The following is a 55,276-nucleotide window of genomic DNA, read 5'->3' on the forward strand; positions in this document are numbered from 1 at the left end:
CCTGCGGGCGCTGGGCACCCGGTTCAGCGTGCTGCAGGACGGCGACAGCACGCTGCTCAATGTGTTTGAGGGCCGGGTCGAAGTGCGCACCGCCGCGAGCCATCAGGTACAAATCACCGAGGCCGGGCAACAAGTGTCCTTCACCCGTGACGGGTTCACCGCCCGCTTACCGGCGTCCGCCACCCGCGAAGCCTGGAGCCGCGGCGTGTTGCTGGCGGACAACCTCCCGCTTGGCCAACTGATCGCCGAACTCAACCGCTATCGCCCGGGCCACCTGGGGTGCGATCCGGCCGTGGCCCACTTGCCCGTGATGGGCGCGTTCCCGCTCAAGGACAGCGACCACGCCCTGCGCCTGCTACAGGCCGCCCTGCCGATTCGGGTCGACACGCTCATGCCGTGGTGGGCCACGGTCAGGCCCAAAAACCCGACCGCATAAAAAACTTTCAGCCGTCAGTTCCCTTTTCCACAACTCGTTCGGTTAACCCAGCAGATGCTTTCAATCAGCCGATCGATTTGATCCAAAGGGAATGTTCATGTCGCAACCCGTTCGCTTTGCCTTGCGCCCCCTGGCGCTGGCCGTTACCACCACCTTTGTGTGCCTGGGCGCGCTCAACGTGCAGGCCGCCGAAGCTCCATCCACCCAGGAAGCCGCCCGCAACTACAGCATTGCGGCGGGCTCTTTGGTCAACGTGCTGAACAGCTTCGCCGAGCAGTCCGGGATATTCATCGTCGGTCACAACAGCCTGGCAGCCGGCAAGACCAGCCCGGGCCTGAATGGCAGCTACACCCCGGCCAGCGGTTTGCAGCGTCTGTTGCAGGGCAGCGGCCTGCAAGCCCTGTCCCAGGGCAACAACGGATACGTGCTGGAATCGATTCCGGCCAACACCGGCGCCCTGGAGCTGGGCGCCACCACCATCTCCGGCGAAGGCCTGGGCGCCACCACCGAAGACACCCACTCCTACACCACCGGCGCCATGGCCTCGGCCACCGGCCTGGCCCTGTCGATGCGCGAGACGCCGCAATCGGTGACGGTCATCACCCGCCAGCAAATGGACGACCAGGGTTCCAACAGCATCGCCGACACCCTGCGCCGCGCGCCCGGTGTGAGCGTGCAGAACTACGACAGCGAACGCTGGGAGTTTTCCAGCCGTGGCCTGCCGATCACCAACTTCCAGTACGACGGCGTCAACTCCACCTACGACGGCGTATATGACTACGGCACCACCAGCACCGACATGGCGGTGTATGACCGCCTGGAAATCATCAAGGGGTCGGCGGGCCTGATGTCCGGCTCCGGCGACCCTTCGGCCACGGTCAACCTGATTCGCAAAAAGCCCACCCGGGAATTCAAGGCTTCGGTCACCCAAACGTTTGGCTCGTGGGATAACTACCGCACCGAAGGCGATCTTTCCGGGCCGCTGACCGATTCCGGCAACGTGCGCGGGCGCTTTGTCGGGGTGTACCAGGATCGCCAGTCGTACCAGGATCACTACCAGAACACCAAGGACATCGCCTACGGCATCCTCGAAGCCGACTTGACGCCCGACACCCTGCTGACCTTCGGCATCGACCAGCAAGACACCCGCTCCCGTGGCGCCAGCTGGACCGGCTTCCCGATGTACTTCAGCAACGGTTCGCGCACCGATTTCTCGCGCTCCTTCAACCCGGCCGCCGACTGGAGCCGCCGCGACTTCCAGAACCAGACCCTGTTTGCCTCGGTGGAACACAAGCTGGCGAACGACTGGTCGCTGAAAGTCAGCCTGGACCGCAAGCGCAGCCAGCACGACACCCTGCTCGCCTCCGCCAGCGGCGGCAACCCGGACCAGGCCACCGGCGACGGTATGTTCATGTTCATGGGCAAGTACAAGGGTGACCAGGTGCAAAACACCCTGGACATCAACCTCAACGGCCCCTTCAGCCTGTTCGGTCGGGAGCACGAGTTGATCATGGGCTTCATGGCCAGCCGGGCCAAACAGGACGTGCCGGTATACGGCTCAGTCTACCCGCCGGTGGGCGGCAGCATTTATGACTGGCGCGGTGAATACCCGAAACCCGACATCCCCCGCAGCGGCCAGAACGACATCGTGCAGCGCCAGACCGGCGCGTACCTGGCCACACGCTTGAAACCCACCGACGACCTGTCTGTGATTCTCGGCACCCGTGTGAGCAATTTCAGCGGCACCGACAACACCGACTTCTATGACCCGACCAAGGCTGACAACCGCCTCACCTACCGCCAGACCGGCATCGTCACGCCCTATGCCGGCATCGTCTTCGACCTCAATGACATCTGGTCGGTCTACACCAGCTACACCAAGATCTACAAGCCGCAAAACAGCAAGGACGCCGACCGCAAGTTGCTTGATCCGATTGAAGGCGACACCTATGAAGCCGGGCTCAAGGCGGCGTTTTTCGACGGCCGCCTGAACGCCAGCTTTGCCGCGTTCCGCATCGAACAGGACAACGTCGCGCAGTACGTCTCCGGGTTTGAAACCGACTCGGTGTATCGCCCGATTGCCGGCGCCACCACCAAGGGCTTTGAAGTCGAACTGGCCGGTGAAGTGCTGGACGGCTGGAACGTCTCGGCGGGCTATACCTATCAGCACACCCGTGACGCCAACGGTGACTATGTCTACGGTTCTGTGCTGCAAACCACCACGCCCCAGCAAGTGGTGCGGCTGTTCAACACCTATCGCCTGCCCGGCGCCCTGGAGAACCTCACCGTGGGCGGCGGCGTGAACTGGCAGAGCGAGTTCTTCGGCAACGTGTTCCAGCCGGATCCCAATGACGCGGTGAATTTCGGCCACAACTCACGCATTACCCAGGACAGCTACTTCCTGGTCGACCTCATGGCGCGCTACCGCTTCAACGAGCACCTGAGCACCACGTTGAACGTGAAAAACCTGTTCGACAAAAAGTACTACACCGGCCTTGGCAACTTCGGCACCGGTTTTTACGGCGAGCCGCGCAGCCTGCAATTGGCGACCCGCTGGGATTTCTGACCTGACGGCCATGGCGGCTGCGCCCATGGCTGTGTAATGATCTGCGCTCGATCTTGCTCGGGATGGAGCTGCAGACATGTCGCTGAACGCCATTGACCCACTGTCACGGGCACCACGCTTCTGGCGCGATGAGGCCCTGCCTTTTATCGAGGCCCGGACCATCTCCGATGGGCGCAAGGTCTGCTATACCCGGCATTCCCATGAACACTTTTCCATCGGCGCAATCACCGCTGGCAAAAGCCTGTACATCAATGGCCAGTCCACCTTCCAGATCAGCGCCGGCACGGTGGTGCTGATGAACCCTGGCGATGTCCACGCCTGCAATCCCCTCTACGATCAGCCCTGGTCGTATCACATGCTGTACATCGACACGGCCTGGCTGACGGACCTGCAGCACCAGCTCGGTTTCAGCAGCGACGAAGGCTTTCGCGCCTTTACCGCCACTCATACCCGTGACGTCGTGCTATATGACGGCTTGATCGAACTGTATGAAGTCCTGGTCGACGAGCAGGCCGAACACCTGCACAAGCAGAGCGCCGTGGTGAGTTTTTTCACCGAAGTGCAGCAACGCCTTAACCCCTCGACAACGCCGATACGCGAGGTGAATCACAAGCTGGAGCGGGCCGCCGAGTACATTCGCGAACACTGCACCGAGGCCCTGAAGCTGGAGGACATTTGCCAGGCCGCCGAACTGTCGCCGTCGTACCTGATCCGCGCGTTCAAGCAGTATTACGGCATGACGCCCCACGCGTTCCTGGTCAACCGGCGCATTCAGTTTGCCCGCACCCGGTTGCGCAATGGAGAGCTGATCGCCGACGTGGCACTGGCCGCCGGGTTTGCCGACCAGGCGCATTTCCAGCGCACGTTCAAACAGCACCTGGCGGCGACGCCGGGGCAATACCGCGGCTGACTCAGGCCAGTAGCAGATACCCCACGCTGGCCACCAGCAAGGCGGCCATCGAGCGATTGAACAGGCGCATGCCCTGGGGGTTGCTCAGGTAGCGTCGCAGGAAGGTCCCGGCGTAAGCCCAGCACGCCACCGACAGGTAGCAAATCACCAGGTAGATCGTCGCAAACAGCCAGACCTGTTGCGCATCGCCATCGGCCACGAACAAGCCCATCCCCGCCACACACGCCAGCCAGGCCTTGGGATTGAGCCACTGCATGATCGCCCCATAAAGCATCGACGGTGCCGTGGCTGTGCCGTCGGCCTCCAGGCGCCCATCGTCGACCGCCAGTTTCCAGGCCATGTACAACAGGAACGCCACCCCGCCCCATTGAATCACTTGGGTCAGCAGCGGCCAGCGCACCAGCACCTCATGCAACCCCAGGCCGATCAGCACCAGCAGCAAGGTGAACCCCAGCGCCGCCCCGGACACATGCTTTTGGCTGGCGGCAAACCCGAAGCGTGCGCCTGAACTGATGGCCACCACATTCACCGGTCCCGGCGTGATGGACGTGGCCAGGGCGAAGGCGGCCATGGAAATGATCAAGCTCATTGCGGTTCCTTTTTCTTGTGATGGGTGACGACGGGACTACGGTAAAGCGCGATCCGGTTGGGGTATTGAAGAAAATAACCCTGCCCGCACTATTTTGTATACATCTGTAGACTTATTCCCTTTTCAGTCCTAGAGTGGGTCCGGCACCCCTTCCCACACGCTGGAGAAACACATGGCAGAAACCGTCCTGGTCACCGGTGGCACCGGCTACATCGCCGGCTGGTGCATCGCGGGCCTGTTGCAACAGGGTTATCACGTACGCGCCAGCGTGCGCAGCCTGTCCAGGGAACCGGCGTTGCGCGCCGCCTTGAGCCGCCTTGCCGTGGACCCCACTCACCTGAGCTGCTTCGCCGCCGACCTGACCCGTGACGACGGCTGGGACGACGCCCTGCGCGGTTGCGACTACGTGCTGCACGTGGCCTCCCCCCTGGGCCTGGACGCGCCGCAAACCATTGACGAGATGATCACCCCGGCCCGCGACGGCACCCTGCGTATCCTGCGGGCCGCCACACGGGCTGGCGTGCGTCGGGTGGTGATGACCAGCGCCGCCACGGTTGCCACCCCGCCGCTGCAAGGCCCCGACAGCCTGAGCGACGAGTCCGTATGGTTTGACCCCGCCGAAACCAACGTCACCCCTTACCGGCAAGCCAAGCGCCAAGCCGAACGGGCTGCCTGGGACTTCATCGCCGAGCAGTCGGGCAGCACCACACTGACCACGATTTTGCCGGGCGCGGTGTTCGGGCCGATCATGGGCGCCGACAACCTCGGCTCAGTCCAGGTCATTGCCCGCCTGCTGCAGGGTCGGGCCAAGGGCAACCCGCGCCTGGGGTTCGAGGTGGTGGACGTTCGCGACCTGGCCGAACTGCACATCCGCGCCATGACCCTGCCGGAGGCGGCTTCACAGCGGTTTCTGGCAGTGGGTGAATTCCTGTGGATGGCGCAGCTATCCGGCTTGCTGCGCACCGAATTGGGCGCGGCGGCGAGCAAGGTACCCACCCGCGATATTCCGGATTGGCTGTTGCGCGTGCTGGCACGCTTCGACCCGCTGCTGCGCGGCCTCACCCCGAACCTGGGCCGGGCCCATCGCCATAGCGCCGAAAAAGCCCGGCACCTGTTCGGCTGGCAAACCCGCCCCGCCCGTACAACCGTGATCGACTGCGCCCGCAGCCTGATCCACTACAAGGCGCTATAGACGTTTTTATTCCATTGATATAACTGCATTTTTTTCTTTGAGCGGGGCATTTTCGATAGACAAAAATGCGTTTGGGCCGGGCCTGGCCGGTGCTAGAGTCCAGCGCTTACCCACCCGATGGATCACTGCAAAAAGGAATCGCCATGTCACGTCGCTTATTGGCAGCTGCCTGCCTGTTGCTGTCTTTCTCTGCGGTCCAGGCCGCCGAACGTTGGGAAACCCTGCCACCCACCCCGGCACCGATTGCCGGCGCCAAGACCGGCTATGCAGCGGTCAACGGCATCAAGGTCTACTACACCAAAACCGGCCACGGCTCGCCGGTGATCCTGCTGCATGGCGGCTTGTCCAATTCCGACTACTGGGGCAACCAGGTGAGAGCGCTGGCGGCCAAGCACACGGTGATCAGCCTCGACAGCCGTGGCCACGGGCGCAGTTCGCGGGACGAGAAGCCCTACGGTTACGACCTGATGGCCGACGATGTGGTCGCCGTGCTCGATACCCTGAAAATCCCCCGCGCCGATATCGTCGGCTGGAGCGATGGTGCGATCATCGGCATCGACCTCGCGCTGCGTCATCCCGACCGTATCAACAAGGTATTTGCCTTTGCCGCCAACACCCAGACCGCCGGGGTCAAGGATGGCGTGGAGAAGAACCCGACCTTCGCCGCCTTCATCGAACGGGCCGGCAAGGAGTACGGCAAGCTGTCGCCGACGCCGAAAGAGTACGACGCGTTTGTCGAGCAGATCAGCCACATGTGGGCCAGCCAACCGAACTGGACCGACGCGCAACTGGCGTCCATCAAGACGCCGATCCTGATTGTCGACGGTGACCATGATGAGGCGATCAAGCGTGAGCACACCGAATACATGGCCACGACGATTCCGGGCGCAGGCCTGCTGATTCTGCCGAACACCAGCCACTTTGCGTTCCTGCAAGACCCGACGTTGTTCAATGCGGCACTGCTGGACTTCCTCGACAGCAAATAGACGCTGTACCCTGTGGGGGTTCGCCCCCACACCTCCCAGGATCCCGATGCCGACGCCCACCCCCGAGACGCCCCGACGCCGCAACGCAGCCGCTACCCGCGAAGCCATTTTATTGTCGGCGCGCAAGGCGTTTGCCGAGTCCGGATACGACGGTGCCGGCGTGCGGGAAATCGCGGCCGGCGCGGGCGTGACGGCGATGCTGGTCAACCGTTATTTCGGCTCCAAGGAACAGCTGTTTGCCGAAGTGATCGCCGACACCATGGCCAGCCCGATCATCCTCACCGAGCATAACCTGGCCTCGGAAAACCTCGGCCGCACCCTCGCCAGCGCCCTGGTGAGCATCACTGAAAGCGGCAGTACGCCGCTGGAAGGCTTCCTGATCATGCTGCACTCGGCGTCGAGCAAGCGGGCAGCGGTGATCGGTCGGGAACAAGTAGAAAAAGGCCATCAAGCAACCATGGCCGCCGCACTCAAGGGCCAGCACCACGAAGAGCGCGCCGCCCTGGTGATGGCGCTGGTCTCGGGCTTTCAGGTGATGCGCCAGATGCTCGGGCTGTCGGCACTGGCCAAGGCCGATCCGGAGGTTCTGATCAATCTGCTGACGCCGTTGTTCCAACAATTGGTGGATGGCGAACCGGGCGAACAAGCCTGACCTTCACTCCCCAGTCATGCGCTCCAGGCTGTTGCTCAGGTGCAGCAGCATGGCGGCTCTCGCGGCGTCCGGGTCCTGGCGGCGGATGGCTTTCAGGATCGCTTCGTGCTCAAGGTTCGCCATACGCCCCAACGCCATCAAGTCCACATCCCCGCGCTCTTCGGCATTGATCCGGGTGCGCGGGATCACCGAGTGGCCCAGGTGATAAATCACGTCGGTGAAATAGGTATTGCCGGTGGCCTGGGCGATCAGTCGATGGAACCGCACATCCGGCTCAACGGCACTGTCGTTGTTCGCCAGTGAATCCTGGTAATCATCCAGCGCCTGGCGCATCTGCTGCAGTTGTTCGTCGGTACGGCGCAAGGCTGCCAGGGCGGCTGCCTGGGTTTCCAGGCCCATGCGCAACTCAAGAATGCCGCGCACGCTGGCGGCGGTGTCGTGGGTCAGGTGCAGGCCCTGGCGTTCGTCGCGCTCCAGCACAAAGGTGCCGACACCGTGACGGGTTTCCACCAGCCCGGCCGCCTGCAATTTGGAGAGCGCTTCACGTACCACCGTGCGACTGACGCCGTACTCGCCGACGATGGCGGACTCGGACGGCAGCTTCTCACCCGGCGCCATCTGCCCCAACAGAATCTGCTGGGTCAGCGCGGTGACGATGTCGTGGGCAAGGCCCGGGGAGCGCTTGCGATGAGGTGCCGAGGTTGGGGTTTGCATCAGGAATTCCGTTCAGGGGCGCCTGGCGATACTAGCATTTTTATGCGCACCTACTTGTATGACAACAAACAAATACCTGTAGCAGCGAGCTGGCTCGCGAAAAAACCCGCCACACCGTGATCCTTCAATATAACCGCGTAATCGTTAACGTTTACGGCGTGCAAGCTTGCACCTACAAAGTGTTGCTATCTCTGAAATTGCAGTTGTATGATGTCTATCAAGTTGTCAGACAACTCCGGCAACCCGAGCCTATCCCCCGCACAACAATAATCAGTGGGAGTTTTACCTCGTGACCCCTTCAAGCCCTGCGACAGCTGCGCCTGCCACCGACCCGGTCCTGGCCCGCGCGATCAAGAAAGTGAAGAGCCATGTGCTCCCGCTCTTCGTGATCATGTTCATCGTCAACTACATCGACCGCGTCAACATCGGCTTTGTGCGTACCCATATGGAGCACGACCTGGGCATTGGTGCAGCCGCGTACGGCTTCGGCGCCGGGTTGTTTTTCATCGGCTACGCGCTGTTCGAAGTCCCCTCCAACATGCTCCTGCAAAAAGTCGGCGCGCGTATCTGGCTGACCCGCATCATGTTCACCTGGGGCATCACCGCCACGCTGATGGCGTTTATCCAGAACGAAACCCACTTCTACATCCTGCGCTTCCTGCTGGGCGTGGCCGAAGCCGGCTTCTTCCCCGGGGTGATCTACTACTTCACCCGCTGGTTGCCCGGCGTCGAACGCGGCAAGGCGATTGCGATTTTCCTCAGTGGCTCGGCCCTCGCCTCGCTGATCTCCGGCCCCTTGTCTGGCGTGCTGCTGCAAATCACCGGCCTCGGGCTGCACGGCTGGCAATGGATGTACATCATCGAAGGCATGGCCTCGGTGCTGCTGTGCTTTTTCGTGTGGTTCTGGCTCGACTCCAAGCCCCACGACGCCAAGTGGCTGAGCCTTGAAGAGAAGGATGCGCTGGTGGGCGAAATCGACCGCGAACAACGTGAGCGTGACGCCGCCACCACGGTCAAGCCAACCCTGGGCAAACTGCTCAAGGACCGCCAGATCATGCTGTTCTGCGCCCTGTACTTCTGCATCCAGCTGACGATCTACGCCGCCACGTTCTGGCTGCCGAGCATCATCAAAAAGATGGGCGACCTGAGCGACATCCAGGTGGGTTTCTACAACTCGATCCCGTGGCTGATTTCGATCATCGCGATGTACGCCTTTGCCGCGCTGGCGGGCAAGTTCAAGTTCCAGCAGGCGTGGGTCGCTGCTGCACTGTTGATCGCTGCGGTCGGTATGTTCCTCTCCACCACCGGCGGGCCGATCTTTGCGTTTATCGCGATCTGCTTCGCGGCGATCGGCTTCAAGTCGGCGTCTTCACTGTTCTGGCCGATTCCCCAGGGTTACCTCGATGCGCGGATCGCTGCAGCGGTGATCGCGCTGATCAACTCCATCGGCAACCTCGGCGGGTTTGTCGCGCCTACCACCTTTGGTTTCCTGGAACAGACCACCGGTTCGATCCAGGGCGGTTTGTATGGCCTGGCGGGCACGTCGATCCTCGCGGCGATCCTGGTGTTTTTCGCCAAAACCCTGCCCGGCCCGACCACCAGCAGCGTGCTGCAACCCGCCCCCGTCTTGAGCAAATAAGGAATACCCCATGAACACAGAACACCAGCACCACGCCAACGGCGCCCCGGTCGTCACCGGCCTGCAAGTTATCCCCGTGGCCGGCCACGACAGCATGCTGCTCAACCTCAGCGGCGCCCACGGGCCGTTTTTCACGCGCAATATCGTGATCCTCACCGACAGCGCCGGGCGTACCGGCGTCGGTGAAGTGCCCGGCGGCGAACGCATCCGCGAGACCCTGGAAGACGCCCGCAGCCTGGTGATCGGCAAGCCCATCGGCCAGTACCAGAGCATTCTCAATGCCATGCGCCAGACCTTCGCCGCGCGGGATTCGGCGGGCCGGGGTTTGCAGACGTTTGACCTGCGCATCACCATCCATGCCGTCACCGCGATGGAGGCTGCACTGCTGGATTTGCTCGGCCAATTCCTCGAAGTCCCGGTCGCCGCGCTCTTGGGTGAAGGCCAGCAGCGCGACGCGGTGAAGATGCTTGGCTATCTGTTCTACATCGGTGATCGCCAGCAGACCGACCTGGCCTATCGCAGTGAAGCGCACGCCGAGGATTGGTTCCGCCTGCGGCATGAACAGGCCATGACGCCCGAAGCCATCGTGCGCCTCGCAGAGGCGGCCAAGGCGCAATACGGTTTCAACGACTTCAAGCTCAAGGGCGGCGTGTTGCGCGGCGCCGAGGAAATCGAGGCGGTCACTGCGCTGGCCGAACGCTTCCCCGACGCACGCATCACCCTGGACCCCAACGGCGCCTGGTCTCTGAAAGAAGCCATCGCCCTGTGCCGCGACCAGCATCACGTACTGGCCTACGCCGAAGACCCGTGCGGCGCGGAAAACGGCTACTCCGGGCGCGAAGTCATGGCCGAATTCCGCCGTGCCACCGGGCTGCCCACCGCCACCAACATGATCGCCACCGACTGGCGGGAAATGGGTCACGCCATCCAGTTGCAGTCGGTGGATATTCCCCTCGCCGACCCGCACTTCTGGACCATGCAAGGCTCGGTGCGGGTGGCGCAGATGTGCCACGAATGGGGCCTGACCTGGGGCTCACACTCCAACAATCACTTCGACATTTCCCTGGCGATGTTCACCCAGGTGGCCGCCGCCGCGCCGGGAGAGATCACCGCCATCGACACCCACTGGATCTGGCAGGACGGCCAGCGCCTGACCAAGGCGCCGCTGAAGATTGTCGACGGTCATATCAAGGTCCCGGCCAAACCGGGCCTTGGCGTCGACATCGACATGGACGCCGTGGCCCACGCCCATGAACTGTACAAAGGCATGGGCCTGGGTGCGCGCAATGACAGCGTGGCGATGCAGTTCATGATTCCGGGCTGGACGTTCGATAACAAGCGGCCCTGCCTGGTGCGCTGACCTCAGCTGAAGATCATCGAGAAGTGCGCGCCCACCCCGGCGCGCACGCCCTCGCCCACCGCCAGCGCGACCGAACCGCCGGCCAGGTTGGCATCACCACAGGCAAACACGCCGGGCACGGAGGTCTGGCGGGTTTCGTGGGTGAGCAGATAGGGCCCGGTCGGTCCTTCGATAAACTCACACCCCAACTGCTCGGCCAACGGGCTGGCCATGCGCGTGCGGGACATCGTGAAAATGCCGTCCAGCGCGATCACCCGACCGTCTGCCAATACCACGTCCGCCCGCTCACCGACAATCCGCCGCACCGCCTGGCTTTCGACGCGAACCCCGCGCCGATCCAGTTGCGCCTGCTGCTCGGCATCCGGCACAAATACGTCATTGGTGAACAGCGTGGTGGTGCCCCAGTCCGGCAGCAGCATGGCGTGATGCATCGCCAGCGGTGAGGTCGCCAGCACGCCAATGCGGCCTTGGTCCAGCTCGTAGCCGTGGCAATACGGGCAGTGGAATACGGACTTGCCCCAGCGCTCTTGCAGGCCTTCAACCTCGGGCAATTCATCCACCACTCCTGAGGCGAGAATCAGCCGCAGAGCGTTAAAGCTGCCATTGCACCGGGTTTGCACCACAAAACCCTGCGGGCCCTGAGTCGCCTCGACCGCCGTGTCCTGCACCCAAGTGACGGTTGGGTACTCCATCAACTGCCCTCGCCCTTCAGCCGCGATCATCTCCGGCGGCTGGCCATCCTGGCTGAGGAAGCCATGGGAGGTGGCTGCAAAGCGGTTGCGCCGCTGCCCGGCATCGATCACCAGCACCTTGCGCCGAGCCCGCGCCAGTTGCAGGCCGGCCGACATTCCGGCGTAGCTGCCGCCCACGATAATCACGTCGTAAACCATGAAGATGACCTCTCTGGTGGCCCGAGCATCGGTTGCCGGGCAGTCACGACACACCATAAGTTACATAAAAATACTTCGTCAAGAGTCTCGCAACTCCAATCGTTACGAACGATACTTTCGCGCAGGAATTCCTGAGGTTTGCAGATGAGAAACGACACCCGGCTTTCGCGCATGCTCCACGTGCTGATCCACATGGGCCGCCACGAGGAACGCGCCACCTCGGACACCATCGCGCAGATGCTCGGCACCAACGCGGTGGTGGTGCGCCGTACCCTCGGCCTGCTCAAGGAAAAGGGCTATGTGCGCTCGGAAAAAGGCCATCAGGGTGGCTGGATGCTCGGCAAGCCCTTGAGTGAAATCACCCTGCTGGACATCCACAACGCCCTCGGCACGTCGTCGATCTTTGCCGTCGGCCTGTCCACCGATCACCCGCAGTGCCTGGTGGAACAGGCCGTCAACGCAGCACTGAACCAGGCCTTTGATGACGCCCAGGCGTTGCTGCTGCAGCGTCTGGGCGAGGTGACGCTGGCGCAGCTGGCGGAGGATTTTGATGAGCGCTATCAGGTGGCGATGACGCCGGTGCCGTGTGCGTGAGTCTGGCTAAACCCCGCCCACCGAACGCCACGCGGCCTCGGCCAGCACCTCGCGGTAAACCCGCGGGCTGCTGGTCGCCCGCCCGGCCAGCCAGGCACGGCAGTAGCTGTCGGCCTGCCCAATGATCAGCGACGGCCAAAGCTCTGCGGGCAATTGTTTGAGCTGATCACCCCGCCCGGGCAGCGCCATCCACTCCTTGAGCACTGCGTTGCGCGACTGGTTGCGGCTTTCCAGTTCGGCGGCGAACGGCCCCTTGGTCACGGCGAAACGCGCGTGGTACTGGAAACGCGCCCACTGCGGTTCGCTGTCCACCCAATCCACATAGCTGTGGACCAGCGCGTACACGCCCTCCTTCGCCGTCCTGGCCGACTCCAGGTAGCGCGCACGCAATTCGGCCTGGTCATCCAGTGCAGTGAAGAACAGCGCGGCAACCAACCCTTCCTTGTTGCCGAAGTGATGGTAGATCGCGCCAACGCTGGTGTCGCACCCGGCGCGAATCATCTCGATGGTGGTGGCTTCAAGGCCCTGCTCGTTGAACAGGTCGAGGGCAGTCTTGAAGATATCGCGCTTCAATTCGGCCCTTCGACCTGGGAAGCAGCGCTGGAGCAGATCCGGGGTTTGCATGCTGAACACGAACTCATTCATTGAGAGGGACACGTCGGCGCAGCTTGACAGATTTCCCATGGGCAGAATACTGTTCCGTCACAGAACATTATTCTGTAACGGAACAACATTCCGCAAATTCAGACCTTCAGTGAGGCACCTCATGAGTCAGTACCTGAGTATGTTCAACAGCGTCGGCCCCGAAGCATTCAGCAAACTGGCGTGCCAGATGGCGCCCTACTTCAGCACCATCAATCCGTTGATCACCCAGCTGCGCCCGGGGTTGGCGGCGGTGGAGGTGCCGTTCAGCAAGGCCGTCACCAACCATCTGGGGACAGTGCATGCGATCGCCATGTGCAACGCCGCGGAACTGGCGGCCGGGACAATGACGGATGTGTCCGTGCCAACCGGCGCACGCTGGATTCCCAAGGGGATGACGGTGGAATACCTGGCCAAGGCCAAAAGCAGCGTCACCGCGACCGCCAATGGCGAGGGGATTGATTGGCTGACGGCGGGTGACAAAGTGGTGCCGGTGGACATGCTCGATGCGGAAGGAAAGTTGGTGTTTACCGCACGGATCACCATGGACGTGAAGCTGGCCTGAAGGCCGTCGCAGGAGCCGAGCGGCTCCTGCTACAACCCGCAGTTGCCGGGGATCACTTCACCGGCAAACGCCCGGCGCACAAACGGCGTCGAATCCGCCAGCGAGCCATTCACCGTGGCCGAGTGATCAAGCTCGGGATAGAAATGCCATTCGATCCGGTCGCCTGCCTTGCAGGCGTCCCTGACCAAGGCCTTTTGCCCCGGCACAAACACATCCCGGTCCTTGCCACCCGTGCCGACAAACACCGGAATGTCCGTCTTCAGGGTTGGATACGCCGACTCGCGATAGACCCTGTCGAGGGCTGCTTTGGGCGAGCGCTTGAAGCTGTCGTTGAAGGTAAGTTTATCCGCCACCACCCGCTGCTCGATGGCATGCAAGCAATCGCGCTGACTGATCTCAAACGCTGGCATTGCGCGCTCGTTCAAGTAGTCGGCAGGGACAAACGACGGATCAAACAAGGTGGCCGTACTCAGCCGCAACAGGTTGTAGGCAAAGGTCGGCACCACCGTGCTGCGGGCTTTTTCCAGCTCGGCACTGTCGCCGGTCTTATGGGTGGCCGCGTAAGGCGTACCGGTGGCTACCACGCCGACGATGTTCAACTCAGGCGCGTAGTCTTTGGCGTAGACCGCCGTGGCAAACGCGGCACGCCCGCCCTGGGACTGGCCGAACACCACGACGTTTCTGGAGAGCCCAAAACCACCGGCCATCACCGCACGGATGCTGTCGAGCACACCATAGGCCAGCGGGCTGGTCAGCCCATACGGATGCAACCCAGGCGTCCCCAACCCTTGGTAATCCGTGGCGACGATGGCGTAGCCCTGCCCCAGCCAATAATTGAGATAGCGCGTGTCCCGCGGGCTGCGACCGGCGAACGACGGCGCGCAAACATCAGCGCTGCCCACCGTGCCGTGGGCCCACGCCATCAGCGGCCAGCCACCCGGCGGCGCCGTGCCCTTGGGCAGGAACAGCGCACCGGAGACGACCAGGTGTTTGCCGGTGTCGAGACCATCGGTGGAGGTGTACAGGATCCGCAGGTTCCGCCCGGCATCGGCCAGGCTTTGCCGAGCCGTCAACGGCTCACTGCGCAGCATCTGCCCGGGGGATGCAGGCACCTTGTCGGTCCAGGTATAGAACGCAGGAACACCGCCGTCGCCGGCGGGCACCGGAGCCGCACTCACGCCGCTGCAGCCCGCCAGCAACACCGCCAGCGCCAGGGAAAACCGACGCGCCATCACCAGCCCTCTTTCAACATCCGCAACTCAAGATACTGCAGCAGCATGATGGTCTTGCCGTCGACGATCTCGCCGCTTTGCACCATGGACAGAGCGGCCTCGAACCCCAGCTCCAGCACCTCGATGTCCTCACCCTCATCTTCCAGCCCGCCGCCATCGCTGACCCGGTCGGAAGGCGAATATTCGCCGATGAAAAAGTGGATGCGCTCGGTCACCGAGCCCGGGCTCATGAAGGCCGAGTAGATTTTTTCCACGTGGCCCACACGGTAGCCCGTCTCTTCTTCCGCTTCGAGACGAATGCGTTCCTCGGGGCTGGCATTGTCCAGCAGGCCGGCGGCGGATTCGATCAGGTAGCCGTGGTAGCCATTGACGAAAGTCGGCATGCGGAACTGGCGAATCAGCAACACCGTGCGCCGCTCGCGGTTGTACAGCAGGATGGTCGCACCATTGCCCCGGTCATAGATCTCACGGGTCTGGGACTGCCAACTGCCGTCGCGGCGGCGCAGGTCGAAAGTGTACTTTTTCAGCACGTACCAGTTATCCGAGAGCAACTCTTCGGTGTGGATGCGAACGGGGCTGTTGTCCATGAGCGGTCCTTTTATCGTGGGACAGGGAGCATGTGGTTCAAGCGTCGTTATCGTCAAGTCGAGCCTGTGAGGGCCATGCGTATCCAGGCGACTACCTAGCCGAATGGCCAGTCGTCGCTTTTTTCCGCCAGGGTCAGAATGCTCCACCCTGGGAATGCGCGCAGTACTACGCAGGGCCAACCTGGCATTCAAGGTGAAAGCGTTTTTCGGGCGTGAACTCCACTCGCACAGGAAGTTGCCGTTATGCCGAAACACCGCACATCCTCGACGTTTTTCAGTCTTGTCTTTTCAATTGCCAGCCTCGCGACGATAGGGCTTGCCGTGCACTGGCTATCCCCGGACATGTCGGACGCCGCGCCGCCTCCCGGCCCTGCCGCCGTCCCGGTCCGCGCGGCAAGCGTGGGGCAGCGCGACGTACCGGTGATCGTCCAGGCCATCGGGAATGTGCGTTCACTGCGCAGTGTCGATATCCGGCCTCAAGTCGACGGCCTGCTGCTGGACGTACCCGTCAGCGAAGGCCAGTTCGTCCGCCAGGGCGAGCTGCTGGCACAGATCGACGATCGAGGGATTCTCGCCGTCCTGCAACAAGCCCGGGCGGAACGGGATATGGCCCAGGCACAATTGACCTCTGCCAATGGCGACCTCGCGCGCTATCGCGCCCTGGCCAGCGGCCAGGCCATTTCGAAGCAAATCCTTGACCAGCAGACCGCACTGGTGGCCCAGTTACGCGCCGGCCTGCACAGCCGCGACGCGATCGTCACCGCCAACGAGGTGCAGCTGTCGTATACGCGGATTCAGTCGCCGACCGACGGACACGTCGGCATTCGCAATATTCACCCCGGCAGCTATGTACGGGCAGGAGATGCCCAGCCCTTGTTCTCCGTCGTGCAACTGGACCCCATCGGTATAGAAAGCGCCTTGCCCCAGGCCATGCTGGGGCAATTGCAGGCACTGCTGGGTGATGCCAGCCAAACCGCAGCGAGCTTGCGTGCCTATGCAAGCGACAGCGGCACCCTGTTGAGCGAGGGGCAGTTATCACTGATCGACAACCGGGTATCCAATGCCACCGGGACGGTGCGTATCAAGGGCACTTTTACCAACCCACAAGGGGCGCTCTGGCCGGATCAGTCAGTCGTCATCAACTTGCAAACCGACACGTTGAGCAACGCCCTGGTGGTGCCACAACGCGCACTGCGCCAGGGCCAGGAAACCACCTTTGTCTGGAGAATCACCGAGGACAAGGCGGCGCCCCAGCCCGTGCAGGTGACGTACGCCGACGCTTCTATCGCCGTGGTCACAGGCCTGCAACCCGGCGACCTGATCGTTGAGGATGGTTATTCGCGACTGCGTCCCGGCGCCACGGTGCAGATACTCAACGCGGCCGAAACTGCCGGTTTGTCTGATGGCGGAGCCGCTTTCTGATGGCGGCGCGCAAGGTCTACACCTGGTGCATCGACCACCCCACCGGCACCCTTTTGTTAAGTGTTGCCCTGTTGCTACTGGGGTTGATCGCCTATCCGCGCCTCTCCATCGCGCCCCTTCCGGAAGCCGAATTCCCGACCATCCAGGTGACCGCACGCCTGCCCGGCGCCAGTGCCAAGACCATCGCCTCGTCAGTCGCAACGCCTCTGGAAGTGGCGTTCAGTTCAGTGCCCGGCATTACCGAGATGACGTCCACCAGTGCCCTCGGCCAGATGACGCTGACCCTGCAATTCACCCTGGAAAAGGATATCGACACCGCTGCCCAGGAAGTCCAGGCGGCGATCAACGCCGCTTCGGCACGCCTGCCCAGTGACATGCCCAGCTTGCCTGTGTGGCGCAAGGTCAACCCGGCGGATGGACCGGTGCTGATCATCAGCGTGGTGTCCGAAAGCCGTTCGTTGATCGATGTCAGCGACCTTGCCGAAAGCGTGCTGTCGCGCCAACTCAGCCAGATCGGCGGAGTCGGCCAAGTCATCGTGGTCGGCCAGCGCCGCCCGGCGATCCGTATCCAGGCGCGCCCCGAGACGCTGGCGGCAGCCAACGTCAGCCTGCAGGACATCCGCGAAGCCGTGCGGCAATCCAGCGTCAACCTGCCCAAGGGCGCGTTGTTCGGTGACACACGTGTGTCGACGCTGGAAGTCAATGACCAGTTGTTTTCGGCCCCCGAGTATGGCGACGTTATCGTCAGCTATCGCAACGGCTCGGCCGTACGCGTGCGTGACGTCGCCGATGTCACACTGGGCGCTGAAAATGACTATGCCCGTGCCTGGCCCAACGGACAGTCCGGGGTGGTGCTGGTGGTTCTTCGCCAACCCGGCGCCAACATCGTCGCGACGGCTGACAGCATCCGGCAAGCACTGCCCCGGCTACGCGCATCACTGCCGGCCGATGTGACGGTCGACGTGCTGAACGACCGTACGCGCACCATCCGTTCATCCTTGCAGGAAGTGCAACTGACCCTGGGTATCGCAATTGTCCTGGTGATTGGGGTGATGGCGTTGTTCCTGCGCCAATGGTCGGCAACCCTGATCGTCACCGCCGTACTCGGTATCTCGCTGGTGGCCACGTGTGCGGTCATGTATGTGGCCGGTTTCAGCCTGAACAACCTGACCCTGGTGGCCATCGTCATCGCGGTCGGATTCGTCGTCGACGACGCCATCGTGGTCATCGAAAACGTCCACCGACACCTGGAGCGCGGTGAAGACAGACGCACCGCCGCGCTCAAGGGCATCAGCGAAATCGGCTTCACGGTGTGCTCCATCAGCCTGTCGCTGATTGCCGCATTTATCCCGTTGCTGTTCATGGGTGGGGTGATCGGCCGACTGTTTCGCGAGTTCGCGCTCACCGCCACCGCCGCCATTCTGATTTCCGTGGTGCTCTGCCTGACGCTGGCCCCCACGTTGGCATCACTGTTTATGAATGCGCCCGCACACCGGCCGCCAGACAAGGGGTTTCTCGCGTGGTTGAGTAACGGTTACGCACGCGCACTGACCTGGGCGCTGGGGCATCAGCGCAGCATGCTCGGGGTGTTTTTTGCGAGTGTGGTGCTCAGCGTTGCCAGCTTCGTGATGATTCCCAAGGGTTTCTTCCCCCTGCAAGACACGGCGTTCATACAGGGCGTGACCCAGGCCTCGGCGGATATTTCCTATGAGGACATGCTGGACAAACATCAGCAACTGGCCGCTATCGTCAGCCAGGACCCGGACGTCACCGACTTCAACCATGCCGTCGGCGGCAGCATCACCGACTCCATCAGTAATGGCCGGATGTGGCTGGTCCTCAACGACCCCGGGCAACGCGATGCAACCATCAGCCAGGTCATCGACCGTTTGCGTCCGCAACTGGCACAGGTGCCCGGTATCCAGGTATTTCTTCGCGCCGTGCAAGACATCAACCTGAGCGCCGGCCAGCCACGAGCGCAATACCAGTATGTGTTGCGCGCCGAAGACAGCGGCGAACTCGCGACCTGGACCACGCGGTTGACTGATCGACTGAGAACGCTCCCGTTGTTCAGCGACGTGTCCCATGACCTGCAACTGGACGCAAACGTCACCCGTATTACCCTGGACCGCGACGAGGCCGCACGTTATGGCTTCACTCCCCGCGACCTGGACAACGCGCTGTATGACGCGTTTGGCCAGCGGCAGATCAGCGAGTACCAGACCGAGGTCAACCAGTACCAGGTCATCCTGGAACTCGCCCCTTCGGCGCGAGGCACTGCCGACAGCCTGAACTACCTGCAATTGCGCTCGCCTCTCACCGGAGAGGCCGTGCCCCTGCTGGCATTTTCCCGGATCGAGCCGCCGGTCAGCGGGCCGCTGCTGATCAATCACAATGGTATGCAGCCTGCTGCCAACCTGTCGTTCAACCTGGCACCCGGTGTCGCACTGGGCCAGGCCGTCGAGGCGCTGCAACAAGTGGAACGGGAGATCGAAATGCCCGCCTCAATCAGTGCAACGTTTCAAGGTTCGGCGCAGGCATTCCAGGCGTCCCTGGCCAGCCAGCCCTACCTGATTCTGGCGGCACTGGTGGCGGTCTACATTATTTTGGGAGTGCTGTATGAAAGCCTGGTGCATCCACTGACGATCCTCTCCACGCTGCCAGCAGCAGGCGTCGGCGCCATCCTGCTGCTATGGGCCTGGCAACTGGACTTCTCGATCATGGCGCTGATCGGGCTGATCCTGCTGATCGGTATCGTCAAGAAAAACGGCATCCTGATGGTGGATTTCGCCTTGCAAGCCCAGCGGAAACAAGGCCTGAGTGCACATGACGCGATCTATCAGGCCTGTATTGCGCGCTTTCGACCCATCATGATGACCACGCTGGCGGCCTTGCTCGGCGCCGTCCCCCTGATGCTCGCATTCGGTACCGGCGCCGAGTTGCGTGAGCCGCTCGGTGTGGCGATTGTGGGCGGCTTGCTGCTGAGCCAGGCCCTGACATTGTTGACCACGCCGGTGGTGTTCCTGGCGCTTGAACGACTGCGCGTCAGCCCTGCTTGATGGCATGCCAGCGGGCAGCGACCTGCTCGGCACTGGCGGCGTTGATCCGCGCCAGGTCGAGCGGATACTCGACACCCGGGTTTTCAACGAAACGCGTGGCGGTGAACTGACCGTTACTGGCCCTCAGGATATAGCCGCTGTCCTGGCACTGCGCCGAGGCCAGGAAGAGTACGCCGGGAGTTACCCATTCCGGCTTGAGGTTGTCCGGCTCGCCGGTCACGCCCCACATGCGGGTCTTGGCCACGGGTGAGATGGCATTCACCCGAATCCCCGCCTCGGCCCCTTCCCCGCTCAACGCATTCATGATGCCCAGTTGCGCCATCTTGCCGGCGCTGTAGGCCACCAGGCCCGGCTGGGCATAGTGCGTGTACATCGCACGGTCGGAGGTGGTCAGCACGATGCGCGGTGCAGCGGATCGCTTCAGGTAGGGCCAGGCATGCTTGCCCAGCCAGATCGGCGCATAAACGTTGATGTCCATCGCTCGCCGGATAAACGCTGCGTCGGCGGCCTCAATGGATTGATAGCCCACCCAGCCAGCATTGTGGATCAGGATATCGAGCTGCCCGAAATGGGTGATGGCGCATTCGATCAGCGCTCGGCAACCCGCTTCACCCGACAGATCGGTTGCGTGACCGACCACCTGCAACCCCTCGCTCTGAAGCGCCAGCGCGGCCGCCTGAACCACTTGGGGGTCAGCCCCCTCGCCGAGCGCGTCGGTGCCGATGTCGCTGATCACCACCCGCGCACCGAGGCGCGCCAACTCGCGCGCATAACTGAAGCCCAAGCCCCGGGCGGCACCGGTCACGATTGCGGTTTTACCTGTAAAGTCCATCGTTGCGTTCTCCTGATAGGCACTCCACCCTAACAACCCGCGACCGCCCTGTTTAATACTGAAAAACAGCGATGTTGATACCCACGACGTATCAGCCCCTCTCTCTGAAGGAACAGACCCGATGATCGAAACCCGCCTGCTGCGCCAGTTCATTGCTGTCGCCGAGGAGCTGCACTTTCACAAGGCTGCGCTGCGCCTGCACATGGCACAGCCCGCGTTGAGCCAGGCGATCAATCGGCTGGAAGAGAAGTTGGGGTTTGCCCTGCTGGAGCGTGACCGGCGCGGGGTGCAGTTGCTGCCGGCGGGCACGGCGTTTCTTGAAACGGCGTACGCGGTCCTCGGGCAACTGCAGCACGGTGTCGAAAATGCCCGGCAAGTCTCCCAAGGCACCGCCGGCACACTTACCATCACGTCGGTGTCGATTGCCGGCTACCCGTGGCTGCTCGAAACCCTGCGGCAATTTAGGCTCGCGTTCCCCAAGGTACAGTTGGTGATCAAGGAAATGCCCTCCGCCAGCCAGGCCAAGGCACTCTCGGCAGGCGAGGCCGATCTGGCCGTTTTGCGCTATCTCCCGGGCCAGGCGGATCACATCGAGTCCCGGCTGCTGCTCGATGAACCGATCCTGATGGCACTTCCCGTAGACCATCCCAATGCCGACGACGACGCTATCGAGCTGAACCATTTCGCCGGCGCCGACTTTGTGTTCACGCCACAGGTATTGGGCAGTGGCTACCACCATCAATTGATCGGGTTGTGCGAGGCCGCGGGGTTCTCTCCACGGGTGGTCCAGGAAGCCGATCAATTGCACACGCTGATCGGCCTGGTCGCGTGCGGGTTTGGCGTAGCGCTGGTGCCGGAGTCGATTGCGCGCTCGATGACCAGCGACAAGGTGGTGTTTCGCCCCCTCACCGCGGCGTCTTCCAGCATCGGCCTCTACCTCAATAGGAACACCGAAAATCCGTCGCCGTTGCCTGGGCACTTCGTCTCATTGCTGGAAGGCACGCTGTAATACTTTGCAAGCAATGCCCGGTGACGACTGTCTAAATATTTCCTGCACGGCCAGGGCATCTGTTAAAACCCGTGCTTTGCCCCTGCTCTGGAACCTTCATGCTTTCACGTTTTATGTCCCGTCTCGGCCTGCGCTGGTTTCCCCTGCTGTGCATGGCTGCCGTGATCATCGGCCTGCCAGTGGGTTGCGCCGTGCTGCAGCACAAAGAGCGCGAGCTGCTGTTTCGTGTGGAACCGGGTACTGCCAGCTGGTACAGCGGGTTGCCCCGGGATGTGCAGGAATTTGACCTGAAACCCGCAAGGTTCAAGTCCGGCCAAAACATTCATGGGTGGTGGTGGCCGGCTGCGCAGAAGGACGCGCCAGCGATCCTCTATTTGCACGGCGTACGCTGGAACCTCACGGGTCAGCTGTTTCGCATTGAGCAACTGCGGGCCCTGGGTTTCTCGGTACTGGCCATCGACTATCGCGGCTTCGGCCAGAGCCAGGGCGACCTGCCTTCCGAAACCAGTGTCTACGAAGACGCGCGCATTGCCTGGGAGCGTTTCCAGGTGCTGCAACCCGACCCTGCCAAGCGCCTGATCTACGGTCATTCCCTGGGCGGCGCGGTGGCCATCGACCTGGCGGCAGAACTGGGCAAGCAGGCCGCGCAGAATAATAGGCCGCCGCCGGTGCGCGGGATGGTGATCGAATCCACGTTTACCTCATTGGCGGATGTGGCCACGGCCGTCGCCAACACCTCACTGCCGGTACGTTGGCTGCTGTCGCAGAAGTTCGACTCCATCGACAAGATCGCTGACATCCACATGCCGCTGCTGGTGGTCCATGGGCTAGCCGATGCCTTTGTGCCACCGCGCTTCAGCCAGGAATTGTTTGATGCCGCACAAGAACCCAAACACTTGTTGCTGGTGCCCGGCGCGACTCACAATGACAGCATGCGCATGGGCGGCAGCAGCTATCGCCAGGCCCTCAACAACCTGATGCAAACGAAGCGGCCGACACAGGTCGCCGGCCCCTCCACCGTGCGCCCCAACGACTCGTAAATGTGCATTTCGGCACCGGTTTCGCCGGTGCCTGTCAAGACGAAAAGCCTGCCCATACTGGCCATAAACAGCGGCTGATCAAATATTAACCGCGGGTTAAATCGCCATACCCGCCGGGCTCAAGGGAAGTTATCCACAGAGATACCCACGGTTTTCGTGGACAACTCTTTTTACTTTTTTACGATTTTTTTGCTCAGTAACGTCCTGTTGGAACGGCGCTCGGGAGCAAAATCTCCTGCGTCACCTCGGGTTCACCAACTGCTCCGGTGCCGCCCACATGCGGCCCCCATTGCGTTTAGTTCTTCGCCTGATTAATCTTGCATAAACACGCAATAACGAGCACAAACATGCACAACACCCATGCCGCCATCGACCTGCCCTCCTTGCGCAAACAGAAAATCCTGTTGCTGCTGGAGCGCGATGGCAAAGTCACCGCCTCGGACCTGGTGGAGCATTTCGCCGTTTCCCAGGACACCATCCGCCGCGACCTCGGCGAACTCGCCTCCGCCGGCTTGCTGCAACGCGTGCATGGCGGCGCGCTGCCAAGGCCCAAGGACACCGGCAAGGATTTCTTCACCCGTTTTGGCGAAACCACCGCGACGAAACGCCACCTGGCGCAGCTCGCCGCCGATCGCGTGGAAGACGGCCAGATCGTGCTGTTCGACTCCGGCACCACCACCCTGCAAATCGCCCAGTCCTTGCCGCACGCCATCAAGCTGACTGCCGTCACCCACTCACCGATGATTGCCATCGCGTTGTCCGAGCATCCCAATGTGACGGTGATCCTTGCCGGCGGGCAGCTCAACCCGGTGACCATGGCCGCCAGCGGGCACGAGGCGTTGCGGCTGATCCAGGGCATCAAGGCAGACTTGTTGTTTACGGGCGTGTGCGCACTGCATCCACAGGTCGGCATCAGCTCGTTGCACTTCGAAGAAGTCGCGGTGAAACAGGCTATGCTCGACAGCGCTTCCCACGTGGTGGCTGTCACCCTGGCCGACAAGCTGGGGGCCGTAGAGCCATTCGTGGTGGCGCCGTGCAGCCGCATTCACACGCTGATTACCGAGTGGCACGTGCCGCCGGGCAGTGTCGAGGCTTATGAATGCCTGGGGCTGGAAGTGATGCAAGTGGACGCCTGACACAGGCTTGGCCCGATAGCTTTGCAAAGGAATAGACCCATGGCGTTTCCCGTCCTGATTCTGGATGCACCCAGCCCACCCTTGCTGCATGACGAAATCGAGCGATGCCTGGCATACGGGCTGGAAATCACCCTAAACCTGCACTACTTCGCCGACCAGGACAGTATCCAAACGCACTACGCCGGGCGCGTTCAGTTCGTGGATATCAATTGCCACGACACGCCTTCACTGATCGGTGCGGTGGTAGAGGCCGGCGGCTACAGCGTACTCAAGACCCGTTTGAACATTCCCCTGGGGGCTGCGCTGATCAACGCCGCCGCGTCGCCGGATCTGGGCAGCCCGTTACAGGCGATCGCCCAGGCGGGTGTCGGGCTTAACCATATCGACTTGAAGGCCGCCGCCGAGCGTGGCGTGACCGTACTCAATACCCCAGGCTCCAACGCGACGGCCGTGGCTGAATATGCGCTGGCACAAACGCTGTTCCTGTCTCGTGACCTGAATCTCTACAACGCCAAGACCCATCAAGGCCAGTGGTCAAAAGGCCTGCTCGCACCCGCGCCACAAATTGCCGAGTTGACCCTGGGGCTGGTGGGCACCGGCAGAATCGCCCAGTCGCTCGCCCATAAGGCACGAGCCCTGGGCATGAACGTGATCGCCACCGGCTCCGAGCGATTCACCCAACAGGCCGCTGCGAACCTGGACGTGCAATGGCGCGCCTCGCTTGACGAATTGCTGGAGGAGGCAGACGTGGTGTCCATTCACACGCCACTCACGGCGCAGACCAAAGGCTTGTTCGGCACTGCCGCATTCACACGGATGAAACCCGGGTCGATCCTGATCAACACCGCACGTGGCGGCATCGTCGACGAGGGCCAGTTGGCGACGTTCATGCAGCGCTTTCCCGGCCATATCAAGGGGGTCGCCATCGATACCTTCGCCCGGGAAAAAGACCAGTTCGAATCGCCTTTGACTGGCGTTGCCAACGCGATCCTGACGCCGCATATCGCCGGCAACACACGCACCGCAATCAGCGAGGCATCAAGGCAAATCGTTGACCACATTCATGCCTTTCGCCAGGCAATGCTTGCAGGTTAAGTGCATCGGCCCATGACTGCCTCCGTCCCTCACTGACCCAGCTTGCGCTCGGCTTCAGCAGCCTTCTCATTGATCCGGTCGGTTTGCCGTTGTGTGTCCTTGATCGATGTCGGCGTGATCACCTTGTCGACGGTTTCCGTCTTGGGGTTGGGGCGCTGCAGGGAGCTGTCCTGCTCATCAATCTGGCGACCTTTCTGCGCCTGTTCTGAGCTGATGGCATCGGGAGTTTTGTCGGCGTTTTTTGCGGTGCCCATGGGGTGTTCCTCCTGTTGAAAACATAACGCTCCAGCACGGAGCCGTTATGCAGCAGAGCCCTTGGGTTTTCGATAGTTCAAGGAAATTGTCCCGGGTGGGGCCCCGGGAAATAAGCGCAAATTAATTTAAACCTTTTGCTCAGGCATCCGCTCAACAGTCCGGTAGCAGCATTCGCACACCCTACTCAGGAGGACACTCGACCATGAGTTTGCAACTGCACGGCAAGAAGATTCTGATCATCACCTCCAACACCGGCATCGAGCGCGACGAGCTGCTCAAGCCGCTGGAAGCCCTGCGTGGTTTCGGCGCTACGGTAACCCACGGTTCGAGCAAGGGTGGCAGCACGCAGACCTTCCTTCAGGACACCGAGAAAGACCGGACCGTGGAGTCCGATGCCAAGCTCTCAGAGCTGAGCGGCAGCGACTTCGATGCACTGGTCATCCCCGGCGGCACCGTCAACGCCGACACCCTGCGCCAGGACGCCGACGCCTTGCGGCTGATCAACGACTTCGTCAAGGCCGGGAAAACCGTCGCCGCCATCTGCCACGGCCCGTGGGCGCTGATCGATGCCGGGGTGATCGGCGGCAAAACCCTCACCTCCTATAAAAGCGTGCGCACCGACCTGGTCAACGCCGGGGCAGAAAACTGGGTGGATACTGAGGTGAAGGAATGCCCGGCCAACGGCTGGACACTCATCACTTCACGTACACCGGATGACTTGCCAGCGTTCAACCAGGCAATTGCCAAAGCACTGGCGGCTTAACGCCAGCCCATGCAAACAGGCGCCCTCGGGCGCCTGTTTTTTTTCCAATTCTGTATCAGCCTTTGCCATGCCCGGTGGCATGGGTTGCACGGTTGACGCCCTTCGGTCCAAACAGCGCCCAGAGGATCAGCCCCAACAGCGGCATGAAGATCAGCACCACCAGCCATAACCCCTTGGTTTCCCAGCCACTGCCACTGCGCAGCACGCTGTTGATCGCCCACAGCTCCAGCAGTACCAGAATCACTGCCAAGCCAATCCAGACATATTCGATTTGCATGATTCATCCTCCTGAGGTCGTATGGGTTAGGTCAATCAACACGCCTGAGGGTTCATTAAAATTGCAGCGGATGGCTCTCGCCCAATGGTTGCGACAGGTCCATCCGATGAAATGGCGCGCCACGTGAAAACCCACGAACTGGAAGCCGCCACGGCAGAGACGCACCTGGATATTTTCAAGTGCTTGTCGGCCGAGAAAAAAGTGATTGCCGCCCACGAGTCGCTGGCCTACGGAATTACCGATGAGGTTGAGCAGATTGTGTTCGCAGAAGACATCCAGCAATGGAAAGTCAGCGGAGGATAGACATTGTTTAATGCATGCAAGCCGCCCTCCGTCCGTGCAAGCTGCACGATCCAAGCTCGCTTTGACTATCAATAACTCATTGTTTTATAAACAAATAAATATTAAGTTCAACTTGGTACAACTCATGCTGTAGAGCTCTGGACAGGTGGGCATTTCGACCCGCCCTTCCGCTACCCGTGAGGTGTCACCCATGAACGCCATTGATCTTCTCAAGGCCGACCACGAACGCGTCAAAGCCATCCTGAGCCAACTGAGTGAGTCGACCGAGCGCGGCGTCAAGAAGCGTACGGAGCTGCTGGCCAAACTGGAGATGGAAATCAGCCTTCATACCCGGCTTGAGGAAGAAATCCTCTACCCGGCTTTCCGCAAGGCTGGGGGCAAGGACCAGGAAATCATGTACCACGAAGCCAAGGAGGAACATCGCACTGTCGACTCCCTGGTATTGCCGGACTTGAAACAGACCTCCCCGTCCACCACCGAGTTTTCCGGGCGTGTCAAAGTGGTCAAGGAACTGTTGGAGCACCACATCGAGGAAGAAGAAAGCGAGATGTTCCCACAAGCGAAAAAGCTGCTGGGCAAGGCGCTGCTGGAGGAGCTTGGTGCAGAGATGGAAGCGATGAAAGCCGCGCACAAGAAGGCCCTCGGCGCCAAGCCACTGGCTGCGTGATGCCCATTCGTCACTTGCAGGCAAACTTTTTCAAACTTTGACGTGGCTGGCGGATTCCCAATCAGGCAACACCATTGATTCGCTCGTCACTCAGGGATTTGAAAATGGCGGGCCCCAAAGCCACGCCCCTGCTTCCAGGAAGTCTTGATTGAGGCGTTGCCGAAGCCTGGAGATGCTCCGGGCTTCGGTCCTTACCGTCAACAAGAGGGATTGAGTCATGAAGACCTGTATTTCCCAAAGGATTGTACTTGCCGCCAGCCTGACGCTCGTACTGTATGCCCCCGCCTATGCAGCCTTCGGCGACAACACCGCCCCCGAGGCACCCGCCTTGAGCGGCAACAGCGCCCCTGGCTCGGCGCTCCCGCCGGGCACCTACCCCAGCAGCCCGTCCGGAGCCGACACCAGCGGCAGCAAGGACGCTGAAACCAAAGCGCCTGCGCCGTCAAAAAGCGTGAAGAGCACGCGCCACAAGAGCCCCTCGACCCAGCATCCCGCCAGCAAGACCGGCAAGAAAGCCGCTGCTGAATCGGGCAGTTGAGCCCTTAGAGCTCGCTTGGGCCGCCGATAAAGTCCAGTCGCAGATTCAACCACTGCCGAACGATTTCCCGAGCTGCTTGCCGGGCATCATGAGCAGAAAAGCCGCGCTCGTGCTGCAACCAGTCGCTCGTCGCTTGCCGCGCTGGCTCAACGGCCGCCAGCGTCTGCTGGCGTTGCTGGGCAGGCCATTGCTTATCAACACCCCAGTCGCGCAGGGTGAGTTCAGGGTCCTGGGTCCGCCCGGCAGTGCCCGGTTGGAGAAACAGCCGAGGCGACGCGGTAGCCTTGAGCGAAAGCGCGCTCCAGTCGGCATAGCTGGCAAAGCGGATGGTGCCTTCGTTCTGCGATGCCGTGGACAACGGCTCGGTCAAACTATCGTCCAGCCGCTTCCACGCCGGCTGCGCAAACAGGTCGCCCTGCGGCGCGCAAATCGGTGCAAAGCTGTCCCGGGTGGAGCCGTACAGCGATCCGAACGACTCATACGCGACCTCGCCCTGACGGCTGAAAACAAAGCAGTGCACATAGGGACGCTGGTCAGCGAACAGCTCATACCGTTCGCGCTCGATCATCATGCGCAGCAACGTCAACATCACCCGGTCACGGCTGACGGCGGGATCGTTTTGCAGGTCCTGCCAGATCGACCAGGGAAAGTTGTCTTCCTTGAGCGCTACGAGGACCTGCTTGCGATTCTCCTCGGCCTCGCTTGCCGTGACACCACTGTCAGGTTCAAAACGCTGCAGGTAGACCAGCCAGGCGGCCGCCAGGTCATTCATCGGAAAGCGCCTGAGCCCCTCTGCCGCCTGAGCCGGATGGTAAGGAATGCTGGCAATGATTGCGTCAACAGCGGCCGTATCCTTGTGGGTGATCGAACCCACCTCGACCACTCGCTGGCTCAGTTGCGATTGCAGGCAACCGACCAGTGTTTCCGGATCACGGGCACACTCGTTGCGAGTTTGCAGCCAGGTGCGCTGGCCACGGCGCAATTCGTCGCGCTGATCGGGGGCCAGTTTGGCCATTGCCTGGCCGTAGTAAATGCCAAGGAAACTGTCGAGTTCGCTCAACTCGGGGCTGGCGCAAATGGCCTTCTCCACCGGTGTGGAAGCTTTTTTACACTCGAAAGAAGCGCCACTGGCGGGCATGCCTGCGCCCATCAGCACGCCAGCGAGCAACAACGTTGGGTAGACGGTATTCATACGGCGGGCCATGACTTTCCTTGGATGAGTTCCTTTCAAGGCGCCCATTGTGCCGAGGCGATTGCCAATGTCCAGCCTGGCGGCGCCGCGTTACGAATCGCCTGCCAGCTCACGCTCAATCTGTTCGATGCTGGGCAAGCTGGTTTGCAACTCTGCCGGCAGCGATTCCACCAGTTGATACTCGGCAACCCCAATCGGACGGGAGCTGTCACGCAGGGCGTATTCGGCCACCACTTCATTCTTGCTCTTGCACAGCAGCAGGCCGATGGTAGGACTGTCCTGCGGGTGCTTGAGCTGGGCGTCCACCGCCGCGAGGTAAAAACCCAACTGCCCCAGGTGGTCGGGCTTGAACTTGCCGGCCTTGAGTTCGATCACCACATAGCACCTCAGCTTGAGGTGGTAAAACAGCAGGTCGACGAAAAACTCCTCGCCGCCCACATCCAGCAAGACTTGCCGCCCTACGAAGGCAAAACCTGCGCCCAGCTCCAGCAAAAAATCGGTGACATGTTTGACCAGCGCGTTTTCGATTTCGCGCTCCTGCGCATCGAGCGTCAGCCCGAGAAAGTCGAAACGGTACGGATCCTTGAGCGATTCGCGCGCCAGGTCGGACTGGGCTTTGGGCAGCAGCCCCTCGAAGTTGCTGACGGCATTTCCACTGCGCTCCAGCAGGCGACCTTCGATTTGCATGACGAGAACGTTGCGCGACCAGTTGTGTTCGATGGCCTGGGCGGCATACCAACGTCGAGTTTCGGGTCCCGGCAGCTTATCCAGCAACGCCAGTTGGTGATACCACGGCAATTGTGCAAGCACCCCTTGCACAAATTCGGGATCCGGCCACGCTTGCGCAAATGCACGCATATATTTCAGATTGCGCGGCGAAAAACCCTTCATCTCCGGAAAGGCTGAACGCAGGTCCTGCGCCAGTCGCCCAATCACCTTGGTCCCCCAGCCCTGCCGCGCTTGCCGGGTCAAAATATCCTGGCCGATCTGCCAGTAGAGCAGCACCAGCTCGCGGTTTACCGCCAACGTGGCGCGTTGCTGGGCCGAGTGGATTCGACCCTTGAGGTCAGTCAGCCAGTCGCTGTACCCCTCGGGCGGTGTGGTCAGGCTTTCGCAGGTCTCACTCATTCCTTTTCCCTCGTGGGTTTGGCAGGCGGCCGATGGTAGCGAGGGAAAAATGCAGAGTGGGCCAGCAGAATGCTTTCGATACAAATCAGCTGGAACCCTCCATGAGCGTGCCTTAATGCAGATCAAGAGGTGCCCCGGCGTGCCTCCTGTGGTCAAATGGACCGGTCACTTCCATGGTTATTCCCGATCTATGAACGCCACACCCACCGACGACAGCCAGGCATCCACCGGGGACCGCATCCTGTTCCTGCTCAAGACCCGTGGCCCACTGAAAACCACGGACCTGGCTGCGCTGTTGGACATCACCTCCGAAGCCGCCCGCCAGCAAATCCAGAAGCTACAGGTCGCGGAGTTGATCGTCGGCGTATCGGCCCCCATCTCGGGTGCCGGTCGGCCATCGCTGAAGTGGACACTGACCGAAACCGCCCAGAGCAAATTCCCGGATTCCCACAGCGTGCTGACGTTGCACCTGATCGACTCCATCGAAGGGATTTTTGGCAGCGAAGGCGTGGAAAAAGTCATCGCCAGCATGGAGGCGGCGGCCAAACACGAATACATCCAGGCCTGCTCCGCCGCGTCGAACCTGCAGGAGAAAGTCGAGATCCTGGTGCAGATTCGCGAGCGCGCCGGGTACATGGCACAGATGGAGCCGCTGGACGATGGCTGGCTATTGGTGGAAAACCACTGCCCCATCTGCGTGGCTGCGCGCAAGTGCCAGGGCTTCTGCCGCTCGGAGCTGCAAATTTTCCAGGCGGCGCTGGGGGACGAGAATGTGGTGGAGCGGTGCGAGCATTTGATTTCCGGGGACCGGCGCTGCGCCTACAGCATCCAGCCCCGCAAGTAAAAAAGAGGCTGCGGTGGGCTGCGCAGCAACCGTAATTCCATCACCGCAGTGTCCCGGATACACCAACGGTTCAGGCTTCACGAAAGCTGCGCAGTCCATCGCAGCCTCGGCCTCAAGCCAAGGTCAGGCCCCTTGCAGATTGAACAATGCAAATGCCAACAGCGCCCAGACCAGCAGCACCAAATGCGTCAGCTGCAAGCCCTCCTGGCGAATCCAGTAGCCGAACCACAAGCCGCCCAGCAGCATCGCGAAAACGAACGCCGAGAAGCCGCTGAGGGCGAGGTTGAGCCATGGCCGGGCCGCCGCCAGGCCGTCGCCGAGGACCAATTGGTAGCTGCCGGCCCACGCCGCCACTGCCGCGACAACTTGCAGGACCAGCACGATCAGCAGTGCCCACTGATGGAGGCGTGGCGAGCGCACCGCACGCCTCAACAAGGGCGTGTCGATAGCCGGAGCTTGGTGCAGCGGCGCCATGGCCATGGTCGCGCCCACGGCACCCACCGAGCTGCGAAAAGCCTGCCCGTTGTTTAGCACCGCGAGGGTCAGCCAGACACTCAAGCCCAGGGCCTGCGTCCCCAGGAACAGACCGGTGGAACCACCCGGCAGCAATGCGTCCACGCTCATCCAAACCTCCATATTCGCTGAAAGGGCAAATCGGGTTTCAGCCATATACACAAGAACTTGCTTGGATAATACGGTGAGCGCTTTAACTTACACAAGACATTACTTTTTGCATGTACCGCCAACGGCCTAAACCCGTACGCCGAGCATGCCGCTGGTAATGACGATTGTGACCACGCCGCCCACCCCAATAACCCACCAGGTCGCCAGCAAACTGCGCGACTCGCTGACATTGTGGTTACGCAACACACCACGCAAACCGCAACCCAAGTGCGCAATCAGCAAGAACACCGCCAGGGAGTAATGCGGCAGCAGCCGAATGCTCCACGGATCCGCCAGCAACCCTACCGGCTCAGCCACGGCCCAAGCGTAATCGGTGTCGGTGCCGAAGTAACGCGCCAGGGTAAACACCGAGTTGATATGGGACGCGATAAACAGCGACAAATACGCACCTGATGCAGTCTGCAAGGCATCCAGCAGATCGGCGCGGGTGACGGTTTTCGGGCGAATCAACACCAGCCCGCTGAGAATCTGGAAGAAAAACGTGACGATGATCACCGGCTCCAACACGCCATTGCGATACACCACCCGCAGCGCCTCCATCACCGACTTATGCACATCGGTACCCAGTACACCCAGCAGGTGGTTGAACAGGTGCGGCGCGAGAAACACCAACAGAATCGCCACCGAGGCGATGCCGTGGGCGACACGCAGCTTGATATAGGTCTTGTCGGAGGTCACCAGGCTGATGCTCGGGCCCGTTGACGACACCATCGCAAAAAAGCCCGTCAGTGCCAGCCACAGGCTGCTCCATACCGCGATGTCGTGGCCGTAGATTTTCATCAGGTACAGCACGACGCCCATCAGCGTGTACGCGGGAGGCGCCGCCACCGCAAGGCACGACAAGCGCCGCGCCAGCACCAGACGCGTGCTCATCACCGGCTGGACACCGGTCACATACACACAGGCAAACGCCAGCAGCGGCACGGCATAGGCACTCAGGATCAACGCCAGGGCGACCGGGGTGCCGGCGCCTGCCACATGCGCCTGGTTACTCCACGCCAGCGCCCACGGATAGTACAGCGCCGCAGCGAACGGCAGCACCCATAGCCACTCCAGCCAGGGTTTGATAGCTTTGCTTAACATATTGATTTCCCAGTGATAAATATCACCGGATAGTGCCCAGCCATCGCCACCCGCGACAATTAGGCACCCAGGCAAAAGCCTTTTACCCAATGGTCATGCCTGGAAGGCTTGCACCATGTAGTCGACGAACAGCTTGACCCGCAGCGGTATCTTGTCGCGCTGCCGATAGCAGATGTAATGCCCCCTGCCCCGCGCCTGCGCCGCATAACCCGGCAGCAAAACGATCAAACGCTGTTGCGCGATCCAGTGCTGCGCCTGATAGCCGGCCAGCTGTGCCACACCACCACCGGCTACGGCCGCGAGCGCCACTAGCTCCGGGTCATTGAACAACTGGCTGTAAGGCAACGGGAGGCGCATGAACTGCCCATCGACTTCAAACTCCCACACATGCGGCTTGCCCGATTGCGCCAGGCGAAAGGCGATGGTTTTGTGCGCCGCCAGGTCTTCAAGGGTCTGCGGGTAACCGGCTCGCTGCAGATACTCGGGCGCGGCACAGGTGACGAAACTCATCGGCGCCAGCTGTTTGGCAATGACATCGGCGTCCTCAAGCCGACCGTTGCGGATCGCGACATCCACCCGGCCCTCGGAGAAATCCACGTGGCGATCGTTCAGGTCAAATTCGAGGGTGATGTCCGGGTGTGCCTTACAGAACCCGGGCAGCAACGGCGCAATGCACTTGCGCCCAAAGCCCACGGTAGAGCTCACGCGCACTACGCCGGACGGCGACTGGGTAGCGTGTTTCAGCGCTTCGGTCGTGCGCAACAGATGCTCGACACTGGGCAGGCACTCTTCAAAAAACCGTCGCCCTTCCTGCGTGACCGCCACGCTGTGGGTCGTGCGTTCCAGCAGCTTGATTGCCAGTTGGGTTTCCAGGCGCGTAATGCTGCGACTCACCGAAGGCACTGAAATGCCCAGGTCGCGTGCTGCCTCGCTGAAGCTTTCGCTGGCCGCGACTTTCATGAAGGCGATGACGCCGGCGAAGTTTTTTCCGATGGACATCGGTGGGGTTTCCTTGAAGGGCGCACGCCAAAAGCCTCGACAGTACCCAACCGGAAACCCAAGCGCCCTAGCCAATCCGACGGTTTTTCAGTAGGCCAACCTGCGGCTTTACAGCCCTTTTGATCTGGCACAAAATTCCGCCTTATCTAGAAAATATCGGGATCGCGCCATGCTTGAACACCCATCGATTAAGTTTGGCGCGGCCCCCGTGCAAGGTTTGGTCCGGGAGTATTTGCCCGGCTTGCGTGAACCTCACGTTCACCCGGAACACGCGCAAATCATGTACGCCATCAAAGGTTCGATGACGGTACTGACGGCCGAAGGCATCTGGGTTCTGCCACCGCAGCGGGCACTCTGGATTCCGCCGGGTGTCAGCCACACCTTCAAGCATTCGCGTCAGGTGTCGATGCGTACCGTATATGTGCGTCAGGGCGCGGCCAGCATTCCACCGTGGGCCCGCTGCGCGGTGTTAAATGTCGGGACGCTGGTGCGCGAGCTTATCCTGGCCTGCGCGCAACTGCCGGGCGAGTACCCCGAGCACAGCCGCGAAAGCCGCCTGGGCACCGTGCTGCTGGACCACCTGGCATTGCTTGAGCAAGACGCCTTTTACCTGCCGGAACCCTCGGATAAACGCGCGGTGCGCGCCGCCAACCTGATCAAGCAAAACCCCAACGACACTCGGCCGCTCAAGGAAATCGCCTTCGAGGTGGGCGCCAGTGCACGCACCCTGGAGCGGCTGTTTGCTGCCCAGGCCCGCATGGGCTTCGGCGCCTGGCGCCAACGCTTGCGGATGATGGTGGCCCTGGAAAACCTCGCGGCGGGGGAAAGCGTCAGCAGCACCGCCGCCGCGATTGGCTACGAAAGCTCCAGCAGCTTTATCGCCGTGTTCCGCTCGGTGTTCGGTTGCAGCCCGGCCAGGTATTTCGCCCAGCGTTGAGCCAGCCTACAGCAAGGGAATGCTGTAGCTGACCATCAACCGGGCTTCGTCTTTATCGGCGCTGTCATTACCCCGCAGCACCGCACCACGCCACATGAACCCAAGCCCCTTGAAGGTGCCGGCAGGAATCACATAGTCAACGCGCACGTCCCGCTCCCATTCGGTATTGTCACGACCTGCCGTGCGGATGTGGCTGCCATGTATGTAGGTGACACTGGTCTTCAGCCCCGCCACGCCCAGGTTCGCAAAGTCATAGGCATAGCTGCCCACCGCGGCCTGTTCCCCGGCGTTGACGAACTTCAACGACTGGGAGTTGGTGATCAAATACACCGAGCGGCCCTGCCCCTGGTTGATATGGGGGAAGTCACTTTCGCCCGTGGTTTTCTGATACCCCAGGCTCACCGAATGGCCTTGCAGCGAATAGGTAAACAAGGCACTCCACAGGTTATTGTCGACCTTGCCGTTGTTGATGCCCGGCCCGTAGTAACCCGAGCCGACGTAACCCTCGGCACGCCCCGCCGCGCTGGAATTCTTGCCGTCCGAGGTGCTGTGGAAGTAGCGCAGGTCACTCTTGAACTGGCCCACGGGCAACTGCCAATTGTGTACCAGGCCAAGGAAGTGTTGCTGGTAGAAGTTCTCCAGGTTCGCGTAGTAGTACTGCAACAGCAGCTGCTTGTTCACGGTGTAATCCACACCACCGTAGTAGAACTGATTGCTGGACTTGCCCTTGACCGGATCGTTCGCGCCGGCGATGGACAAGCCCTGGCCGTTGCTGGAGTTCCGGTCAAGCACCTGCTCGATTTTGCCGGCGACGAGGTTGAAGTCTTTCAGGTCTTTGGAGTCCACCTGGTAGCCACGAAAGGTCTGGGGCAACAACCGGCCATCCTCATACATCAACACCGGCACCCGGGGCATCAGCGTGCCCACTTTCAGCTGGGTCTGGGAGATGCGCACTTTGCCGGTGACCCCGGTCTTGCTGAAATCATTGGCGGCCTTGCCATCAGACAGCGGGAAGACGCTACCGGGTGTGTTGTCCTCCCCCACCTTGCCGGCACGCCCTGACGCATCCAGCCGTACGCCGTACAGCTCTTGCAGATCCAACCCCAGGCCCACCACCCCCTCGGTGAAACCGGATTGATAATTGAACATGAAGGCCTGGCCCCATTCCCGGTCCGAGGCCCCCTTGGCATTGCGCGTGTCCTGGTTGAGATAGAAGTTGCGCAGGTCCAGGGTCGCTTTACTGTCGTCGATAAAACCCGATGCAGCCGCCTGCTGCACAACGCCGAAAGAAACGGCCAGGGCCAGGTAAGTCTTGTGGTTCATGAAGGCTCCGAACAGTGAACACGACTGTCCCGTCGACCCAGTGATGGCAGCCGTTTTTTATTGTGTGTTGCAGTGTTTTCATTCGACGGGAGGCGCGCACGATATAGGCCTGGCGGTTGTGAAAACAGCCGCCAAAACGGGCATTCACTTTTTCAGTTTCTGTAACAATGAAGACGACGCGCAAGCGTCTGGGACGGGCTTTCCACGAGGGTCTTGAGTCAACTGCGAGTACAACGATTCACGCTGCAGCGCCGTCTCGCTCCGACAGCCAGCTGAGCTTTTCCAGCATGGGATCGAACATCGCACGTACCGCCTCGACTGCCGCTTCTTCATCGCCAAAGATAATCGCCTGGACGACTCGCGCATGGGCTTCAAGCCCCGGCTCATACAACTCGTTGTCGGCAAAAATCGCCAGGTACTGGCTGTGGAACGAAGAGCTGAATGCGCGGTACATAGACTGCAAGACCACGTTGTGGGAAGCCACGGCCACCGCACCGTGCAAGGCCTGGTCGCGGTCGACGAAATCGTCGAGTTCGTCCCCGAGGCTATATTCCCCACGGCGCGCCAGGGCGTGCCACAACCGGCGGATATCCTCCAGGGTGCGACGGCGCGCAGCGAGTCGGGCGGTTTCGACTTCCAGCAGGTACTGGGCCTCCAGGTGGTCGCGGATCGCGCTACGTTGTTCACGAATGCCATCGATGATCGAGGCGACCCAGGCGTGATTGCAAAGACCGGCGTACATGGGCAACTCCTGAAAGATCATGCCCCTCCAGTATGGAGATTGATTCTCATCCAGACTCCTTCCGGCCCGCCAACTAGTCGCTCGATTGCGCCACTTTTTCTCCTGGCTGGTTGTAGTGGGCCAGCGGCGATTGCGGATCGAGCAGCGAGGTGCGGATGAAGTGCAGGTAGCTTTCCACCCGTCTCAGGGCTGAAGTCTCAAAGTGTCCGGCGAATGGCTCATCGGTCTGTTGCACGCACTCGATGGCGTGCTCGACAGCCTCCAGCGCGCGCTGCAAATGACCGGGCCCAGGCTTGACGAACAACCGCACCAGTGCGCGACCCATTGCCCGGATGGCGAGGCGCCAGGGCATGCTCTCGGCGTAACAGGCCTGCGCCGGCAACCGGGCCTGCTCGCGGCGCAACTCGATGATGGCGTGCCCCACGTCCAGTACCACGAACGTCCAGCGCAGCAGGCGATGCTGCACCGATGCCCTGCCCGCCGCAAAGTTGTAGGCCTGGTTGAGCAGGTCGCGGGTGCCGCTTTCGAAACCCGAGCCCAGCGCTGGCAACGGCGCGCTGATGGCAACCACCACCTGGCGGCGCACATCCTGTTCCAGCCGGCGCCACAGCCAAGGGCTGTTGGGCGGCAGGATGATCGCCCCCGCCGCAGCGCACACCAGCATGCCAAACACCATGGCGAGATAGTCATTGATCAGCCCGTAGGGGTTGTACAGCGTCAGGTTGGCAGGCACTGAACTGGTGCCGAAAAACACCAGCATGCCCAGGCCATAGCCGGCCCATTGCGGCCTCGCCAGCCAGAACGAACCCAGTACGATCACCGGCGCCATGACCACGCACAGCAACGGAAAACCGTCGATCATCGGGTACACGAAAAACACTTCGAAAATGCCAATCACCGCTGCCAGCAGCGTGCCGCAGGCGATTTGAAACGACATGCGCCTGGGGTTGGCAGAGAACGCCGACAGGCCTACGGTCAGCGCCGACACCAAGGTCATGGCCGCGCCGCTGGGCCAACTGGTGGCGATCCACAACGTACTGAGCACCAGCAACACCACCGCGGCGCGCAACCCGGCCGCAAGGGTCGCCAGCCAGTTGGTCCGAGGTTGAAACGGTTCGTTCCATTGCTCTCGCACATGGTTGTGATCGGCGAGGGACGCATGGGTCTGGGCGTAGCTGTGCAGCTCGTCGACAAAGCGGTAGAGCAGTTCATACGCGGTGTGAAAGTCGAGCAGGTCATCGGCTACGGGAGCGGTATGTTGCAACGACGCACGCAGACGCCGGACCCGGTCTGGCAAGCCGGCTTTGTAGACTTTCAGTTCGGTGGACAGCACGGCCGCGTCACGGTCCGTCAACGGGTGCCCGGCGAAGGGTTTGAGCAGCTCGACTAACGCGATCAACCCCGGATCGACGGCCTGGACCACCTCCACACCTCCGCGCAGGCGAACCCGTTCAAGCAGTTGATGCAGTGCGTTGAAACGTGTGGTGATCGCCATGAACTCGCTGTTGAGGCGGTTGATTCGCCCATTGCGCTGGCGCATGTAAGGGTCTTCGAACACGCTGACGCTGCGCATTACTTCCAGGCCAACGGCCTCGGCGATAAACCCCAGGTTGGCGCTCTCGAAGGCCGACTGGTCACCGGTATCACGCAGGCGCTGCCGCACAAACCCGGCAAAGCGGCCAAAGCGTTGGTACAGCGTGTTGCGCATCGCCACGCTGGAGGTTTTAGGCAATACGGTGGCGCTGATCAGCGTCGCGCAGACGATCCCCAAGGTGATCTCCAGCACTCGCCAGACGGCCGCCATGAATACCTGCTGCGGATGGCCCACCACGGGAAGCCCGACCATCACCGCCGTGTAGCCGGCGAGCACAAACCCATAGGCGCGAAAGTTGCGATTGCGCGCGGCGCCCCCGGAACACAGCCCCACCCACAATGCCAGGCCCGCGAGAAACAGCTCGGTGCTCTGGGCAAACAGGGCCATCAACAGCACCATGAACGATGAGCCCACCAGCGTGCCGATGAAGCGATAGATACTCTTGGCGAGGACGTGCCCGCTGTGGGGCTGCATCACGATAAACACGGTGGTGATCGCGGTGCTCGGTTGTGGCAGTTCCAGGCGCATCGCCAGCCACAGAGTCAGGTACGAGGCGATCAATACCTTGCCCAGGTAGATCCACATTACCCCATCGCTGCGGGCCCACTCCATGAAGCCCCGGCGCCAGGGCAGCGACACCAGCCAGCGGCCCGCTCTACCGGCGATATTGAAACGACGAACAGTGAGTCGAGGCACGCGACCTTCCGGCTGACGGGAAATGGGGCGGCGACTCTAGGGGCTTCCATGCGCCCCGGTAAGTCATCAAAAACGTGAATGACTGTTACGTAAACATCCACAATAAATAGCGTTTACAGCGATGGATGAGTTCATGCCACACTAAAAAAACGTTCCACCTGGAGAACATCGATGGACATCCTGCAGAACATGCGCATCTTCCGCTGCGTCGCCGAAGTCGGCAGTTTTACCGGCGCGGCAGCGCAGCTGAACAGCAACACCACGCATATTTCCCGCTCCATTTCCAACCTTGAAAGCCACCTGCGAACCCGCTTGTTCAACCGCACCACACGCCGCACCGCGCTGACCGAATCCGGCAAGCGTTACCTGTTGCGCTGCGAGCAAATCCTGCGCTCCGTCGAGGAAGCGGAACTGGAAGCCGGCGACGCCCACACACGCCCTACCGGCCAGTTGAAAGTGCACTCGATGACCGGCATCGGCCAGCACTACGTGGTGGACGCCATCGCCCGCTACCGCAAGAACTACCCCGACGTGACCTTCAACCTGAGCATGAGTAACCGCACGCCGAACCTGGTCAACGAAGGGTTCGACGTGTCGATTGTGTTGGCCATTGACCTGCCCGATTCAAGCCACGTTTCACAGAAACTGGGCACGACCTACAGCATCGTCTGCGCCTCACCGTCCTACATAAAAACCCATGGTGCCGCGCAAACACCGCAAGACCTGCTCAACCACGCCTGCCTGCGGCTGGTCAGCCCGGTGATCCCGCTGGAAGACTGGACGTTCGACGGCCCCCACGGCCAGGAGAGCGTCACCATCAGCAGCTCGCCGTTCCTGGTGGACTCGGTCGACGCCATGAAGACCGCCATCAGCAACGACATGGGCGTGGGCATCCTGCCGGTGCATGCGGCAATCAAGGGGCTGCGCAGCGGCACTCTGGTGCGAGTCCTGCCCGAGTACCGCCTGGAAGAACTGAGCCTGTACGCCATCTACCCTTCCCGGCACTACCTGGATGCAAAAATCAAAACCTGGGTGGAGTACCTGCGCAGCTCCCTGCCAGAAGTGCTGGCCGACCACAAAGCCGTACTGAAGATTCGCGACAGGGTCAGCCACGGCTGATCATCGCTGATGGCGCTGGTTGAGCCATCCGAGGGCCCAGCGGCGGGCACTGGCGTCGGCCTCCATGACGCCATACAGATCCGTCACCGCCACCACCGGCTCCTTGTCCAGCACATGCCGGATGCAATCGGCGATCTGCATGAAGCCGATGCGTCCGTCCAGAAAGGCCTGCACCGCGACCTCATTGGCCGCATTGAGCGACGCCGGTGCCGTGCCGCCCACATCCGCCACCTCGCGCGCCAGGGCCAGGCAAGGAAAGCGCTTCTCGTCCGGCACTTCGAAATCCAGTCGGGCCACCTTGAACAAATCCAGTGGTTCAACCCCTGAATCAATCCGCTGCGGCCAGGCCAGGGCATGGCTGATGGGCGTGCGCATGTCCGGGTTCCCCAACTGCGCGAGCATTGAGCCGTCGACATAATCCACCAGCGAATGGACGACGCTTTGCGGATGGATCACTACCTCGACCTGGGACGGCCTGGCGCCGAATAACCAGCAGGCCTCGATCAGTTCGAGTCCCTTGTTCATCAGGGTGGCCGAGTCCACCGAAATCTTGCGGCCCATGGACCATTTCGGGTGAGCGCAGGCTTGGTCCGGCGTCACGCTGTGCAGTTGCGCCATCGGCGTTTGGCGAAACGGCCCGCCGGAGCCAGTCAACAGGATGCGCCGCACGCCCGCATGGGCCAGGCCGTGCTGAGCATGGGACGGCAGGCACTGAAAGATTGCGTTGTGCTCGCTGTCCAGCGGTAACAGCACCGCCCCACTGCTGCGCACCGCCTGCATGAACAACGCACCGGACATCACCAGCGCCTCTTTGTTGGCCAGGAGGATTTTCTTGCCGGCCTCGACGGCGGCCATCGTTGCATTCAAGCCCGCCGCACCGACGATAGCGGCCACCACCGTGTCCACATCCCGGTGACCGGCGATGAATTTCAGACCGCTTTCGCCACCCACGACCTGGGTCTGCGAGCCCTCCTCCAACAGCTGCTTCTGCAGCGTCGCCACGGCTTGCGGCGTGGGTACCACGGCGTAGTCCGGGCGGTGCAACAAGCATTGTTTTTTCAACAGCTCCAGTTGGGTGAACCCGCTGAGGGCGAAGACTTTATAGCGCTCGGGGTGACGCGCGATAACGTCCAATACGTTGACGCCCACCGAACCGGTAGCGCCCAGTACGCTGATGGTTTGCAAGCGTTGACGGGTGGCGATCACCTGGCGAATGACTTTTTTGCGCGGAATAAGCGACATGACGTAATGAGCCTGACGTAGAGAAAACAGCCGCCATTAACCAAGGAAAGTGCCAGCGCCGTCATCGCGATAACGCCAACAACTGTCGCAAAAAAGCCAAGCCTTCGATCGGCTCGAAAACGGGCCTTGGTCATAACGACTACAGCACGTCATAAGGACTACATAAAACTTGTGTCATATCGACTACTAAAAATATATCTAACTGATTTATAGGAACTTTTCATATGGCATGAATCCTGATCAGTGCTGCGCGCCCCTTTGGCAACCTATAAAGAGAACCCCATGAACAATGACTTCAACCACCGCCTTGCCGTAGTGACCGGTGCCAGTTCAGGTATCGGCCTGGCCGTCACCTGCAAGCTGCTTGAACAAGGTGCACACGTGGTCGCCATGTCGCGACAGATTGGCGAATTGGGCGCATTGGCGGAGCGTTTTGGCGAGCAGCTCTACTGGCTGGCGGGGGATGTCACCCAGGCTGCCGATCAGGCACGCCTGGCGCAGTTGACGGCGTCCATCGGACCGGTGGATTACCTCGTGCCCAATGCCGGGATCGCACAACTGGCCGATGGCCTGGACCTGGCCGCATTTGACCGGCAATGGGCCGTCAATGGAGCCGCGGCTCTCAACACCCTCGGCAGCCTGCGTGGGCAAATGGCCGCCCAGGCATCAGTGGTGTTTATCGGCACGTTCCTGGAGCTGGCGACCTTCCCTGGGCTCGCCGCGTATATCGCGTCGAAGGCCGCCTTGCGGGCGCAAATGCGCACCCTGGCGGTGGAGCTGGCGCCCCATGGCATTCGTCTGAACATGGTGTCGCCCGGCCCCACCGCCACGCCGATCTGGAGCACCTTGGGGCTCAGTGACGAAGCGTTGGGCGGCGTTGCCACCACGGTCAATCAGCGCCTGCTCAATGGGCAATTCCTAGAGCCGGGCGCTGTTGCCGATGTGATCCTGTTCCAGTTGAGCCAGGGCGCACGCAGTGTATTTGGCCAGGACTGGGTGGTCGACGGCGGCTACACCCTGCGTTGACCATAGCCCCGCAGGCCTAATGCGCAGCGCACAGGTCTGCGGGCAGTGCCTTGGCGCCCCCGAACGCCAGGGCCTTCCACCCAATCACAAGCAATGACAGCGCGGCAAATATCAAGCCGCAGCCAATCACCCCGGTGGTGCCGAACGCATTGATAAACAGCCCGCCCACGGACGCACCGATCACCACGCCGGCATTCGCCGAAGACACATACAGGCTGGTTGCGAACTCATGCGCCTCGGGCGCCGACGAGGTCAGCCAGACTTGCGTGACCACCAGCCCGCAGGTATGTGCCGCGCCCCACAGCAGCACAATCAAGCTCATCGACCACCACGACGGGCTGCCGAACGCATACAAAACCACGTACGCCGCCGCCAGCACAATGGGGTACAGCACCACCGTCGCCACCATGCTTTTGCCCAATAACCGGCCCACCAACAGGTTGCCCGTGACACCGCCCACGCCGAAGATCACCAGCATCATGCTGATGGCCCGGCCGTCCATGCCGGTCTGGGTCTTGAGGTACTCGGCGGCATAGCTGTAGACCGAAAACATCGTGGTGAACACCAGCACCGTCGCGATGATCGCCAGCCACACCGGCAGGCTGCGCAGCACCGCCAGTTGCTTGCCGAAACTCAGCGGCATCGGGCGTTCATGATGGGGCAGTTTCAACAGCAGTCCGACACCTGCCAACCCCGTCGCCAAGGCGCAGAAGAAGAACGATGCCTCATAGGAAATACTCGCGCCCACCCATGTGGTCAGCGGCACCCCAAGCACCAGGCCCAAGGTGGTGCCCACCACGGCCAGGGCCGTGGCATGCGCCGCGCGGTCCTTGGGGTACAAGGACACCGCGGTGGAAAACGCAGCGGCAAAAAACACCGGGTGCAGCATCGCCGGAATCACCCGCAACGCCATCAAGGTTTCGAAGTTCGGCGCAAACGCTGACAGCACGCTGCACACGGAAAAACCAAACAGCGCGCCCACCAGGATTTTCCTGCGCGCCAGACGCGACGCCATCAGCACCAGGAAGGGCCCCAGCACCGCCACGATCAGCGCAAACAAGCCCATCAATAACCCGGCCTGGGATACGCTGATACCGAAACGTTCGACAATCATCGGCAAAATGCCGACCACACCAAACTCCAGGGTGTACAGGCCGAAAAGGCCCAGAATGATGTAGATCACCGGCCGACCTCGATCACGATCTTGCCGAAGGCACCGTGCCCGAGATGAGCGAAGGCTTCGGGCACTTGATCGAAACCGTAGGTGTGATCGATTACCGGCTCGATGCCGTGGCGGTCGATCATGGCAATCAGGTCTTCCAATGCCCGGCGCGGCCCCACGGAGATGCCGATGATGGAAGCCCGCTTACCCAGCAGGGCCATGACCGGCGCAGTCAATTGATCACTCTCCAACAAGCCGATCACCGAGATGCGACCGCCGTTGGCTACCGCGTGCAGGGAACGCGTGAGGTTGTCACCGCCGGCCATTTCCAGGATATGTTCGGCGCCACGCCCATCGGTCAGCGCCTGCACCGCCGTGTGCCATTCCGGTACCCGGCTGCGGTTGATGCCATGGGTGGCACCCAGCTCGATGGCGCGCGCGATCTTTTCATCGCTGCTACTGGTGATGATAACGCGGGCACCATTGGCCGCTGCCAGTTGCACCGCAAACAGCGAGACGCCACCGGTGCCCTGCACCACCACGGTATGTCCGGCGTGCAGGTGGCCCAGTTCGAACAGCGCCATCCACGCCGTCAAGGCGGCCACTGGCAAGGTGCTGGCCTGCCCTGCGGTGAGGCTGAGGGGCGCATGCACACACCATTCGGCTGGCGTTGCCACGTACTCGGCGAGCATGCCGGGGAGCGGGCCACCCTGAGGCGGCGCTTCACTCCAGGACAGCGGAGCGCCATCGACCCACCCGGCAAAAAACGTCGACAGCAGCTTGTCGCCCACCTTGAAACGCGTAACGCCCTCGCCCACGGCGACCACCGTCCCCGCCATGTCGGAGGCAGGCGTGAACGGAAAAGTGAGTTCCGCCCCCATGCTGTTATCCACCACTTCACCGTCGCGATAATTGAGCGAGACGGCCTCGACGCGCACCAGCACTTCCCCCGCCTTCGCGGTGGGGCGTGGCACGTCGGCAAGGCGCAGTGTGTGCAGTCCCAGTGCAGGTATTTCCCAGCGTTTCATGGTGTCGATCATCTTGGTATTCCTCGTGAATGGGCAATGCCACAAGGATATGGGCTTGGCCTCACGGGATTAAGGGGGCGCCGGCTCCACTGTCTACGGAGCTTTTGTTCCGCAATCGGGATAAGGTAGCCAGGCCTCGTCTCAGCCAAACCGGAGCCTCGATGGACAGCCTCAACACCCTGAATGTTTTTGTGCAGGTCGCCGAAACCCGCAGCTTTGTCGCCGCCGGGCGCGTGCTGGGCGTAACGGCCTCGGCGGTCGGCAAGAGCGTGGTGCGCCTGGAGGAACGCCTGGGTGTGCGCCTGTTTAACCGCAGCACCCGCAGCGTCACGCTGACTGCCGAGGGCGAGCTGTTCCTGGAGCGCAGCCGGCGCATCCTGATGGAGATCGACGAGGCCGAAGCCGAGCTTTCGCAAACCGTGTCGGCGCCCCGTGGCCGGCTCAAAGTCAGCCTGCCGCTGGTGGGCCACCCGTTTTTGCCGGTGCTCGCGCAGTTCAAGAAGACCTACCCCGAGGTCGAGTTGGACCTGAGCTTTACCGATCGCCGCGTGGACGTGGTAGAGGAAGGTTACGACGCCGTACTGCGCAGCGGCGAAGCGCCCGACTCGCGCCTTACCTCGCGCCTGCTGGGCGGCTACCGGATGCTGCTGGTGGCGTCACCGGCTTACCTGGCCGAATGCGGTACGCCGCAGCGGCCAGAAGATTTGGCCCACCATGCATGCATCAAATTCCGCTATCCCAACACCGGCAAGATGCAACGCTGGCCCCTGGGCCAGGACGGTGCTGAGCCCGAATTCCCGCTGCCCGCCGCGATGGTCTGCAACAACCTGGAAGCGCGCATCTGCTTTGCGGTGCAGGGCATCGGCATCGCTTACCTGGCGGATTTTGCCATCCGTGAATGGCTCGACAGCGGGCAATTGGTGCCGGTGCTCAAGGACTGTTCGGAAGCGGAGAACTTCCGGATCATGTGGCCCTCGGGCCGGCATCCAACGCCCAAGCTGCGGGTGTTTATCGACTTCCTGCATGCCCACCTGTTTCCCGAGGATGGAGCTGGCAGCACCCGCGCAGACTGCCGGCCCAAGACCTGATCAGGGTGCTTGCTCAGCGTCAAACTGCTCCCGGGAACGCCTGAACTCACCGGCGTTTTCTACTACCCAGGTCCACAGCGGAATCATGTGCACCAGCAGTTGTTTGCCCAGCTCCGACAACTGGTATTCGACCTTGGGCGGCACTTCGTGAAAGTCATGGCGCAACACCAGGCCGTCGCGTTCCAGTTGGCGCAAGGTGCGCGTGAGCATGCGCTGGGTGACGCCCTCCATGCGCCGGCCAATCTCGGCGTGGCGCAGTCGCCCGTTCACCCCCAACAGGTGCACGATGCCCAGTGACCAGCGGTTTCCCGCATGGGTCAACACCTGGCGCTTGAGCCCGTCCTCATCGGCGCTGAGGGCGTCGCAAGCGGCTTGTGAACGCCTGATGATCTCGTCGTTATCCACCTTCTACTCCCGGTATCACTGGTGTGCCTTCTTATGCGCGGTCGGCAATTCTGCAAGCATGGCACGACTTTCACCTGAACCGAGAACCCTATGACTGCTTCGATTCTTGTACTGGGCGCCGGCGAACTGGGCCTGGCGGTATTGCGCCAATTGTCACGCCTGGCCGCCCCGAAAAATGTGCCGGTGACCGTGTTGCTGCGCCCCGCCACACTGAACGCCTCCGATCCTGCCAAACAACAGGAAATCACTGAGCTGCGCGCCCTGGGCATTGAGCTGCTGGCCGGTGACCTGGCCAACGACTCCGAGGCTGAACTGGCAACGGTGTTCGCCGACTATCACACCGTGATCAGTTGCATCGGCTTTGCCGCCGGCGCCGGTACCCAGCGCAAACTGACCCGCGCCGCCATCGCGGGCGGTGTGAAGCGCTACGTGCCGTGGCAGTTCGGTGTGGATTACGACGTGATCGGCCGCGGCTCGGCCCAGGACCTGTGGGATGAACAGCTCGACGTGCGCGACTTGCTGCGCGCCCAGCAAGGCACGCACTGGGTAATCGTCTCCACCGGGATGTTCACCAGCTTCCTGTTTGAACCGTCCTTCGGCGTCGTCGACCTGGCGCAAAATACCGTGCACGCACTGGGGGACTGGGACACCGCCGTCACCGTCACCACCCCGGAAGACATAGGGCTGCTGACAGCGCGCATCCTGTTCAGCGAACCGCCGATCGCCAATCAGGTGGTGTACACCGCCGGCGACACCCTGACCTATGGCGAACTGGCCGATACGGTGGATGCGCAACTGGGTCGCACGCTGAAACGCGAACGCTGGTCGGTGCCGTACCTGGAGGCCGAACTGGCCGCCGTGCCCGGGGACAACCTGATGAAATACCGGGTGGCCTTCGCCCAAGGCGACGGCGTGTCCTGGGACCCCGCCATCACCTTCAACGCGCAACGGCAAATCGCCGTGACCAGCGTTGCCCAGTGGATCGGGCAGAACCTCAAGGCACCGGCAACCACCCGCTGAACCGCCCCTGCCCATCCAGCGCGCACCAGGCGAAATCCCCGGGCGGCGGCGGCAACGTTGGCAGTTGCCCGCCACTGCCCGGCTTCCAGTCCACCACCGGCAGGGGCGAGCCTTGCCAGGCCACGACCACGCCCCGGGCCTGGCTGGAGTCATCACTGACCCAGCGGGCCGCTGCCGCCGTCATGAACGCTTCGATGGGTTCTTCATCGATCTGCGTGCGATACACCGAACCGAGCAACCAGCGGCACACACTCACGTGATAGGTCCAGTTCAGCGACGGACGGTTGCGGTACGCCCACGTCATGAAACTGCGAAACAGGTTCAAGCCCTCTGGCGGGTCGAGCTTGAGCAAACCGGGGCAGATGTCGAACAAGGTGTGCCAGTACGGCAGCAACCGTGCGTCCAGGTGGACGAAACAGCGGGCATTACTTGGGTATTCGACAGACGGCAACAATACTTCGCCGCGTTTCGGACGGCGCGACGCCTTGCTGACCAGACGGGCAGCGCCGGAAGGCAGGATAGAGCTCATGGAACGCACTCACACTCGTGACGATAGAACGCCTCCTGGTAACAGGAAGCCCGGGGCACACGTCAGAATGCAGGGGAAGCGCGAGGGTTGGCCGAGGGCCAGGAGTAACGCGGAGGGGCCTTGTTGCGCCGCTCATGGGCCGGGCGCGGCTTTTGCCCAAGGCCCAACAGCCAGGCCAGGCAAAACAGGAAGACGATGCCCAGGGTCACGGCTGAGCACACCGGGCACGCGAAGAAGTTCGACCAACTGCTGGCCGTCGGGTTGCCAAGGCCTGAGTCCGAGGCCGGCGCCTTGGTGCCCAGGCTTGAGCAGAATTGCCCACCCAGGCCGTTGAGCTCCAGGCCCATCATCTGCCCATGGCCCAAACCGCAGACGAACACATTGAACAGGACGCAAAAATACAAGGTCCAGGCAATGAGTGAACGGTCCGGGCGGGTCAGTTTCATGGCGGCGACTTTACCACTCCCCCTGTAGGAGCTGTCGAGCTTTAGCGAGGCTGCGATGCAGGCGCCACGACCTTGCAGGGGCACCGAAGCGATGCCTTCGAAGCCTCGCTAAAGCTCGACAGCGCCCACATTTGGCCTTGCCCTGCCACACCTGTGACAGAACGTCGCAGATTACGCCCGCAGGCAGGGGTTGTTAGAATGCCACGCTCTCCTCGCCTGATTTAACGCTTCGTGGTACCCAGGCGCTTCACAGGATGCACAGTTGATGAGTACGTTATTCACCCGCCGCAAGGTCCTCACCGGCATGGGATTGCTGGGCCTGGGCCTGCTGGCCGGCTGTGACAACAGCCCGAAACTGAACTTCAAGTACGGCAAGGATCTGAGCGACAAGATCATGGGCCGTACCTTCAAGCTCAAGAACACCGACGGTGAAACCGTCACCTTGAGTTCCTTCCGCGGCTTGATGCCGGTGGTGTTCTTCGGCTTCACCCAGTGCCCGGCCGTGTGCCCGACCACCCTGGCACGCATGGCCCAGGCGAAAAAACTGATGGGCCGCGACGGCAAGATCATGCAGGTGGTGTTTATCACCCTCGATCCCGAGCGCGACACCCCCGAGATTCTCGACGCCTACGTCAAGGCCTTCGACCCGAGCTTCAAGGCGCTGTACGGCACCCCGGAAGAAATCGCCGTGGCCGCCAAGGAATTCGGGATCTTTTATGAAAAGATCCCCGCCGGCGACAGCTACACCCTCTCTCACACCGCCACCAGCTTTGTGTTCGACACCCGGGGCACCCTGCGCCTGGGCCTGTCCGCTTCGCTTAACGCCAAAGAGTGCGCAGAAGACCTGCTCACCGTCATGGAGGTCTGCTAATGACTGCCGTTCAACACTTCAAGCGCATCGCCCTCGGTCTCTCCCTGCTGGGCCTCGCGGCACACGCCAGTGCACAGGCAGTGGTCACCGACGCCTGGGTACGCGCCTCGGTACCGGGCCAGCCGTCCAGCGGCGCCTTCATGACCGTGACGGCCGACACCGACAGCAAACTGCTCAGTGTGGCGTCGCCGGTCGCCAAGACCGTGCAGATTCATGAGATGACCATGAAGGACGACGTGATGCGCATGGGCCCGGTGGATTCGGTGCCATTGCCGGCCGGCAAGGCCGTGAAGCTCGACCCGGACGGTTATCACGTGATGCTGATCGACCTCACAGCCCAGATCAAGGAAGGCGACCAGGTACCGCTGACCGTCACCGTGGAAAATGCCAAGGGTGAAAAGCAGTCGATTGAGGTTAAAGCCGAAGCGCGTGCGCTGAACGCGATGGAAACAATGGATCACAGCAAGATGCATTGATCGCCGTTACTTGTGGTGAGGGGGCTTGTCCCCCGTTGGGCTGCGTAGCGGCCCCAAAAAAAGCGGGAGCGCTGCGCACTCCAACGGGGGACAAGCCCCCTCGCCACAGGACAAGCCCCCTCGCTACAGCGAAACACCCTCATATTTAAAACCTCTCGCCTCAACACTTTCTATATATTTTCAATCTGCAAAACAACTCGTTAGCCTGCGCAAGCCGGACGCGTCTCCCTGTCGCCGTCCGGCCAAATAATTCTAAAAACAAGCAGCAGACAACGGGAATAACAATGAACAAATCCCCCATTACCCTGGGACTGACTTCGGCCACCCTCGGTTTGACCCTTGCCTTCCCTACCTTTGCCGAAGCTGACTTTTTCAAAGACAGCAAGGCCGACCTCGAATTTCGCAACTTCTACTTCAACAGCGATTACCGCCAGCCCAACGCGAGCCAGTCCAAACGCGATGAGTGGGCCCAAGGGCTGATCCTCAATTACCAGTCGGGTTATACCGAAGGCCTGGTGGGCTTTGGCCTCGATGCCATCGGCCTGCAGGGCCTGAAACTGGACTCCAGCCCCGACCGCCAAAACACCGGCCTGCTCCCCGTGGGCGAGGACGGCGCGCCGGACAGCTACAGCCGAATGGGCGCCACCGCCAAGGCGCGCATCTCCAAAAGCGTGCTGAAATTCGGCACGTTGATCCCCAAGCTGCCGACTGTGCTGCCCAACGACGGCAGGCTGCTGCCCCAGACGTTTCGCGGCACCCAACTGACCAGCCAGGACATCGCCGGCCTGACCTTCGACGCCGGGCGCCTGACCAGCAACACCCTGCGCAACGACAGCGGCCATGCCGACATCGAAGTCGATGGCAAAGGCATCAAGGGCGCCGTGCCCAGCGATAAATTCGACTTTGCCAGTGCCAGCTACGCCTGGACCAAAACCCTCGTCACCGGCTACCACTACGCCAACCTCGAGAACAACTACAAGCAACACATCTTCAACCTGGTCCACACCCTGCCGTTGGGCGACGCCCAGTCGTTCAAGACCGACCTGCGATACGCCGACTCCAGCAAGGAAGGCAACAGCAACATCGACAACCAGGCCTTCGGCGCCAAGTTCACCTACAGCATCCATGGCCACTCGTTCGGCGCCGCCTACCAGCGCATGAAAGGCACCACCGGCTTCCCCCACCTGGACGGCACCGACTCCTACCTCGTGAACTACGTGATGATCTCGCCGGACTTCGCCAACCCCGAGGAAAAGTCCTGGCAGGCCCGCTACGACTATGACTTCGCCGCCCTCGGCATCCCCGGCCTGACCTTCATGACCCGCTACCTCAAAGGCGACAACTTCGTGCGGACTCGCACCCTGGAAGGCACCGAGTGGGAGCGCAATACCGATATCGGCTACGTGTTCCAGAGCGGTGCCCTGAAGAACCTTGAAGTGAAATGGCGCAATGGCACGTATCGCAGCAATGGCAGCGGCAGCGATATCGACCAGAACCGCTTTATCGTCAGCTACACCCTGCCCTTGCTGTGATTTTTCCCGGAGCGTTGCACATGAATACCAAAAAAAGCCTGATCCACCTGGCCGTCGCCTTTGCCCTGTTCAGCAGTTACGGCGCCTACGCCGCCGACACCGGTGCGTTGCCCTGCAAGACCACCGAAGAATGCGCGGCCCAGGCGGCCAAAGTCGGCGCCACGCCGGGCTCTTCGCAAACGGCCCACAAGGCCAAGGGTGACCCGACCCAAACCCAGTTCGCCTGGCTGAACCGCATCAACAAAGCCTCGATCGTGATGCTCACCGAAGAAGGCATCGTGAAACCGGACATGGGCCACAAGATCGCCGGCGGTGTACGTTTTGCCATCGACCAGGCCGACCAGCCTGACGGCAAACGCCCGGAAGACGTGCTGCAACTGGAAAAAATCATGACCGACAAAATCGGTCCGGAAGCCTCCCTGATCCACTCCGGCCGCAGCCGCCAGGACATGCTCGCCACCTACCGCCTGGCCAAACTGCGCTCACAGGTATTGGCCTACAGCGACGCACTGAACGCCACCCGCCAACGCATCCTGAACATCGCCGACAAGAACATCGACACCCTGGTGCCCGCCTACACCAACGGCGTGCAGGCGATGCCCATCAGCTATGCGCACTACCTGCTGGCGTTCGAAGCCGCGTTTGACCGTGACGGCCAGCGCATCCGCGAACTCTACACCCGCCTCAACCAGAGCCCGATGGGCACCGCGGTGCTGGCGAACTCCGCCTACCCGCTGAACCGCGAACGCCTCGCCGAGTTGCTGGGCTTTGACGGCGTGCGGGAAAACTCCCTGGATTCGAGCCAGGTGTCGACCTATGACATCCCGATCGAAGCGGCCAACCTGGCCGCGTCTTCGGCGATCCGCATCGGCGCGATGATTGGCGATATCCATACCCAATACCATCAGATCCGCCCATGGCTGTTGCTGGACGAAGAGTCCACCTACACCAGCAGTGCGATGCCGCAAAAGCGAAACCCGGGGCTGTTGATGCGCACCCGCGAATCGGCCTCGGATGTGGTGGGCCTGGCGCAAACCGTGACCCTGCGCGCGCATAACGTCACCACCGGCATGACCGACTACAAGTTCGCGTTTGATTCGCTGGGCCTGTTCCAGTCCACCGACGAGATGTTCAAAAGCATGGATGCCGTGCTGGATGCGCTGCAAATCAACCCGCAGCGTGCGCTGGATGAACTGGAGTCGGAGTGGACCACGTCGATGGAGCTGGCCGATACCCTGGAGCGTCAGTTCAAGGTGCCGTTCCGCATTGGCCACAGCTTCGCTTCGTTGATCGTCACCGAGGCGCGCAGCAACGGCACCACGCCGAAGACCTTCCCGTATGCAGACGCGCAGAAGCTGTACACCCAGGCAGCGGACAAATACAAATGGACACCGAATGCTTTGCCGCTGGATGAGGCGGGTTTCCGTGCGGCGCTGTCGCCGACGACAATGGTCAAGACCCGTAAAGGCACGGGTGGGCCGCAGCCGGAAGAGGTCAAGCGGATGTTGGTGGAAGCGCGCAAGAACCTCGACGCAGACCAGAGCTGGTTGAAGGAACGACGTGAGAAATTGAAAGGTGCGGAAGGCAATCTGGACAAGGCCTTCGACAAGTTGCTGAACGCCAAGGGCTGAAATGCAATCTGAATGTGGGAGCCCGCTCCCACATTTGACCGAGTATGGGGCTGGACATTGTGTTTGGCTCAGTGACTCAGCTCCCGCTTCAATACCTCACGATCAATCGCCCCCTGCCACCCGCAAATCGCCAGGCACGCCACACAATTGCCCAGCACATTGGTCAACGACCGACACTTCATCAGCCGCTCCACCCCCAACAACAATCCCACCCCTTCCAGCGGCACCAGTTGCAGGATGTTCAACGTCGCAATCAGGGTAAACAGCGCCGAGCCCGCCACGCTGGTGGACCCGAGCGAGGTGAACAGGCAGATCACCAGCACCGCCAGCAACTCGGGCACGGCAATCTCCACACCGGCCAGATGCGCCAGGAACATGATGGCGGTGGTCAGGTAAATGTTGGTGCCCGCCAAATTGAAGGTATAACCGGTGGTCAGCACCAGGCGCACTAATTGGCGATCACAGCCCAACGCCTCAAGTTTGCTCACACAACCAGGAAGTGCCGCCACTGACGAGCCGGTAAACGTCACCAACAACAACTCTTCTTTCAAGTAAACAATGAGCCGAGTCAATTTAACGCCGAGCAGGCGTGTAATCGTGGCGAACACTAAAATAACGAAAACGGCGCACGCCAGATAAATAACCACAATGAACTTCAAGAGCGGCAACACCGAACTTAATCCGTACTTTCCCACCACAAATGCCATCGCACCGAACGCCGCCAACGGTGCGAATTTCAAGATAACCCGCAGCAGCCAGAACAACCCGGCGACGGCTGCTTCCAGCCAGCCCAGGCAGCGGTTGCCGACCTGGCCGCCCCGCCCCAGCACCAGTCCGCACAGCACCGCCACCAGCATCACCTGCAGCACCAGGCTTTGGGTGAAAACCTTGTAGAGACTGGACGAAATCGAGGTCATCGACAGTTCGTGCAGCAGCGTTTCCGGCGCGACGGGCGGTGTCAGGTGATCAAAATCCAGGTTGGCCACCGCCCCATGATCGAGGTTGAACAGCCACCCCGTCGCCATCCCCAGCAGCAACGCGGCCAGGGACATCAGCTGAAAATACAGGACAATTCGGCCCACGACATGCCGGTGGTGGGGTTCGCGCTTGATCCCGGCGACACCGGTCGATACCAGCACAAACAACAGAAACGGCATCAATAACCCGACCACTTTTATAAAGGTGTCACTGAGCAGTTTCATCTCAACCGCGACACCCGGATAAAACAGCCCTAACACCATGCCAAGTACAATGGCAATCAAAATAGGCAGGGTGGCGTTATTGAAAAATCGGCTCGACATCAATGCTCCATGGTCTTTTTATTTATTGTTATTGTCGGATCAGGCCACTTTCGGCATATTGGTCGCCAAGGCGCATCAGGCCACAAATAATAAAGTCTTGTCACGGGATATACCACCATGGAACTTCGCCATTTACGTTATTTCATCATGGTGGCCGAAGAGCGACATTTCACCCGCGCCGCCGCCCGCCTGAACATGCAGCAACCGCCCCTCAGCCAACAGATTCGCGCCCTGGAGCAAGAGCTGGGGTTCGACCTGTTCAAGCGTCACCCCAAGGGCGTCGACCTGACCGCCGGCGGCCTGGTGTTTCTCGATGAAGCGCGGATCATCCTCGCCCGTGTCGAGCAAGGCTCGCTCAAGGCTGCCCGCGCCGCCCAGGGCATCGAAGGCACCCTGGTCATCGCCTTCACCAGCTCCGCCGCCGCTCACCCGCTGATCCCACGAATCATCCGCGCCTACCGCGAGCAATACCCCGGCGTGGAACTCTCGATCAACGAAGGCAGCGCCCGGGAAGTCACCGAAGACACCATCGAAAAACGCATCGACATCGGCATCCTGCGCGCCCCGGTGGGCGACCACCAGAGCCTGACGTTCCACCGCCTGCTCAACGAAGAAATGCTGCTGACCCTGCCCGTCGGGCACCCGTTGCTCAAGGGTGCCGAGCCCAAGATCACCATGGCCGACCTCAAAAACGAACGCTTCATCCTGGTCCGCCGCCCCGGCGCACCGGGGATGTACGCTAACCTGATCAAGGCCTGCCAGAACGCCGGCTTCGAGCCGAAGATTGCCTTTGAAGTGGAGCGCATGCTGACCAACGTCAGCCTGGTGGCCGCCGGTGAGGGCATCTCGGTGGTGCCGGCGTCGATGCGCGATGTGCACCGCGAGAGCGTGGTGTACTGCCGGATCAGTGACGCGCGACCAAGGTTGCTGGCGCCGATCACCCTGGTCAGGCGCACGTTCAATCCGTCGGCGCCGTTGCAGAACTTCATTGGGTTGGCGCGGGAGTTGGCGGGGGTTTATCGCAAGGGTTGAGGCCCGAAAAACGTCAATCCACCACAAACAACTTCGCCCCGATGGCCGTGGATGATCGATGCCCTTCCATGTCATTGCCCACCTGATAACTCATCCCGGCCGTCAGCGTGAACTGCCGGCCGTCCTCCAGCTCGGTGTGCAACTCGCCCTCCAGGCACAGCAGGATATGCCCGCGCCAACACCAGTGATCGGCGAG

The 55,276-nt window shown here is 61.6% G+C and carries 56 protein-coding genes (2 of these 56 only partly in view); 31 read left to right on the forward strand and 25 right to left on the reverse strand.

Going from position 1 to position 55,276, the window contains the following annotated elements; all coding sequences use genetic code 11:
* The 3 genes from HKK54_RS29445 to HKK54_RS29455 form a co-directional block, all read left to right on the forward strand.
* Nucleotides 1–436, forward strand: the final stretch of a protein-coding gene (locus tag HKK54_RS29445; RefSeq protein WP_010171691.1) for a FecR domain-containing protein. The gene continues 524 nt to the left of window position 1, outside the view; 436 of the gene's 960 nt are visible here — the last part of the coding sequence; its start codon lies beyond the left edge, outside the window; its stop codon occupies nt 434–436.
* A gap of 97 nt (nt 437–533) precedes the next feature.
* Nucleotides 534–3,002: a TonB-dependent siderophore receptor gene (locus tag HKK54_RS29450; protein ID WP_442962317.1), complete on the forward strand. Its 2,469-nt coding sequence runs from the start codon at nt 534–536 to the stop codon at nt 3,000–3,002.
* A 76-nt stretch (nt 3,003–3,078) separates the two neighbouring features.
* Complete coding sequence (locus tag HKK54_RS29455) at nt 3,079–3,912, forward strand: AraC family transcriptional regulator (RefSeq protein WP_169388760.1); 834 nt, start codon at nt 3,079–3,081, stop codon at nt 3,910–3,912.
* A gap of 1 nt (nt 3,913) precedes the next feature.
* Here the strand turns inward: HKK54_RS29455 and HKK54_RS29460 are convergent, their stop codons facing one another.
* Nucleotides 3,914–4,501, reverse strand: coding sequence for a LysE family translocator (locus HKK54_RS29460; RefSeq protein ID WP_169388761.1), 588 nt, complete (start codon nt 4,499–4,501; stop codon nt 3,914–3,916).
* A 172-nt stretch (nt 4,502–4,673) separates the two neighbouring features.
* Between HKK54_RS29460 and HKK54_RS29465 the strand changes: the two genes are divergently transcribed.
* The 3 genes from HKK54_RS29465 (at nt 4,674) to HKK54_RS29475 (ending at nt 7,331) form a co-directional block, all read left to right on the forward strand.
* On the forward strand, nt 4,674–5,693 hold the full coding sequence (locus tag HKK54_RS29465) for an NAD-dependent epimerase/dehydratase family protein (RefSeq protein ID WP_169388762.1): 1,020 nt from the start codon (nt 4,674–4,676) through the stop codon (nt 5,691–5,693).
* A gap of 143 nt (nt 5,694–5,836) precedes the next feature.
* Entirely contained in the window at nt 5,837–6,679 is an 843-nt protein-coding gene (locus HKK54_RS29470) for an alpha/beta fold hydrolase (protein ID WP_169388763.1), read from the forward strand.
* Nucleotides 6,680–6,725: 46 nt separating this feature from the next.
* On the forward strand, nt 6,726–7,331 hold the full coding sequence (locus tag HKK54_RS29475; protein WP_010171700.1) for a TetR/AcrR family transcriptional regulator: 606 nt from the start codon (nt 6,726–6,728) through the stop codon (nt 7,329–7,331).
* Between the two features lie 3 nt (nt 7,332–7,334).
* Here HKK54_RS29475 and HKK54_RS29480 read toward each other — a convergent pair whose 3' ends face one another.
* Nucleotides 7,335–8,045, reverse strand: a complete 711-nt coding sequence (locus tag HKK54_RS29480) for a FadR/GntR family transcriptional regulator (RefSeq protein WP_169388764.1) — start codon at nt 8,043–8,045, stop codon at nt 7,335–7,337.
* Nucleotides 8,046–8,334: 289 nt separating this feature from the next.
* On the opposite strand from HKK54_RS29480, the gene HKK54_RS29485 reads away from it, so the two are divergent.
* On the forward strand, nt 8,335–9,684 hold the full coding sequence (locus tag HKK54_RS29485; protein ID WP_010171704.1) for an MFS transporter: 1,350 nt from the start codon (nt 8,335–8,337) through the stop codon (nt 9,682–9,684).
* A 10-nt stretch (nt 9,685–9,694) separates the two neighbouring features.
* Nucleotides 9,695–11,044: a glucarate dehydratase gene (gene gudD, locus HKK54_RS29490; protein WP_010171706.1), complete on the forward strand. Its 1,350-nt coding sequence runs from the start codon at nt 9,695–9,697 to the stop codon at nt 11,042–11,044.
* A gap of 2 nt (nt 11,045–11,046) precedes the next feature.
* On the opposite strand, the gene HKK54_RS29495 is transcribed toward gudD, so the two are convergent.
* Entirely contained in the window at nt 11,047–11,934 is an 888-nt protein-coding gene (locus HKK54_RS29495) for an NAD(P)/FAD-dependent oxidoreductase (protein ID WP_169388765.1), read from the reverse strand.
* A 144-nt stretch (nt 11,935–12,078) separates the two neighbouring features.
* Between HKK54_RS29495 and HKK54_RS29500 the strand changes: the two genes are divergently transcribed.
* The gene (locus HKK54_RS29500; protein WP_010171710.1) at nt 12,079–12,528 is read left to right on the forward strand and encodes an RrF2 family transcriptional regulator; all 450 of its coding nucleotides are present in this window, start codon (nt 12,079–12,081) and stop codon (nt 12,526–12,528) included.
* Between the two features lie 6 nt (nt 12,529–12,534).
* Here the strand turns inward: HKK54_RS29500 and HKK54_RS29505 are convergent, their stop codons facing one another.
* Nucleotides 12,535–13,152 carry a TetR/AcrR family transcriptional regulator gene (locus HKK54_RS29505; protein ID WP_029615944.1) on the reverse strand — a complete coding sequence of 206 codons (618 nt, stop codon included), beginning with the start codon at nt 13,150–13,152 and terminating at the stop codon, nt 12,535–12,537.
* A gap of 142 nt (nt 13,153–13,294) precedes the next feature.
* On the opposite strand from HKK54_RS29505, the gene HKK54_RS29510 reads away from it, so the two are divergent.
* The gene (locus HKK54_RS29510) at nt 13,295–13,735 is read left to right on the forward strand and encodes a hotdog fold domain-containing protein (protein WP_010171714.1); all 441 of its coding nucleotides are present in this window, start codon (nt 13,295–13,297) and stop codon (nt 13,733–13,735) included.
* A 29-nt stretch (nt 13,736–13,764) separates the two neighbouring features.
* Here HKK54_RS29510 and HKK54_RS29515 read toward each other — a convergent pair whose 3' ends face one another.
* Both HKK54_RS29515 and nudK read right to left on the reverse strand, forming a co-directional pair.
* Complete coding sequence (locus tag HKK54_RS29515) at nt 13,765–14,967, reverse strand: lipase family protein (protein ID WP_169388766.1); 1,203 nt, start codon at nt 14,965–14,967, stop codon at nt 13,765–13,767.
* Nucleotides 14,967–15,554, reverse strand: coding sequence for a GDP-mannose pyrophosphatase NudK (gene nudK / locus HKK54_RS29520; protein ID WP_010171718.1), 588 nt, complete (start codon nt 15,552–15,554; stop codon nt 14,967–14,969). Before nudK ends, HKK54_RS29515 begins: the two co-directional genes overlap by 1 nt.
* 321 nt (nt 15,555–15,875) lie before the next feature.
* Here nudK and HKK54_RS29525 point away from each other — a divergent pair, with 321 nt between their 5' ends.
* Together HKK54_RS29525 and HKK54_RS29530 are read left to right on the forward strand one after the other, a co-directional pair.
* The gene (locus tag HKK54_RS29525) at nt 15,876–16,976 is read left to right on the forward strand and encodes an efflux RND transporter periplasmic adaptor subunit (protein WP_237151020.1); all 1,101 of its coding nucleotides are present in this window, start codon (nt 15,876–15,878) and stop codon (nt 16,974–16,976) included.
* Complete coding sequence (locus HKK54_RS29530) at nt 16,976–20,035, forward strand: efflux RND transporter permease subunit (RefSeq protein ID WP_169388767.1); 3,060 nt, start codon at nt 16,976–16,978, stop codon at nt 20,033–20,035. The genes HKK54_RS29525 and HKK54_RS29530 overlap by 1 nt, the downstream gene beginning before the upstream one ends.
* Here HKK54_RS29530 and HKK54_RS29535 read toward each other — a convergent pair.
* Entirely contained in the window at nt 20,022–20,867 is an 846-nt protein-coding gene (locus HKK54_RS29535; protein ID WP_169388768.1) for an SDR family NAD(P)-dependent oxidoreductase, read from the reverse strand. The genes HKK54_RS29530 and HKK54_RS29535 overlap by 14 nt on opposite strands.
* Nucleotides 20,868–20,988: 121 nt before the next feature.
* Here HKK54_RS29535 and HKK54_RS29540 point away from each other — a divergent pair, with 121 nt between their 5' ends.
* The 4 genes from HKK54_RS29540 to HKK54_RS29555 all read left to right on the forward strand — a co-directional run bounded on the left by HKK54_RS29540 (nt 20,989) and on the right by HKK54_RS29555 (nt 25,147).
* On the forward strand, nt 20,989–21,876 hold the full coding sequence (locus tag HKK54_RS29540; RefSeq protein WP_169388769.1) for a LysR substrate-binding domain-containing protein: 888 nt from the start codon (nt 20,989–20,991) through the stop codon (nt 21,874–21,876).
* Between the two features lie 98 nt (nt 21,877–21,974).
* Entirely contained in the window at nt 21,975–22,916 is a 942-nt protein-coding gene (locus HKK54_RS29545) for an alpha/beta hydrolase (protein ID WP_169388770.1), read from the forward strand.
* Between the two features lie 347 nt (nt 22,917–23,263).
* Nucleotides 23,264–24,052: a DeoR/GlpR family DNA-binding transcription regulator gene (locus HKK54_RS29550; protein WP_010171729.1), complete on the forward strand. Its 789-nt coding sequence runs from the start codon at nt 23,264–23,266 to the stop codon at nt 24,050–24,052.
* Between the two features lie 39 nt (nt 24,053–24,091).
* Nucleotides 24,092–25,147, forward strand: coding sequence for an NAD(P)-dependent oxidoreductase (locus HKK54_RS29555; protein WP_169388771.1), 1,056 nt, complete (start codon nt 24,092–24,094; stop codon nt 25,145–25,147).
* 29 nt (nt 25,148–25,176) lie between these two features.
* On the opposite strand, the gene HKK54_RS29560 is transcribed toward HKK54_RS29555, so the two are convergent.
* Nucleotides 25,177–25,401: a hypothetical protein gene (locus HKK54_RS29560; protein WP_169388772.1), complete on the reverse strand. Its 225-nt coding sequence runs from the start codon at nt 25,399–25,401 to the stop codon at nt 25,177–25,179.
* 203 nt (nt 25,402–25,604) lie between these two features.
* Here HKK54_RS29560 and HKK54_RS29565 point away from each other — a divergent pair, with 203 nt between their 5' ends.
* Nucleotides 25,605–26,165 (forward strand): type 1 glutamine amidotransferase domain-containing protein, encoded by a 561-nt coding sequence (locus tag HKK54_RS29565; RefSeq protein WP_169388773.1) that lies wholly within the window; start codon nt 25,605–25,607, stop codon nt 26,163–26,165.
* Nucleotides 26,166–26,220: 55 nt separating this feature from the next.
* Here HKK54_RS29565 and HKK54_RS29570 read toward each other — a convergent pair whose 3' ends face one another.
* Entirely contained in the window at nt 26,221–26,442 is a 222-nt protein-coding gene (locus tag HKK54_RS29570; RefSeq protein WP_010171737.1) for a PLD nuclease N-terminal domain-containing protein, read from the reverse strand.
* 123 nt (nt 26,443–26,565) lie between these two features.
* Between HKK54_RS29570 and HKK54_RS29575 the strand changes: the two genes are divergently transcribed.
* The 3 genes from HKK54_RS29575 (at nt 26,566) to HKK54_RS29585 (ending at nt 27,950) form a co-directional block, all read left to right on the forward strand.
* Nucleotides 26,566–26,745, forward strand: a complete 180-nt coding sequence (locus HKK54_RS29575; protein WP_237151021.1) for a peptidase — start codon at nt 26,566–26,568, stop codon at nt 26,743–26,745.
* A gap of 190 nt (nt 26,746–26,935) precedes the next feature.
* Entirely contained in the window at nt 26,936–27,412 is a 477-nt protein-coding gene (locus HKK54_RS29580) for a hemerythrin domain-containing protein (protein WP_010171742.1), read from the forward strand.
* Between the two features lie 217 nt (nt 27,413–27,629).
* Entirely contained in the window at nt 27,630–27,950 is a 321-nt protein-coding gene (locus tag HKK54_RS29585) for a hypothetical protein (protein ID WP_169388774.1), read from the forward strand.
* Nucleotides 27,951–27,954: 4 nt separating this feature from the next.
* Here the strand turns inward: HKK54_RS29585 and HKK54_RS29590 are convergent, their stop codons facing one another.
* Both HKK54_RS29590 and HKK54_RS29595 read right to left on the reverse strand, forming a co-directional pair.
* On the reverse strand, nt 27,955–29,154 hold the full coding sequence (locus HKK54_RS29590) for a lysozyme inhibitor LprI family protein (RefSeq protein ID WP_169389389.1): 1,200 nt from the start codon (nt 29,152–29,154) through the stop codon (nt 27,955–27,957).
* 78 nt (nt 29,155–29,232) lie between these two features.
* Nucleotides 29,233–30,270, reverse strand: a complete 1,038-nt coding sequence (locus HKK54_RS29595; RefSeq protein ID WP_169388775.1) for a PDDEXK nuclease domain-containing protein — start codon at nt 30,268–30,270, stop codon at nt 29,233–29,235.
* A 190-nt stretch (nt 30,271–30,460) separates the two neighbouring features.
* Here HKK54_RS29595 and HKK54_RS29600 point away from each other — a divergent pair, with 190 nt between their 5' ends.
* Nucleotides 30,461–31,114 carry a helix-turn-helix transcriptional regulator gene (locus HKK54_RS29600; protein WP_169388776.1) on the forward strand — a complete coding sequence of 218 codons (654 nt, stop codon included), beginning with the start codon at nt 30,461–30,463 and terminating at the stop codon, nt 31,112–31,114.
* A gap of 123 nt (nt 31,115–31,237) precedes the next feature.
* Here the strand turns inward: HKK54_RS29600 and HKK54_RS29605 are convergent, their stop codons facing one another.
* The 3 genes from HKK54_RS29605 to HKK54_RS29615 all read right to left on the reverse strand — a co-directional run bounded on the left by HKK54_RS29605 (nt 31,238) and on the right by HKK54_RS29615 (nt 33,880).
* Nucleotides 31,238–31,738 carry a DUF2165 family protein gene (locus tag HKK54_RS29605; protein WP_169388777.1) on the reverse strand — a complete coding sequence of 167 codons (501 nt, stop codon included), beginning with the start codon at nt 31,736–31,738 and terminating at the stop codon, nt 31,238–31,240.
* Between the two features lie 126 nt (nt 31,739–31,864).
* Nucleotides 31,865–32,881, reverse strand: coding sequence for a hypothetical protein (locus HKK54_RS29610; RefSeq protein WP_169388778.1), 1,017 nt, complete (start codon nt 32,879–32,881; stop codon nt 31,865–31,867).
* 93 nt (nt 32,882–32,974) lie between these two features.
* Entirely contained in the window at nt 32,975–33,880 is a 906-nt protein-coding gene (locus HKK54_RS29615) for a LysR family transcriptional regulator (protein ID WP_010171756.1), read from the reverse strand.
* 208 nt (nt 33,881–34,088) lie between these two features.
* Between HKK54_RS29615 and HKK54_RS29620 the strand changes: the two genes are divergently transcribed.
* Nucleotides 34,089–34,817, forward strand: a complete 729-nt coding sequence (locus HKK54_RS29620; RefSeq protein ID WP_169388779.1) for an AraC family transcriptional regulator — start codon at nt 34,089–34,091, stop codon at nt 34,815–34,817.
* Nucleotides 34,818–34,823: 6 nt separating this feature from the next.
* Here the strand turns inward: HKK54_RS29620 and HKK54_RS29625 are convergent, their stop codons facing one another.
* The 3 genes from HKK54_RS29625 to HKK54_RS29635 all read right to left on the reverse strand — a co-directional run bounded on the left by HKK54_RS29625 (nt 34,824) and on the right by HKK54_RS29635 (nt 39,088).
* The gene (locus tag HKK54_RS29625; RefSeq protein ID WP_169388780.1) at nt 34,824–36,140 is read right to left on the reverse strand and encodes an OprD family outer membrane porin; all 1,317 of its coding nucleotides are present in this window, start codon (nt 36,138–36,140) and stop codon (nt 34,824–34,826) included.
* Nucleotides 36,141–36,378: 238 nt separating this feature from the next.
* Nucleotides 36,379–36,882 carry a FadR/GntR family transcriptional regulator gene (locus HKK54_RS29630; protein WP_169388781.1) on the reverse strand — a complete coding sequence of 168 codons (504 nt, stop codon included), beginning with the start codon at nt 36,880–36,882 and terminating at the stop codon, nt 36,379–36,381.
* Nucleotides 36,883–36,955: 73 nt separating this feature from the next.
* Nucleotides 36,956–39,088, reverse strand: a complete 2,133-nt coding sequence (locus HKK54_RS29635; protein ID WP_169389390.1) for an FUSC family protein — start codon at nt 39,086–39,088, stop codon at nt 36,956–36,958.
* A 255-nt stretch (nt 39,089–39,343) separates the two neighbouring features.
* On the opposite strand from HKK54_RS29635, the gene HKK54_RS29640 reads away from it, so the two are divergent.
* Nucleotides 39,344–40,291 (forward strand): LysR family transcriptional regulator, encoded by a 948-nt coding sequence (locus tag HKK54_RS29640; protein WP_169388782.1) that lies wholly within the window; start codon nt 39,344–39,346, stop codon nt 40,289–40,291.
* On the opposite strand, the gene ispC is transcribed toward HKK54_RS29640, so the two are convergent.
* Nucleotides 40,292–41,533, reverse strand: coding sequence for a 1-deoxy-D-xylulose-5-phosphate reductoisomerase (gene ispC / locus HKK54_RS29645; protein ID WP_169388783.1), 1,242 nt, complete (start codon nt 41,531–41,533; stop codon nt 40,292–40,294).
* 282 nt (nt 41,534–41,815) lie between these two features.
* On the opposite strand from ispC, the gene HKK54_RS29650 reads away from it, so the two are divergent.
* Nucleotides 41,816–42,559 carry an SDR family NAD(P)-dependent oxidoreductase gene (locus HKK54_RS29650; RefSeq protein ID WP_169388784.1) on the forward strand — a complete coding sequence of 248 codons (744 nt, stop codon included), beginning with the start codon at nt 41,816–41,818 and terminating at the stop codon, nt 42,557–42,559.
* A 16-nt stretch (nt 42,560–42,575) separates the two neighbouring features.
* Here HKK54_RS29650 and HKK54_RS29655 read toward each other — a convergent pair whose 3' ends face one another.
* Both HKK54_RS29655 and HKK54_RS29660 read right to left on the reverse strand, forming a co-directional pair.
* Nucleotides 42,576–43,742, reverse strand: coding sequence for an MFS transporter (locus tag HKK54_RS29655; RefSeq protein WP_169388785.1), 1,167 nt, complete (start codon nt 43,740–43,742; stop codon nt 42,576–42,578).
* Nucleotides 43,739–44,761: a zinc-dependent alcohol dehydrogenase family protein gene (locus HKK54_RS29660; RefSeq protein WP_169388786.1), complete on the reverse strand. Its 1,023-nt coding sequence runs from the start codon at nt 44,759–44,761 to the stop codon at nt 43,739–43,741. Before HKK54_RS29660 ends, HKK54_RS29655 begins: the two co-directional genes overlap by 4 nt.
* Nucleotides 44,762–44,910: 149 nt before the next feature.
* Between HKK54_RS29660 and HKK54_RS29665 the strand changes: the two genes are divergently transcribed.
* Nucleotides 44,911–45,837, forward strand: coding sequence for a LysR family transcriptional regulator (locus tag HKK54_RS29665; RefSeq protein WP_169388787.1), 927 nt, complete (start codon nt 44,911–44,913; stop codon nt 45,835–45,837).
* Here HKK54_RS29665 and HKK54_RS29670 read toward each other — a convergent pair whose 3' ends face one another.
* Nucleotides 45,838–46,242, reverse strand: a complete 405-nt coding sequence (locus HKK54_RS29670; RefSeq protein ID WP_169388788.1) for a winged helix-turn-helix transcriptional regulator — start codon at nt 46,240–46,242, stop codon at nt 45,838–45,840.
* Nucleotides 46,243–46,332: 90 nt separating this feature from the next.
* Here HKK54_RS29670 and HKK54_RS29675 point away from each other — a divergent pair, with 90 nt between their 5' ends.
* Nucleotides 46,333–47,262, forward strand: a complete 930-nt coding sequence (locus tag HKK54_RS29675; protein ID WP_169388789.1) for an aromatic alcohol reductase — start codon at nt 46,333–46,335, stop codon at nt 47,260–47,262.
* Here HKK54_RS29675 and HKK54_RS29680 read toward each other — a convergent pair.
* A complete protein-coding gene (locus HKK54_RS29680; RefSeq protein ID WP_169388790.1) occupies nt 47,237–47,791 on the reverse strand; it encodes a putative natural product biosynthesis protein in 555 nt (184 codons plus the stop codon). The genes HKK54_RS29675 and HKK54_RS29680 overlap by 26 nt on opposite strands.
* Before the next feature lie 62 nt (nt 47,792–47,853).
* Nucleotides 47,854–48,237, reverse strand: a complete 384-nt coding sequence (locus HKK54_RS29685) for a DUF2946 domain-containing protein (RefSeq protein WP_169388791.1) — start codon at nt 48,235–48,237, stop codon at nt 47,854–47,856.
* A 265-nt stretch (nt 48,238–48,502) separates the two neighbouring features.
* On the opposite strand from HKK54_RS29685, the gene HKK54_RS29690 reads away from it, so the two are divergent.
* From HKK54_RS29690 to HKK54_RS29705, 4 genes are all read left to right on the forward strand, one after another.
* A complete protein-coding gene (locus HKK54_RS29690; protein ID WP_010171770.1) occupies nt 48,503–49,108 on the forward strand; it encodes an SCO family protein in 606 nt (201 codons plus the stop codon).
* On the forward strand, nt 49,108–49,584 hold the full coding sequence (locus HKK54_RS29695) for a copper chaperone PCu(A)C (RefSeq protein WP_169388792.1): 477 nt from the start codon (nt 49,108–49,110) through the stop codon (nt 49,582–49,584). Before HKK54_RS29690 ends, HKK54_RS29695 begins: the two co-directional genes overlap by 1 nt.
* A 284-nt stretch (nt 49,585–49,868) precedes the next feature.
* Nucleotides 49,869–51,116, forward strand: coding sequence for an OprD family porin (locus tag HKK54_RS29700; RefSeq protein WP_010171774.1), 1,248 nt, complete (start codon nt 49,869–49,871; stop codon nt 51,114–51,116).
* A gap of 20 nt (nt 51,117–51,136) precedes the next feature.
* Nucleotides 51,137–52,747, forward strand: a complete 1,611-nt coding sequence (locus tag HKK54_RS29705) for an argininosuccinate lyase (RefSeq protein WP_010171776.1) — start codon at nt 51,137–51,139, stop codon at nt 52,745–52,747.
* Between the two features lie 68 nt (nt 52,748–52,815).
* Here HKK54_RS29705 and HKK54_RS29710 read toward each other — a convergent pair whose 3' ends face one another.
* Complete coding sequence (locus HKK54_RS29710) at nt 52,816–54,048, reverse strand: cation:dicarboxylate symporter family transporter (protein ID WP_169388793.1); 1,233 nt, start codon at nt 54,046–54,048, stop codon at nt 52,816–52,818.
* Between the two features lie 117 nt (nt 54,049–54,165).
* Here HKK54_RS29710 and HKK54_RS29715 point away from each other — a divergent pair, with 117 nt between their 5' ends.
* Nucleotides 54,166–55,080 carry a LysR family transcriptional regulator gene (locus tag HKK54_RS29715; RefSeq protein ID WP_169388794.1) on the forward strand — a complete coding sequence of 305 codons (915 nt, stop codon included), beginning with the start codon at nt 54,166–54,168 and terminating at the stop codon, nt 55,078–55,080.
* Between the two features lie 13 nt (nt 55,081–55,093).
* Here the strand turns inward: HKK54_RS29715 and HKK54_RS29720 are convergent, their stop codons facing one another.
* Nucleotides 55,094–55,276, reverse strand: the 3' portion of a protein-coding gene (locus HKK54_RS29720; protein WP_169388795.1) for a DHCW motif cupin fold protein. It continues 147 nt past the right edge of the window; 183 of the gene's 330 nt are visible here — the last part of the coding sequence; the start codon falls outside the window, past its right edge; the stop codon is at nt 55,094–55,096.

The organism is Pseudomonas sp. ADAK13, from assembly GCF_012935715.1.
GTDB lineage: Bacteria > Pseudomonadota > Gammaproteobacteria > Pseudomonadales > Pseudomonadaceae > Aquipseudomonas.

Excerpts from the sequence above, each read along its gene's own strand:
- HKK54_RS29690 (WP_010171770.1), top strand. The coding sequence starts at position 48,503 with ATGAGTACGTTATTCACCCGCCGCAAGGTCCTCACCGGCATGGGATTG.
- HKK54_RS29710 (WP_169388793.1), bottom strand. The coding sequence starts at position 54,048 with ATGTCGAGCCGATTTTTCAATAACGCCACCCTGCCTATTTTGATTGCC.
- HKK54_RS29700 (WP_010171774.1), top strand. The coding sequence starts at position 49,869 with ATGAACAAATCCCCCATTACCCTGGGACTGACTTCGGCCACCCTCGGT.
- HKK54_RS29625 (WP_169388780.1), bottom strand. The coding sequence starts at position 36,140 with ATGAACCACAAGACTTACCTGGCCCTGGCCGTTTCTTTCGGCGTTGTG.
- HKK54_RS29610 (WP_169388778.1), bottom strand. The coding sequence starts at position 32,881 with ATGTTAAGCAAAGCTATCAAACCCTGGCTGGAGTGGCTATGGGTGCTG.
- HKK54_RS29540 (WP_169388769.1), top strand. The coding sequence starts at position 20,989 with ATGATCGAAACCCGCCTGCTGCGCCAGTTCATTGCTGTCGCCGAGGAG.
- nudK (WP_010171718.1), bottom strand. The coding sequence starts at position 15,554 with ATGGACAACAGCCCCGTTCGCATCCACACCGAAGAGTTGCTCTCGGAT.
- HKK54_RS29590 (WP_169389389.1), bottom strand. The coding sequence starts at position 29,154 with ATGGCCCGCCGTATGAATACCGTCTACCCAACGTTGTTGCTCGCTGGC.
- HKK54_RS29675 (WP_169388789.1), top strand. The coding sequence starts at position 46,333 with ATGACTGCTTCGATTCTTGTACTGGGCGCCGGCGAACTGGGCCTGGCG.
- HKK54_RS29600 (WP_169388776.1), top strand. The coding sequence starts at position 30,461 with ATGAACGCCACACCCACCGACGACAGCCAGGCATCCACCGGGGACCGC.
- gudD (WP_010171706.1), top strand. The coding sequence starts at position 9,695 with ATGAACACAGAACACCAGCACCACGCCAACGGCGCCCCGGTCGTCACC.
- HKK54_RS29475 (WP_010171700.1), top strand. The coding sequence starts at position 6,726 with ATGCCGACGCCCACCCCCGAGACGCCCCGACGCCGCAACGCAGCCGCT.
- HKK54_RS29595 (WP_169388775.1), bottom strand. The coding sequence starts at position 30,270 with ATGAGTGAGACCTGCGAAAGCCTGACCACACCGCCCGAGGGGTACAGC.
- HKK54_RS29635 (WP_169389390.1), bottom strand. The coding sequence starts at position 39,088 with ATGGAGTGGGCCCGCAGCGATGGGGTAATGTGGATCTACCTGGGCAAG.
- HKK54_RS29460 (WP_169388761.1), bottom strand. The coding sequence starts at position 4,501 with ATGAGCTTGATCATTTCCATGGCCGCCTTCGCCCTGGCCACGTCCATC.
- HKK54_RS29530 (WP_169388767.1), top strand. The coding sequence starts at position 16,976 with ATGGCGGCGCGCAAGGTCTACACCTGGTGCATCGACCACCCCACCGGC.
- HKK54_RS29500 (WP_010171710.1), top strand. The coding sequence starts at position 12,079 with ATGAGAAACGACACCCGGCTTTCGCGCATGCTCCACGTGCTGATCCAC.
- HKK54_RS29715 (WP_169388794.1), top strand. The coding sequence starts at position 54,166 with ATGGAACTTCGCCATTTACGTTATTTCATCATGGTGGCCGAAGAGCGA.
- HKK54_RS29570 (WP_010171737.1), bottom strand. The coding sequence starts at position 26,442 with ATGCAAATCGAATATGTCTGGATTGGCTTGGCAGTGATTCTGGTACTG.
- ispC (WP_169388783.1), bottom strand. The coding sequence starts at position 41,533 with ATGTCGCTTATTCCGCGCAAAAAAGTCATTCGCCAGGTGATCGCCACC.
- HKK54_RS29560 (WP_169388772.1), bottom strand. The coding sequence starts at position 25,401 with ATGGGCACCGCAAAAAACGCCGACAAAACTCCCGATGCCATCAGCTCA.
- HKK54_RS29450 (WP_442962317.1), top strand. The coding sequence starts at position 534 with ATGTCGCAACCCGTTCGCTTTGCCTTGCGCCCCCTGGCGCTGGCCGTT.
- HKK54_RS29630 (WP_169388781.1), bottom strand. The coding sequence starts at position 36,882 with ATGTACGCCGGTCTTTGCAATCACGCCTGGGTCGCCTCGATCATCGAT.
- HKK54_RS29605 (WP_169388777.1), bottom strand. The coding sequence starts at position 31,738 with ATGAGCGTGGACGCATTGCTGCCGGGTGGTTCCACCGGTCTGTTCCTG.
- HKK54_RS29495 (WP_169388765.1), bottom strand. The coding sequence starts at position 11,934 with ATGGTTTACGACGTGATTATCGTGGGCGGCAGCTACGCCGGAATGTCG.
- HKK54_RS29465 (WP_169388762.1), top strand. The coding sequence starts at position 4,674 with ATGGCAGAAACCGTCCTGGTCACCGGTGGCACCGGCTACATCGCCGGC.
- HKK54_RS29455 (WP_169388760.1), top strand. The coding sequence starts at position 3,079 with ATGTCGCTGAACGCCATTGACCCACTGTCACGGGCACCACGCTTCTGG.
- HKK54_RS29685 (WP_169388791.1), bottom strand. The coding sequence starts at position 48,237 with ATGAAACTGACCCGCCCGGACCGTTCACTCATTGCCTGGACCTTGTAT.
- HKK54_RS29515 (WP_169388766.1), bottom strand. The coding sequence starts at position 14,967 with ATGGCGCGTCGGTTTTCCCTGGCGCTGGCGGTGTTGCTGGCGGGCTGC.
- HKK54_RS29480 (WP_169388764.1), bottom strand. The coding sequence starts at position 8,045 with ATGCAAACCCCAACCTCGGCACCTCATCGCAAGCGCTCCCCGGGCCTT.
- HKK54_RS29650 (WP_169388784.1), top strand. The coding sequence starts at position 41,816 with ATGAACAATGACTTCAACCACCGCCTTGCCGTAGTGACCGGTGCCAGT.
- HKK54_RS29660 (WP_169388786.1), bottom strand. The coding sequence starts at position 44,761 with ATGATCGACACCATGAAACGCTGGGAAATACCTGCACTGGGACTGCAC.
- HKK54_RS29585 (WP_169388774.1), top strand. The coding sequence starts at position 27,630 with ATGAAGACCTGTATTTCCCAAAGGATTGTACTTGCCGCCAGCCTGACG.
- HKK54_RS29615 (WP_010171756.1), bottom strand. The coding sequence starts at position 33,880 with ATGTCCATCGGAAAAAACTTCGCCGGCGTCATCGCCTTCATGAAAGTC.
- HKK54_RS29545 (WP_169388770.1), top strand. The coding sequence starts at position 21,975 with ATGCTTTCACGTTTTATGTCCCGTCTCGGCCTGCGCTGGTTTCCCCTG.
- HKK54_RS29510 (WP_010171714.1), top strand. The coding sequence starts at position 13,295 with ATGAGTCAGTACCTGAGTATGTTCAACAGCGTCGGCCCCGAAGCATTC.
- HKK54_RS29705 (WP_010171776.1), top strand. The coding sequence starts at position 51,137 with ATGAATACCAAAAAAAGCCTGATCCACCTGGCCGTCGCCTTTGCCCTG.
- HKK54_RS29505 (WP_029615944.1), bottom strand. The coding sequence starts at position 13,152 with ATGCAAACCCCGGATCTGCTCCAGCGCTGCTTCCCAGGTCGAAGGGCC.
- HKK54_RS29550 (WP_010171729.1), top strand. The coding sequence starts at position 23,264 with ATGCACAACACCCATGCCGCCATCGACCTGCCCTCCTTGCGCAAACAG.
- HKK54_RS29535 (WP_169388768.1), bottom strand. The coding sequence starts at position 20,867 with ATGGACTTTACAGGTAAAACCGCAATCGTGACCGGTGCCGCCCGGGGC.
- HKK54_RS29580 (WP_010171742.1), top strand. The coding sequence starts at position 26,936 with ATGAACGCCATTGATCTTCTCAAGGCCGACCACGAACGCGTCAAAGCC.
- HKK54_RS29640 (WP_169388782.1), top strand. The coding sequence starts at position 39,344 with ATGGACATCCTGCAGAACATGCGCATCTTCCGCTGCGTCGCCGAAGTC.
- HKK54_RS29555 (WP_169388771.1), top strand. The coding sequence starts at position 24,092 with ATGGCGTTTCCCGTCCTGATTCTGGATGCACCCAGCCCACCCTTGCTG.
- HKK54_RS29695 (WP_169388792.1), top strand. The coding sequence starts at position 49,108 with ATGACTGCCGTTCAACACTTCAAGCGCATCGCCCTCGGTCTCTCCCTG.
- HKK54_RS29680 (WP_169388790.1), bottom strand. The coding sequence starts at position 47,791 with ATGAGCTCTATCCTGCCTTCCGGCGCTGCCCGTCTGGTCAGCAAGGCG.
- HKK54_RS29470 (WP_169388763.1), top strand. The coding sequence starts at position 5,837 with ATGTCACGTCGCTTATTGGCAGCTGCCTGCCTGTTGCTGTCTTTCTCT.
- HKK54_RS29565 (WP_169388773.1), top strand. The coding sequence starts at position 25,605 with ATGAGTTTGCAACTGCACGGCAAGAAGATTCTGATCATCACCTCCAAC.
- HKK54_RS29665 (WP_169388787.1), top strand. The coding sequence starts at position 44,911 with ATGGACAGCCTCAACACCCTGAATGTTTTTGTGCAGGTCGCCGAAACC.